The sequence below is a fragment of the Candidatus Omnitrophota bacterium genome, from assembly GCA_030695905.1.
Taxonomy (GTDB): Bacteria; Omnitrophota; Gorgyraeia; order 2-01-FULL-45-10; family 2-01-FULL-45-10; genus CAZHPY01.
Map to the genome: position 1 here is coordinate 1 of JAUYOL010000043.1, position 57671 is coordinate 57671.

At 42.6% G+C, this 57671-nt stretch carries 54 protein-coding genes and 1 pseudogene (1 of these 55 running past the window's edge); 21 read left to right on the plus strand and 34 right to left on the minus strand.

Annotation, left to right across the window (positions count from 1 at the left end):
• The 19 genes from Q8R38_07305 to Q8R38_07395 form a co-directional block, all read left to right on the plus strand.
• On the plus strand, positions 1-760 hold a 760-nt coding region (locus Q8R38_07305; GenBank protein ID MDP3791832.1), incomplete at its 5' end, for a glycosyltransferase family 2 protein.
• A gap of 1 nt (position 761) precedes the next feature.
• Positions 762-2048 (plus strand): O-antigen ligase family protein, encoded by a 1287-nt coding sequence (locus tag Q8R38_07310; protein ID MDP3791833.1) that lies wholly within the window; start codon positions 762-764, stop codon positions 2046-2048.
• The gene (locus Q8R38_07315) at positions 2045-2560 is read left to right on the plus strand and encodes an acyltransferase (GenBank protein ID MDP3791834.1); all 516 of its coding nucleotides are present in this window, start codon (positions 2045-2047) and stop codon (positions 2558-2560) included. The genes Q8R38_07310 and Q8R38_07315 overlap by 4 nt, the downstream gene beginning before the upstream one ends.
• Positions 2561-4810 carry a glycosyltransferase gene (locus Q8R38_07320; protein ID MDP3791835.1) on the plus strand — a complete coding sequence of 750 codons (2250 nt, stop codon included), beginning with the start codon at positions 2561-2563 and terminating at the stop codon, positions 4808-4810.
• Entirely contained in the window at positions 4807-7116 is a 2310-nt protein-coding gene (locus tag Q8R38_07325) for a glycosyltransferase (GenBank protein MDP3791836.1), read from the plus strand. The genes Q8R38_07320 and Q8R38_07325 overlap by 4 nt, the downstream gene beginning before the upstream one ends.
• Complete coding sequence (locus Q8R38_07330; GenBank protein ID MDP3791837.1) at positions 7082-9526, plus strand: heparinase II/III family protein; 2445 nt, start codon at positions 7082-7084, stop codon at positions 9524-9526. Before Q8R38_07325 ends, Q8R38_07330 begins: the two co-directional genes overlap by 35 nt.
• A 4-nt stretch (positions 9527-9530) precedes the next feature.
• On the plus strand, positions 9531-10292 hold the full coding sequence (locus Q8R38_07335) for a polysaccharide deacetylase family protein (protein MDP3791838.1): 762 nt from the start codon (positions 9531-9533) through the stop codon (positions 10290-10292).
• Between the two features lie 58 nt (positions 10293-10350).
• Complete coding sequence (locus tag Q8R38_07340; protein MDP3791839.1) at positions 10351-10917, plus strand: polysaccharide deacetylase family protein; 567 nt, start codon at positions 10351-10353, stop codon at positions 10915-10917.
• On the plus strand, positions 10914-12071 hold the full coding sequence (locus Q8R38_07345; GenBank protein MDP3791840.1) for a glycosyltransferase family 2 protein: 1158 nt from the start codon (positions 10914-10916) through the stop codon (positions 12069-12071). Before Q8R38_07340 ends, Q8R38_07345 begins: the two co-directional genes overlap by 4 nt.
• Positions 12064-12900: an exosortase/archaeosortase family protein gene (locus Q8R38_07350; protein MDP3791841.1), complete on the plus strand. Its 837-nt coding sequence runs from the start codon at positions 12064-12066 to the stop codon at positions 12898-12900. Before Q8R38_07345 ends, Q8R38_07350 begins: the two co-directional genes overlap by 8 nt.
• Positions 12890-13525 (plus strand): EpsI family protein, encoded by a 636-nt coding sequence (locus Q8R38_07355; protein ID MDP3791842.1) that lies wholly within the window; start codon positions 12890-12892, stop codon positions 13523-13525. The genes Q8R38_07350 and Q8R38_07355 overlap by 11 nt, the downstream gene beginning before the upstream one ends.
• Positions 13526-13898: 373 nt before the next feature.
• Positions 13899-14681, plus strand: coding sequence for a sugar transferase (locus Q8R38_07360; GenBank protein MDP3791843.1), 783 nt, complete (start codon positions 13899-13901; stop codon positions 14679-14681).
• An 8-nt stretch (positions 14682-14689) separates the two neighbouring features.
• Complete coding sequence (locus tag Q8R38_07365) at positions 14690-15388, plus strand: PEP-CTERM sorting domain-containing protein (protein ID MDP3791844.1); 699 nt, start codon at positions 14690-14692, stop codon at positions 15386-15388.
• 37 nt (positions 15389-15425) lie between these two features.
• A complete protein-coding gene (locus Q8R38_07370; protein MDP3791845.1) occupies positions 15426-16100 on the plus strand; it encodes a PEP-CTERM sorting domain-containing protein in 675 nt (224 codons plus the stop codon).
• Positions 16101-16346: 246 nt separating this feature from the next.
• On the plus strand, positions 16347-17216 hold the full coding sequence (locus Q8R38_07375; protein ID MDP3791846.1) for a hypothetical protein: 870 nt from the start codon (positions 16347-16349) through the stop codon (positions 17214-17216).
• A complete protein-coding gene (locus Q8R38_07380; GenBank protein MDP3791847.1) occupies positions 17213-18088 on the plus strand; it encodes a tetratricopeptide repeat protein in 876 nt (291 codons plus the stop codon). Before Q8R38_07375 ends, Q8R38_07380 begins: the two co-directional genes overlap by 4 nt.
• Before the next feature lie 37 nt (positions 18089-18125).
• Positions 18126-18410 (plus strand): hypothetical protein, encoded by a 285-nt coding sequence (locus Q8R38_07385; GenBank protein MDP3791848.1) that lies wholly within the window; start codon positions 18126-18128, stop codon positions 18408-18410.
• Positions 18403-19773: a sigma-54 dependent transcriptional regulator gene (locus Q8R38_07390; GenBank protein ID MDP3791849.1), complete on the plus strand. Its 1371-nt coding sequence runs from the start codon at positions 18403-18405 to the stop codon at positions 19771-19773. Before Q8R38_07385 ends, Q8R38_07390 begins: the two co-directional genes overlap by 8 nt.
• A gap of 17 nt (positions 19774-19790) precedes the next feature.
• Complete coding sequence (locus tag Q8R38_07395) at positions 19791-20834, plus strand: PocR ligand-binding domain-containing protein (GenBank protein MDP3791850.1); 1044 nt, start codon at positions 19791-19793, stop codon at positions 20832-20834.
• Here Q8R38_07395 and Q8R38_07400 read toward each other — a convergent pair.
• Genes Q8R38_07400 through Q8R38_07415 form a run of 4 tightly spaced genes read right to left on the minus strand, consistent with a single transcriptional unit; the run spans position 20828 to position 23503 of the window.
• Positions 20828-21244: a hypothetical protein gene (locus Q8R38_07400; GenBank protein ID MDP3791851.1), complete on the minus strand. Its 417-nt coding sequence runs from the start codon at positions 21242-21244 to the stop codon at positions 20828-20830. The genes Q8R38_07395 and Q8R38_07400 overlap by 7 nt on opposite strands.
• 19 nt (positions 21245-21263) lie before the next feature.
• Positions 21264-22529 (minus strand): DUF4900 domain-containing protein, encoded by a 1266-nt coding sequence (locus Q8R38_07405; protein MDP3791852.1) that lies wholly within the window; start codon positions 22527-22529, stop codon positions 21264-21266.
• Between the two features lie 7 nt (positions 22530-22536).
• A complete protein-coding gene (locus tag Q8R38_07410) occupies positions 22537-23073 on the minus strand; it encodes a hypothetical protein (GenBank protein ID MDP3791853.1) in 537 nt (178 codons plus the stop codon).
• Between the two features lie 4 nt (positions 23074-23077).
• Positions 23078-23503, minus strand: coding sequence for a hypothetical protein (locus Q8R38_07415; GenBank protein ID MDP3791854.1), 426 nt, complete (start codon positions 23501-23503; stop codon positions 23078-23080).
• A gap of 129 nt (positions 23504-23632) precedes the next feature.
• On the opposite strand from Q8R38_07415, the gene Q8R38_07420 reads away from it, so the two are divergent.
• Positions 23633-23935, plus strand: coding sequence for a DUF134 domain-containing protein (locus Q8R38_07420; protein ID MDP3791855.1), 303 nt, complete (start codon positions 23633-23635; stop codon positions 23933-23935).
• Between the two features lie 293 nt (positions 23936-24228).
• Here Q8R38_07420 and Q8R38_07425 read toward each other — a convergent pair whose 3' ends face one another.
• The 13 genes from Q8R38_07425 to Q8R38_07485 all read right to left on the minus strand — a co-directional run bounded on the left by Q8R38_07425 (position 24229) and on the right by Q8R38_07485 (position 35502).
• Positions 24229-24978 (minus strand): pseudouridine synthase, encoded by a 750-nt coding sequence (locus tag Q8R38_07425; GenBank protein MDP3791856.1) that lies wholly within the window; start codon positions 24976-24978, stop codon positions 24229-24231.
• An 81-nt stretch (positions 24979-25059) separates the two neighbouring features.
• Positions 25060-26055: an inorganic phosphate transporter gene (locus Q8R38_07430; protein ID MDP3791857.1), complete on the minus strand. Its 996-nt coding sequence runs from the start codon at positions 26053-26055 to the stop codon at positions 25060-25062.
• 6 nt (positions 26056-26061) lie between these two features.
• The gene (locus Q8R38_07435) at positions 26062-26688 is read right to left on the minus strand and encodes a DUF47 family protein (protein MDP3791858.1); all 627 of its coding nucleotides are present in this window, start codon (positions 26686-26688) and stop codon (positions 26062-26064) included.
• A gap of 83 nt (positions 26689-26771) precedes the next feature.
• Positions 26772-27434 (minus strand): DedA family protein, encoded by a 663-nt coding sequence (locus Q8R38_07440; protein MDP3791859.1) that lies wholly within the window; start codon positions 27432-27434, stop codon positions 26772-26774.
• Between the two features lie 68 nt (positions 27435-27502).
• Positions 27503-28171: a phosphate signaling complex protein PhoU gene (phoU, locus tag Q8R38_07445; GenBank protein ID MDP3791860.1), complete on the minus strand. Its 669-nt coding sequence runs from the start codon at positions 28169-28171 to the stop codon at positions 27503-27505.
• 28 nt (positions 28172-28199) lie between these two features.
• The gene (gene pstB, locus Q8R38_07450) at positions 28200-28952 is read right to left on the minus strand and encodes a phosphate ABC transporter ATP-binding protein PstB (protein ID MDP3791861.1); all 753 of its coding nucleotides are present in this window, start codon (positions 28950-28952) and stop codon (positions 28200-28202) included.
• Positions 28949-29704, minus strand: coding sequence for a phosphate ABC transporter ATP-binding protein (locus Q8R38_07455; GenBank protein ID MDP3791862.1), 756 nt, complete (start codon positions 29702-29704; stop codon positions 28949-28951). The genes pstB and Q8R38_07455 overlap by 4 nt, the downstream gene beginning before the upstream one ends.
• On the minus strand, positions 29698-30540 hold the full coding sequence (gene pstA / locus Q8R38_07460; protein MDP3791863.1) for a phosphate ABC transporter permease PstA: 843 nt from the start codon (positions 30538-30540) through the stop codon (positions 29698-29700). The genes Q8R38_07455 and pstA overlap by 7 nt, the downstream gene beginning before the upstream one ends.
• Positions 30540-31415 carry a phosphate ABC transporter permease subunit PstC gene (pstC, locus tag Q8R38_07465; protein MDP3791864.1) on the minus strand — a complete coding sequence of 292 codons (876 nt, stop codon included), beginning with the start codon at positions 31413-31415 and terminating at the stop codon, positions 30540-30542. The genes pstA and pstC overlap by 1 nt, the downstream gene beginning before the upstream one ends.
• Positions 31412-32263 carry a phosphate ABC transporter substrate-binding protein gene (locus Q8R38_07470; protein MDP3791865.1) on the minus strand — a complete coding sequence of 284 codons (852 nt, stop codon included), beginning with the start codon at positions 32261-32263 and terminating at the stop codon, positions 31412-31414. The genes pstC and Q8R38_07470 overlap by 4 nt, the downstream gene beginning before the upstream one ends.
• Positions 32264-32278: 15 nt before the next feature.
• Positions 32279-32932: a DUF2490 domain-containing protein gene (locus Q8R38_07475; protein MDP3791866.1), complete on the minus strand. Its 654-nt coding sequence runs from the start codon at positions 32930-32932 to the stop codon at positions 32279-32281.
• Positions 32933-33047: 115 nt separating this feature from the next.
• The gene (locus Q8R38_07480; protein ID MDP3791867.1) at positions 33048-34817 is read right to left on the minus strand and encodes an ATP-binding protein; all 1770 of its coding nucleotides are present in this window, start codon (positions 34815-34817) and stop codon (positions 33048-33050) included.
• Positions 34807-35502 (minus strand): response regulator, encoded by a 696-nt coding sequence (locus tag Q8R38_07485; protein MDP3791868.1) that lies wholly within the window; start codon positions 35500-35502, stop codon positions 34807-34809. The genes Q8R38_07480 and Q8R38_07485 overlap by 11 nt, the downstream gene beginning before the upstream one ends.
• A 108-nt stretch (positions 35503-35610) precedes the next feature.
• Between Q8R38_07485 and Q8R38_07490 the strand changes: the two genes are divergently transcribed.
• Positions 35611-36849, plus strand: coding sequence for a glucose-1-phosphate adenylyltransferase (locus Q8R38_07490; protein ID MDP3791869.1), 1239 nt, complete (start codon positions 35611-35613; stop codon positions 36847-36849).
• 12 nt (positions 36850-36861) lie between these two features.
• Here the strand turns inward: Q8R38_07490 and Q8R38_07495 are convergent, their stop codons facing one another.
• The 17 genes and pseudogenes from Q8R38_07495 to Q8R38_07575 form a co-directional block, all read right to left on the minus strand.
• Positions 36862-37746: a TIGR01212 family radical SAM protein gene (locus tag Q8R38_07495; GenBank protein ID MDP3791870.1), complete on the minus strand. Its 885-nt coding sequence runs from the start codon at positions 37744-37746 to the stop codon at positions 36862-36864.
• A complete protein-coding gene (gene mnmG / locus Q8R38_07500; GenBank protein MDP3791871.1) occupies positions 37747-39582 on the minus strand; it encodes a tRNA uridine-5-carboxymethylaminomethyl(34) synthesis enzyme MnmG in 1836 nt (611 codons plus the stop codon). It lies immediately after the preceding gene.
• 165 nt (positions 39583-39747) lie between these two features.
• On the minus strand, positions 39748-40407 hold the full coding sequence (locus Q8R38_07505; GenBank protein ID MDP3791872.1) for a TIGR00730 family Rossman fold protein: 660 nt from the start codon (positions 40405-40407) through the stop codon (positions 39748-39750).
• A gap of 3 nt (positions 40408-40410) precedes the next feature.
• Positions 40411-41541, minus strand: a complete 1131-nt coding sequence (locus tag Q8R38_07510) for an AAA family ATPase (GenBank protein MDP3791873.1) — start codon at positions 41539-41541, stop codon at positions 40411-40413.
• A gap of 76 nt (positions 41542-41617) precedes the next feature.
• Positions 41618-42418, minus strand: coding sequence for a phosphoribosylformylglycinamidine synthase I (purQ, locus tag Q8R38_07515; GenBank protein MDP3791874.1), 801 nt, complete (start codon positions 42416-42418; stop codon positions 41618-41620).
• Between the two features lies 1 nt (position 42419).
• The gene (purL, locus tag Q8R38_07520; protein ID MDP3791875.1) at positions 42420-45308 is read right to left on the minus strand and encodes a phosphoribosylformylglycinamidine synthase subunit PurL; all 2889 of its coding nucleotides are present in this window, start codon (positions 45306-45308) and stop codon (positions 42420-42422) included.
• A 3-nt stretch (positions 45309-45311) separates the two neighbouring features.
• Positions 45312-46853 carry a glutamine-hydrolyzing GMP synthase gene (guaA, locus tag Q8R38_07525; protein ID MDP3791876.1) on the minus strand — a complete coding sequence of 514 codons (1542 nt, stop codon included), beginning with the start codon at positions 46851-46853 and terminating at the stop codon, positions 45312-45314.
• Positions 46854-48254: an amidophosphoribosyltransferase gene (gene purF, locus Q8R38_07530; GenBank protein MDP3791877.1), complete on the minus strand. Its 1401-nt coding sequence runs from the start codon at positions 48252-48254 to the stop codon at positions 46854-46856. It lies immediately after the preceding gene.
• Positions 48251-49816: pseudogene (gene carB / locus Q8R38_07535) on the minus strand (carbamoyl-phosphate synthase large subunit). The gene purF and the pseudogene carB (Q8R38_07535) overlap by 4 nt, the downstream one beginning before the upstream one ends.
• A gap of 242 nt (positions 49817-50058) precedes the next feature.
• On the minus strand, positions 50059-50433 hold the full coding sequence (locus tag Q8R38_07540; GenBank protein MDP3791878.1) for a hypothetical protein: 375 nt from the start codon (positions 50431-50433) through the stop codon (positions 50059-50061).
• Positions 50434-50443: 10 nt separating this feature from the next.
• Positions 50444-51169 carry a hypothetical protein gene (locus tag Q8R38_07545; GenBank protein ID MDP3791879.1) on the minus strand — a complete coding sequence of 242 codons (726 nt, stop codon included), beginning with the start codon at positions 51167-51169 and terminating at the stop codon, positions 50444-50446.
• A 2-nt stretch (positions 51170-51171) separates the two neighbouring features.
• Positions 51172-51861 carry a hypothetical protein gene (locus Q8R38_07550; protein MDP3791880.1) on the minus strand — a complete coding sequence of 230 codons (690 nt, stop codon included), beginning with the start codon at positions 51859-51861 and terminating at the stop codon, positions 51172-51174.
• A gap of 18 nt (positions 51862-51879) precedes the next feature.
• A complete protein-coding gene (gene carB / locus Q8R38_07555; protein MDP3791881.1) occupies positions 51880-53544 on the minus strand; it encodes a carbamoyl-phosphate synthase large subunit in 1665 nt (554 codons plus the stop codon).
• Entirely contained in the window at positions 53537-54616 is a 1080-nt protein-coding gene (gene carA / locus Q8R38_07560) for a glutamine-hydrolyzing carbamoyl-phosphate synthase small subunit (protein ID MDP3791882.1), read from the minus strand. Before carA ends, carB (Q8R38_07555) begins: the two co-directional genes overlap by 8 nt.
• Positions 54613-56226, minus strand: a complete 1614-nt coding sequence (locus Q8R38_07565; protein MDP3791883.1) for a CTP synthase — start codon at positions 56224-56226, stop codon at positions 54613-54615. The genes carA and Q8R38_07565 overlap by 4 nt, the downstream gene beginning before the upstream one ends.
• Before the next feature lie 147 nt (positions 56227-56373).
• Complete coding sequence (locus tag Q8R38_07570; GenBank protein MDP3791884.1) at positions 56374-56772, minus strand: hypothetical protein; 399 nt, start codon at positions 56770-56772, stop codon at positions 56374-56376.
• Positions 56773-56825: 53 nt separating this feature from the next.
• Positions 56826-57671, minus strand: partial view of a glutamate synthase subunit beta gene (locus Q8R38_07575; protein ID MDP3791885.1) — the 3' portion only. The gene runs 600 nt beyond the window's last position; only the last 846 of its 1446 coding nucleotides appear in the window; its start codon lies beyond the right edge, outside the window — the gene reads right to left on this strand; the stop codon is at positions 56826-56828.

Consider the following 57671-nt stretch of genomic DNA (forward strand, 5'->3'; position numbering starts at 1 on the left):
AGAGCATATAGGATCACATGAGCACATGAACACAGGGGCACAAATAAAATATATCTACCAGGAGAATAAGGGGCCAGCGGCGGCAAGAAATAATGGAATACGTGCGGCAAAAGGCGATTATGTAGCGTTCCTTGATAGCGATGATATATGGCTGCCCAAGAAATTGGAGCTTGAAGCAGGCAAAATGGTGACAGATTCTGGCTATGGCTTGATGCACACAGATAGGTTTCGCATGGATCTCAATGGCTGTATAGCGCCAAAGAGATGCATCGCTATGCCCGAAGGGTTTATATTTAAAGAACTTTTAAGACAAAATTTTATATGCGCCTCGTCCGTTTTGGTTAAAAAAGAATGCTTTACCAATGTCGGACTATTTGACGAGGACAGGAATAATAGAAGTGAGGACTATGATATGTGGCTGCGGATAGCCGTTAAATATAAAATTGGATCTATAAATGAGCCTTTGGTGAAATACCGTGTGAACCCATCTGGTTTTAACCGTTCGATGATCAAGCCTGCCTATGACAGCGAAAGAAGCGCGTTCTTAAAGGCGCTTGGCCACTATAATGGAGACCGCGAAAGACTGAAAAACAAAAGGTTGCATGGCCTGATGCGCAGGATGGGAAATTCTTTTCTCGACGTAAGGGATTACAGGGAAGCAAGTTATGCCTTCGCCTTAGCGGTAAAGATGAATTACTTTGACCTTAGGTCGGCCGGTTATTATATCATTTCGAAGCTTATGGATAGGTTAAAAACTTAATATGCGTATAGCATTATTCTGTCTCATAACATTGGTAGCTATCCTGTGGACTTTTAAGAAGCCCACGATAGGATTATTTTATTTTTTAATACTGCTATTTTTGCGAGACGGGTATCTTATGGAGAGGATACCAGAAATATATACGAGCTGGCACATTCCGATGATCACCGGCTGGCTGATACTTGTGGCGTGGCTCTGCCATGTTGCGCAGAAGCAACAAAAAATACGGGTACCGGCTGAATTCATAGCGATGCTTCTGCTCGGTATCGTCATATACGCGTCACGGTGGCATGCTGCGTATCCGGCCATCGCTGTGTATATGTTCGATGAATTTATCAGGGTAGCGATGCTTTTTTTCCTGATGATCAACGTTATTAATAATGAAGATGATTTGAAGCAGGCAGCGGGCGTACTGGTATCGGTAATATTCATTTTGGTTCTTTACGCATATTACAGATATAAGACCGAAGGGTTCGAATACGCCGTCCCAAGCGTTTATTATGTTGATAGAAATTTTTTCGCGGAGTCCATTGTAGCTGTCCTGCCCCTGGCGTTCACATTTTATGAGGAAAGTATCAGCAAATGGAAAAAGATTTTATTTTTGGGAATAACAGGTGTTATGGCAGGAGGCATAATCCTCACATACTCCAGAGGTGGCTTATTGGCAATGGTAATAGTATTGGCTGCTCTGTTTATTAAATCCCGGAAGAAAATTATGATGATAGTAACCGCAATTCTGGTATTGATCATCTTCTTGCCGCATATAGGGGATAAATATACCGGACGAATGGGCACTATAGCAACATACGAGGAAGACCCTTCTGCCATGATAAGAATAGCGACATGGCGATCGGGCATAAATATGCTGGAGAAGCACACGTTGCTTGGAGTCGGCGCCGGTAATTTCAACGATCTCTTTATCGACTACGCTCCGCCGGAAATGAAAAAATACGCTGACTATACGATGAGCATACATAATATGTTTTTACAGATCTTTAGCGAAACAGGCCTGCTTGGCGGAGGGCTTTTTATATTTATTATCATAAGCTCATTGTTGGGGCTTTTGCGATTGAGGAAAGATAATAATGCGCTTGAAAGCGACAAAAGAATGAATCTGGCGCTTCCTTATGCCTTGGGCGTAAGTTTGATAGGTTTCTGCGGGGCGGGCTTCTTTTTACCCGGGGCCTATTACGGATACCAGTATATTATTGTCGCGTTACTCGTCGTGAGCAAGTTGATATATACAGACAGGATAAAAACGCTGATAGCCGCAAAGGCCGTAAAATGAGAATTCTCGCAATACTATGTTATCAATTATTCGCTAAGCGCCTGCCGCGTTCATACGAATTTGGGGTTATAGGTGTATTGTCAAGATGGACGCGAAATGGCTTATGCAGGATGATTATTAAGGATGCGCCGCCGACAATATTTGTCGAAAGGGGCGCAGATTTCGGCAGCGGGAAGAACCTTGTTTTAAAAGAATACGCCTGCATAGGGGAAAATGCCAGATTTATGGGCGAAGGCAAAATTACGATAGGACGCCATGCGATGATGGGGCCGGATGTAATGATCATAACCAGTGATCACAAGATGAAAAAAGAAGGGTTTGATGGTTATGTGTCAAAGGATGTGGAGATAGGCGACCATGCCTGGATAGGTGCCAGGGCCATTATCCTGAAGGGTGTGAAGATAGGAAAACATGGAGTGATTGGGGCCGGAGCCGTGGTTACATGCGATGTACCGGATCATTCTATAGTTGGTGGCGTGCCAGCGAAAGTAATTAAATACCGGAGCGATTAGATGCACATAGCTATTGTTAACGAAGCATATTTTAAAGATTCAGGCATTCCTACTCATATCCGGGCGTATGTATCAGAACTGGCAATGCTCGGGAATAAAGTGAGCATATTTGCCACGGATGTAGAAAAATCCGGTAATAATGGTTTAGTATCATTCGTCAAGGTTAGAAAAACGCACCATGTATTTTTTAAGATGTTGCTATTTTTTCGCGCAATTAAAGCGCATCTTCAAACAGGCAAGGTAGACATTATTCATGCGCATGATAGCATAGCGTTTATATCATGCTGGCTTGTTGGAAAAATATATAAAATACCAGTAGTATCCACGTGTCATGGAACTATATATCAAAAAAATATAGCGCTTGACTATGGTTTCAGGCTAAGGGCGCTTTATAAAATTACAGACAGATTGGTCGCGTTACTTAGCGCCAGAGTAGTAGCTATTAGCAAAGAGGTAGGTAGTATTTTAGTCGCAATAGGAGCTAAGAATAGGAATATCAAGGTTATTCCGGGAATATATGAAAAGTCCATATTTTCTATAGCTGATCAGCCGAAAGAGTTTAGAACCGGCAAGAGAACATGTTTATTTGTAGGAGCCTTGCGGCCGATAAAGGGAGTCGGATATTTAGTCGACGCTATTCCAGAAGTCGTGAAAACCATAAAAGACTTTGAGTTACTGTTAATAGGTCCGGCCCAGAGCGATCAGAAGGAGAAGGTATTATCCCAAATCAATGCGTTAGGAATGGGGCGCTATATTAAATATATGGGTTATGTGGCAAAAAAGGAGTTAGCGGATTATTATATGAAAGCAGATCTTTTTATAGTGCCATCGCTCAATGAGCCTCAAGGCCTGGTCATCCTGGAGGCGATGAGTTTTGCTCTGCCAGTGGTTGCTTCCAACATAGGGGGTATCCCTGATATGATAAAAGACGGCGTTAATGGCCTGCTTGTCCCTCCCGGTGATTCCGGAGAAACTGCGCGAGCAATAATAAAAATATTGTCAGATAAATCGCTATATGAAGCATGTTCCCGCGGATCCTGGGCATACATGAATGATAACCCAAGCGAAAAAAATGCTGTTGACTTAGTTGCTCTTTACAATGATGCGATAAAGGAAAGCATTAATAGATGTCCACAACGCGATGATAAAATAAAAGTTATGCATATACTTCTCAGTCTTGAATGCGGCGGTGCCGAAAAAGTGGCAGTGAATCTTATTAAAAAGTTAAATGGAGATAAATTCGACTTTTCGGTCTGTGTTTTGGATAGGACGGGAGCGCTTAAAGATGAATTGGGGGGCAGCATAAAAATAGAGTGCATGAACAGGAAAAGCGGATTTGATTTTTTATTACCCTTAAGATTGGCGAAAGCGATAAGAAGGACAGCCCCTGATGTAATACATATGCACAATTCCTCCGCTTTATTATACGGAACAATGGCAGCAAAGCTGGCTGGTTTTAATAATATGATTGTTACGCAGCATGGCAGCGTATTGGCAGAAAGCAAAAAGATGCAGTTGATCATAAAACAGCTTTCGAAAATAGTGGATAAGAATATAACGGTATCTTCTGACATAGAAGGGTATCTTAAAAAACATTTTGGGGTTAAGGGGGAGAAGGTTCATACGATCATAAATGGTATCGACGATCAGCTGCATAGACAGGATGCTGTGCAAAGAATAGTCGAAAGAAGAAAATTTGGCCTTGAAGACAAGGTAGTCATAGGTCATGTCGCTCGGTTATCACCGGAAAAAGATCAAAAAAACCTTTTGGAGGCCTTCGCCTTGGTGGCGGAACATATTGATAATGCCAATCTGGTAATCGTGGGAGACGGCCCATCAAAGCGTGACTTAGAGGATATTGCCAAGAAGCTTAAGGTATGGGATAAAGTTATATTTATGGGGTTTCAAAGAGACATACAGGCTATGTTAAACATGTTTGATATGTTCGTGTTGTCATCCTCAAGGGAAGGAACGTCTCTGACACTTATAGAGGCCATGTCTACAAGCTTACCGGTTATAGCTACAAATGTCGGTGGCAATCCCAAGGTAGTAGACGATAAAAAAACAGGGTTAATAGTTCCGCCGCAAGATCCGTCCAGCCTGGCCCAGGCAATGATATATCTATGCAGAAATCCGAAAGATAGAGAAAATATGGGCATAGCAGGACGGCAGCGCGTGGTGGAGGGCTTTGGCCTGGGTAAGATGGCCGACAAGTATGCCGGCCTTTATACGGAGCTTGCAAATAAATGAAAGTTTTGGTATTTACAACATTATTTCCTAACAGCAAGATGCCGAATCACGGCATATTTGTCAAAACGAGAGTTAAGAACCTGGCAAAGGTATGTGATGTGCGGGTCATTGCGCCCATACCGCATTTTCCTAAAATAAATATAAATAAGAAATGGTTTAAGTTTAGCCAGGTCCCGACAGAGGAAGAGATAGATGGATTGAAGGTATATCATCCGCGCTACTTCGTAATGCCGAAATTCTGTCGGTCGCTCTATGCTTTTTTCATGTTTATAGATGTCCTAAGATTTGTGAAAAGGATTAAGAAAGAATTTGACTTTGATGTTATAGACGGGCATTTCATCTATCCGGATGGGCTTGCCGCGGTACTATTGGGGGCGGTTTTGAGAAAAAAGGTAATAGTTACGGCGAGAGGGACAGACATTAACTGGTATTCCAATTTTTGGATAATAAGAACCCTGATACGATATTGCCTGAAGAGGGCAGATGCTGTCATATCGGTAAATAGTGATCTAAAAAATAAGATGGTAGAATTAGGAATAGATGCAGATAAGATAAAAGTTATAAATAACGGAGTTGATTTTAGCAAATTCTATGCTATGTCAAAAACAGAAGCGAAACGCGCTTTGGGCATAGCTAATAATAAAAAGGTGTTATTATCAGCCGGTAATCTTATCGAAACAAAAGGATTTCATATTTTAATAAACGCTTTTTCGCTTATTAAAAATAAAGATGCCGTTCTCTATATTATAGGAGAAGGCCCTTATAGAAAAAATTTGGAAGCGCTTATAGCAAGGGTCGGCTTGAAAGATAGAATAATGCTTGTTGGAGAGGTGCCGCATAATGAGCTTTATAAATGGTATTCTGCGGCTGATTTATTCTGCCTGACAAGTTTACGTGAGGGGTGGCCAAACGTCATACTTGAATCTTTATCCTGCGGTACACCGGCCCTTACTATGAATAAGTGGAGCCTATCCGAACTTATCGATAAAAACATGGGAATTTTGCTGGATTCTTATGAGCCGGTGACGATAGCTATGGCTATAGAAGTTGCCATAGACAGGCAGTGGGATGGGAAGAGTATAGCGGGTAATATGCAGAATTACAGCTGGGATGATACCACCAGTAAGTTATCGGAATTATTCAAAAAAACATTGCAAAGAGAAGATGTCTTATTTTTCTCATCAGATGACTGGAATAGCGGCCTTAAGACGAGTAAATATCATATAGCAACCAGGCTGGCCAGGGATAGCAGGGTTTTCTTCATAAATTCTATAGGCTTAAGAACCCCATCTGTTACATCGCATGACTTTAAAAGAGTGATTGCGAAAATACGCGGATTTTTTAAAGGAGTCAAACAAATTAATAAGAATCTTTTTGTGTATACTCCGATAGCCGTTCCATTCCAGAAACATGGTTTTGTGCGATTTATGAATAATATGATAATAACCTTTCAAATAAAGATGATCATGCGCAGATTTAATATCAAAAGGCCAGCGGTATGGACATTTTTGCCGAATTCATTGGGCGTTATAAGAAAGATCGAAAGAAAACGCATTATCTATTATTGCGTCGATGATATGAGCGCGTTTAAAGGGGTTCCGGCAGATGTTATCAGCCGTCTGGATAGCGAGATGACAAGGCAGGCGGATATTGTATTTGCCGTTTCACAGGAGCTATTCAAAAAGAAGAAGGCAATAAATGAGAATACGTTTTATTCGCCTCACGGTGTTGACTTTGAACTTTTTAATAAGGCGGTGGTGGAAAAAGGTGTTATGAAACCGGCAGATATCGAAGATATAGGGCGCCCTATCATAGGATTCTACGGTCTGATATCCGGCGATTGGATAGATTATGATCTTATTCGTTTTCTTGCGCAAAAAAGGCCGGCTTGGTCATTTGTATTCGTAGGCAAGATAGATGCGGTTAAAGAAGGGCCGCCGAGGGCCAATAATATTTACTATTTGTCTGTGAAGCCCTATGAGGAACTATACAAATACAGCCGTTTCTTTGATGTCGCGATGTTGCCATTTAATATAAATCAGCTTACCATGCATTCGCATCCTTTGAAGATACTTGAATATTTGTCAGCGGGCAAGCCGGTGGTTTCGATAGCAATTCCTGAAGTCATGAGATATGCCGATGTTATAGAAATAGCAGCCCGTTATGAAGAATTTTTAGATAAGATAGAAAGATCGCTTAAGCTTAACGACAGGAATGCTGTGGAGAGCCGTGTAAGATTTGCATCTTCCAACTCATGGGAAAAGAGATTCGATGAAATACAAAAAGCCATTGCTTATCACATGTAGTATTATTTTTGCGGGTTTAATCATTGCCAAGTGTGGAAATATGCCCGCGCTGGCTCAGGCAAGAGCGTTTATAGAAAAAGCCGAGCGGCATACACATGCGCTTCAGGGAATAAAAAATAAGGTTGACGCGGTAAAAGAGACATTTGAGGTCAAGGCGCCATCAATAAATATAGATGTGGATGCCGCGAAGAACGGGCCTATCTACGGCGATCCGGAAGGGCTCGTGCGGGTCAAGGCACTTGAGGCAAAATTGCATAATATCGGGATAAAGAAAGACCACCCCAGAATATTCCTAGATCCTGATAATATAAATGTATGCAGGCAGCGTATCCTCAGGCGTCATCCGGCATTTAATAACATCATAGATCTTGCCGAGAAAGGCGATATTGTTAATCTGGCGTTCCTATATCTTATGAGGGAACATGATAATCCTGCTACAGCGTTACGGTGTTCAAAAGAGGTTATCAGGATGCTCGTGGATAATGATCCTACGACCGGCGACAAAAGATTTGTCGGCAGAGAGATCGCCAAGATGGCGCTTGCCTTTGATTGGATATATAACGCCATGACAGATTCCCAGAGGAAGTATGTGGCCGAGAAATTATCTAACCTGGCAGGCATTAAAAAAAGAGCCAAAGCTATCAGGGAAGGATTAAAAGAGACGGGCGAGACATTTCATCGTGAGGACTGGATGTTTGATTCTTACCGGGCGTGGCCGGAAATTGCACTTGCGCACCATGTTCCGGATGCGGAATTTGTCTATAAATCGAGATGGAACCATGATTGGTTTTGGGGAGACGCGGCGAGAATGTATGCGTATGCCGCAGACGGAACGCCTTTTGAGGGGTATTATGCAGGCGCGGATGGCGTAGATTGGTTTCTTGCGCTTAAGTCCGCTACCGGTATAAATTTAATAGACGGGGAAGATTACCCATGGTTTAAGAATACCGCTTACTATATATTCTATAGGCTGGATTTAGAGAGAGGGAGAGAGGCTTTACATCACGGTGTTACTATCGGAGGCGCTGGCTGTATTTCATATACAGAGGGATCGGTTGCATGGAAGATGAAAAAATTTTTAGGAAGGACCCTTCCCCTTGCCTACGAAAATCCATATATAAAATGGGTGGGCAATCATCAAATAGGTGTTTCGGATTGGATTCTTACAACGACCGGTTATGGCGGGCTGGAGGAGCTTGGCCCTATAGCAAGCGTCCTGTTTGATGACCTGCATGCCGAGAGTATTAGTCCTAATGATGCTGCGTATGAAAACTTTCCATACGCAAAATTATTTTCGGGAGGAGATGAAGCGTATATGAGAAGTGGATGGACCGGGAAGCCCACGATAATTGGATTTAGATCCGCCCCTGCTTATACAAAAACAAGTCATGGCGATTTTGATGTTAATACTTTTGTTATTTATAAGGATGGCGTCCTCGCTCCGGATTCAGGTGTTTACGATGCATATGTCGGCCAATCCAATTATTTTTGCTACCAGAAGAATACAGCTGCCCATAATAATATTTTGGTGATAGACCCTTTTAGGCCTGATGAGCCAAAAAAGTTTGGGACAGCACCTGATCCCGGAGGTGTTGATTTTGTTTTTACCAGAACCTTTGGCGCATCCAGCCGCTTTGGCAGGGAGGATGAATTTTTGCATAATCCACACGCGGATTGGGCGGATCTCGCGGCTTTTAAAACTACGCCAAATTATGATTATGTGGTGGGTAAGGCTAACAAGGCCTATAGAGACAGGCTGGATAAATATTATAGGACACTCGTATTTATAAGAAAAGGTAATGGTGGATATCTAATAGTTTATGATCAACTGAAACTAAAAAACAAAAATTATCAGATAAAATGGCTCCTTCACTTGGTAACAGAGCCGGTTATAAAAGGTCAAATAGTAAAGAGTGAAGTGCCCGGCCACATAGAAATATATAAAGGTTATTATTTAAATGCTAAAAATGTATTTAATACGTCGAGCTTGTTTCTTAAAACGTTAAAACCGGAAAATTATCTTATCAGAAAAGTGGGCGGGTCGGGTTATGAATATTGGGTAGATGGCTCTAAGCCAAAGAACTACCCTGTGGCTGATAGCGAGAAAAAAAGGATAGAGGAGCAGATGGGTGGAAAATGGCAGGAAGCCGGAACTTGGCGCATAGAGATTATGCCTCAAGATAAAAGAGATCAGCACGATTTTATAAATGTATTTTATATAGGCGATGCCGATGAACAGCCAAATCCTAACGCCATCTCGCTAAAAGAGGATGCTTCAAGTTATATCATAAATATAGAGGATGAGCTTGCGCCGACAACTGTAACGTTTTTAAAGGGCGAAGAGCCCAAGGGAAGTATAATTATTAAAGATAAAATAAATGATACCTTTCCCGATGTTAAGAAGAGATAATAATATGAGTTTATTAAGAAAGATAGAACAGTTATTTGGCAATTTCACAGTTCATAATGGTATCGTCGTATTGACATATCATAGGGTGAATGATGCGCTCCCAAGATCTGCCCTCGTTGTGGACCCTAAAGAATTCTCAGCTCAAATGTTATTTTTGAGCGCCTATAGGAATGCTTTTCAGATTATTGGAGTAGATGAGATGCTGGGATGGTTCAATCACGCGCCGATGAAGGATAATAAAAAGACTAAAATAGTGATAACATTTGATGATGGATACAAGGATAATTATACTCATGCATTTCCTGTATTAAGAAAGTATTGTTTTCCCGCAACAATATTTTTGACCACAGGCCGTATAAATAGCGAGGGCAAGGAATATCTTAATACAAGTGAAATAGATGAAATGATGAGGGCGGGAATAACCTTTGGAGCGCATACGAGGACACATCCGTATCTGTCCAGGATAGATACGAAGCAGATCAATGAGGAGCTGGCCGATTCGCATAGAGCCTTGGAAAATATTGCGGGTAAGCAGAGCGTACCCTTCTGCTATCCGTATGGAGATTATAATGAATACGTAAAAAATACGGTAAAAGCAACCGGGTTTTCCTGCGCCTTTTCAGTAAGCCCGGGTATAAATTATCCCGGCCAGGATATCTTTGAGATAAAGAGGATAGATATTCTTGGTAATGATAATTTTTCATCGTTTAAATATAAGATAACGGATAAATATGAAAACTCTTGCGTACCACTCAATAGGGGATAGCGTAGCCGAGATTGGAGCTGGCCTTTACTGTGTGCCTGAAGGAGATTTTAGGAGTCAGATGGAGTATCTGTCTGCATTAAAGGACAGGCCTTTGCTGACGTTTGATGATGGAGACATAACCAATTATACCAAAGCGCTGCCTATTCTCAAAGAATTCGGGATGAGAGCGAGTTTTTTTATAATAGGAGAATGGGTAGGTAAAAATGGATACATGGATTGGAGTCAGATAAAAAATTTGCAGGATAACGGAATGACTATTGGCGCGCATGGCATGACGCACAGGATATTAACAGAACTTAACGATGACGAGCTATCTTATGAGTTAATGGAATCAAAACGCCTTCTGGAAGAGCATTTGGATTGTAGTATTGCCACGTTATCCATCCCCCGCGGTTTTTATAATAAAAGGGTTATGGATAAGGCCAAGGAGATTGGTTACGACACAATATTTACATCAGATGATAGGATTGTCATAAGATCCGATTGGGATTTAAATCGTTTTATGAATATAATTAATAACGGCCCTTCATTTATTGATAGAACCAAAAAATTTATAAAAAATTCAGCCAGAAGAACATTAGGCGATAAAAATTATGACAAGATAAGGTCGGGGCTATTAAAATGATAATAATTTTTTGGATATCGATTTTGATGCTTTTTTATACCTATATAGGGTATCCCATATATGTATTCGTCAGGGCAAAGCGCTATAAAAATGCTGTCTTAAAAGACGCCGATTTTAGGCCGAAGGTCTCTGTTATTATGTCCGCATATAATGAAGGATCGTATATAGAGAAGAAGATCAAAAACCTTCTGGAGTCCAGCTATCCTAAGGACGACTTAGAAACATTGGTCGGTTCAGACGGGTCGACAGACGCTACCGATCAGATACTTTCACGCATGGCAGACAAAAGAGTAAAGGTTTTTTGCTATAAAGATCGGCGTGGAAAGCCCAGCGTCCTGAATGACCTGGTCCTGCAGGCAACCGGCGAGATATTGGTATTCTGTGATGTGCGCCAATTATTTGAAAAAAGCGCCATATCGGAGCTGGTATCAAATTTTTCCGATGAGAATATCGGATGCGTAAGCGGCGAGCTCATTTTTAAAAGTCTTGCGCAGGACACAGAAATTGCAAAAGGCGTGGGTGCGTATTGGGATTATGAAAAGTTTATCAGAAGGTGTGAAAGCGCTGTCCATTCTATGGTGGGTGCCACAGGCGCTATATATGCTATAAGAAAAGCCCTGTATTTGCCTGTGCCTTCCGATATAGTTCTCGATGACGTGTATATACCGCTTAATATCTCCAGGATGGGGTATAGAACAATATTGGATCAGGACGCAAAGGCTTACGACAGGCCTGCCATGGAGACATCAGAAGAATATAGAAGGAAGGTGAGGACATTGGCCGGAAACTACCAGATATTTTCTATGTTCAAGGATCTATTGGTGCCATTTTTGAGACCGGTATCATTAGCGCTGGTATCACATAAATTATTCCGTGTTATTGCGCCATTTTTCATGATATCGGTTTTTGTGAGTAATCTGTTTATGGCGATGGAGGGCTCATATATTTTATTCTTGATGGCACAAATCGCGTTTTATGCACTGGCTATAGTGGGCGCCCTTACATGCCGGCAAAAAAATAAGAAGTTTGTCATCAAGATAGCATCGACAGCCTACATCTTCTGCTTTCTTAATTTTACGGCTATCGTAGGTCTTTACAGATTTTTATCCGGAAAACAGAAGATAGCATGGGAAAGGTCAGAAGTCCGTGGATAATAAATTAAAAGTTATAATTAAATTTGCGGCATGCTTAGTGTTGTCTTTGATAGCGTATATTCCTACTATTTGGTGGATGATAGATAGGTGGTCGGCAAAAGAGTCTTATTATTCACATGGATTTTTGATCCCCATAATATCTGTATTTATAATGTGGCAGAAAAGAAGCGTTTTAGGCAAAATAAAAATATCCGGGAATATGCTGGGTCTATGGATTATCACATTATGCCTATTAATCCATGTTGTATGCGCGGCTCTTCGGATATATTTTCTGTCGGGATTTACATTGATAATGCTGATTTATGGCATGGTTCTATTTTTCTTTGGCCTTGAGATGATCCGCAAGCTTACATTCCCGATACTTTTCCTGTTTGCGATGGTTCCGTTACCGCTTGCTATAATCGGCAATCTTACGGTCCAGCTCAAACTTCTGGCTACTCAATTATCGGTTCTCACTCTTAATAAAATAGGGTTTCGTTGTATACAGGATGGCAGTTTTATAAGAATGCCGTCTTCGTTCATTGAGGTTGCGGCGCCATGCAGCGGTCTTCGCTCAATAATATCGCTTGTTACGCTGGGGCTGCTTTTTGCTTATGTTGTAAAAACATCATTTCTTAAGAAGAGCATACTATTCTTATCGTCGTTTCCCATAGCTATAGCTACGAATGTAATGAGGATAACTATGGTTTCAATTGTTAATGATCTTTACGGGGGAAAGGTTGCTATGGGTGTTTTTCATGATTTTACAGGGTTTCTGGTATTTGCGGCAGCGTTTCTCGGGCTCTTCGGAATTGCTCAACTTATAGGAGCGAAACAAATTGAAATTTGATAAAAATACGATTGGATTTGTAGCGTTGATAGTTATGTTACTGGCGGCGAGCACGATCTCTTTGGGATTATTCAGCAGAGAGATGATCGCAAGCGATAAGCTGGATGTGCATGCGTTTCCAATGGCGGTAGGGCAATGGCAGGGCAGGGAATTGCCTATCACGGAAAAAGAATATGATATACTGGAAACGCGAAATTTGATTTCGAGGGAATATACGAATCCTTCCGGAGATAAATTGTACCTGCTCATTATTTATTCCGAAACAAATAGGTCTGTGTTTCATCCTCCCGAGGTATGCATGATGGGGGGCGGGCTTACCATAACGGATAAACAGGTGGATAAAGTTGGGTTGGACAGCAAAGCATTCACGACAAATAAGATATTTGCCCAGAAGGGCCAGTTTAAAGAGATAATCCTTAACTCTTACAAGGCAGGCAATCTCCATACAAGCAATTTCTACCTCCAGCAAACGTATTTGGCACTTCACCAGATCTTCGGACGCAATGTTCCAGGCGCGACGCTTCGAGTTTCAATGGCTGTCGGACACAGCGAGCGCGCGGCATTAGCTACTCTCAAAGATTTCCTCAGTAAATCCGCCACCATACTTGATAAATTAAGCAGTTAAGCGCTGTCCATTCAACTCAACACGTTACCCAAGAAGTGTTGAATTTATGACAATCACCTGTCAGGGATTGTCATAGTTTGTCATTGAACTTCATATAATGACTCCTACCTCGCATTCTAACTCATTGAACTGCAAGTAGTTACAGCTTAGTAATTTTACGAATTATTTATACATTAATGAAGATTGGCACAGATATTGCTTATACAGTATGTGATGAAATAAAAGCCTGCCTACCGGCAGGCAGGGAGTGTTTTTTATGAAGAAGATGATGGAGTCGTTAAAAGAGATTTTCGAAGAACTTAAACACGAGATAGATGTGTATATGACTATACAGAGATATGCCCGTCTTTCGAAGAAATACAAGAGCACATAAATGGCTGTAAGAAAAATAAAATCCGCAGCAAAATACATAGTCTACTTTGCTTTGCCGCCCTTGGTGCTTCTTTACGCCATAAACCTCTGTTATGCGCAGAGTGGCCACGAGGCTCGAGCGATAGTGCCCGAACCAAGCACTACGGCTCTTCTTGCCACCGGATTTATCGGGTATATGACAAGATTCGCCAGAAAGCATTTCCGCGAATTCAAGAGGATATTCGATAATGTTATAGCAGGTATGGGAATAGCTTTGGCAGCGCCTTTAATCCTATTTACAGCCGTTATCATTAAGGTGGTATCACCAGGTCCGATATTCTATAAGCAAGAGAGGGTAGGGTGGGGTGGAAAGACGTTCTATATATATAAGTTAAGAACTATGCGCATAGACGCTGAAAAAAACACAGGTCCGATGTGGGCAAAAGAAGATGATCCGCGCCTGATAAGATTTGGCAAGCTTATCAGAAAGATGCATATAGATGAATTACCCCAATTATATAACGTGCTAAAAGGCGAAATGAGTATTGTCGGCCCAAGGCCCGAGAGGCCCGTGTTTGTTGAGAAACTAAGTAAAGAAGTTATCGATTATCGGAAGAGAATACAGATAAGGCCCGGCATAACCGGCCTTGCTCAAGTATGGCACAGATATGACGAAACCATTGCTGATGTAAGGAAGAAAGTCAAATACGATCTCCTGTATATAAGAGAGATGTGTTTGATGGTTGATCTAAGAATTCTTTTGCGTACCGTAATAGTTGCTGCGTTAGGGAAAGGGGCAAGATAGGGAAGACTATGAAAAAACTAATATTTGCTTTTGTGTTAATGAGTATATTTGCTGCTCAAGCGTACGCAGACACTGCCGGCGGTCCGCATCTTTGGTTAAGCACAAATTCTAATCAATTTAATGAAGGCGGGATCGGTTATGTAGGATCAACATCCGGCTGGAATGACGAAAGCTATGTCGCAAATAATATGCCGTTTACGATGTATTTATATAATACGGCGCCAGAAAACAAAGGTACGGCTTATGATATAGGACTTATTGTGGCAGTTCATGGGGGTGATACCGATGGTAGCATTACGATAGCGGATGCATTTGGGGTGGAAGAAACGTTTACATATTCGGACTTTACGAGTACTAATCCATATCCAGGCGGAGGCCACGGCGTCTATGATGGCGGGAGCGATGGTATTTATGCAGTATTAAAGCCAAGCAATAGTATAGATCTTACTTATGATAATACTGGTAATGAGAATATAACGAGCACCGCTTCAAGTTGGACAAAATTTGTGGTAAAGAGTTCTTCTTTTTCAGAGGTCCACTTCGATGCCAGATCGTTTGGCGGAAGCAATGGTGTATTTTATAACCCTGCTTCACATGATGTAAATTGGCCTGGTGACGGAGATCCGACCGTTCCGGAGCCGGCAACGCTGTCGCTCTTGGGGTTGGGATTGGCGGGGTTATTGAGATTTAGAAAAAGAAAAGTATAATTTTCAATAAAATTCAGTTATGAGAGGAGGTGAAATAATGAAAAAAGTGTTATTAGTAGTAGCAGCTGTTATATTTCTAGCGGCAGGGAATGCATACGCAATCGTTCCCACGATCGATGGCTTAATGACAAGCTTGACAGAATGGGATGGATCGCAGTTATTTGGCGGTGATTCAAACGAAGCCAGTATTTCCGATAGCTGGGATATAAAGAACATATTCATGAAAGTAGTGGCGGGTGACGGCTGGTACTTCAGGATGGATACATATGGAACGCCGACATTTTCCGGTGGACCGGGCTCTGAGGGTGAGGAAGCTGCATTCAAATTTTTTCTCGATATCAACAATGACGATACTAGCGATTATCTGATAGATTTGAATAATAGGAACTACACTGCTCTAGGAATAGTATCCGTGTATACTGGAGAACCTGCATTCACAGAGTTAGGGATATTAGGCACCAGTAATGGTCTATCAAGTATAGTAGAGATGTATGTGCCCGATAGTCTACTCTCAACGGATGTATTTTTTGACAATGTTGCTCTGAGTCCGTTTGGTCTGCGCGCGCGTCTCGATGGCAATGGAGATGAGCCGGACGATAGGTTGCCGGGGAGCGGCTACATCAAAACGCCCGAACCGGGCAGCGCTATGCTTCTTGGTATGGGGTTAATAGGGCTGGTTGGAAGGTTGTTTCGTAAAAAGGCTAAGGCATAATTCCGTATATAGCGTATAGTGCTTATAATGCAATACGCTATTACGGGAGGATGCTTGAACCAGTAAGCATGCTTATGTGGCGAGAGCATAAGGCCGAAAAGTGTTTTATGTTCTCCCACCGGACTTATAACTTATAATTACTTGGGGGAGAGTACTCTTTAGAAAAGAATTGAGGGGTAGGGATGTAAATTTCTACCCCTTTTTTCTTTACTTAGGCTATGCTTAGTATATAATATTGGGCTGACCATGAAATACAATATTAGAAAAATCTGGATGGATTCTTTGGGCCTGATGATAAATCAGCCGATCATCATTATGCCATTTGTGTTAATAGCGTTTTTTGAGGCTCTTGCGCTGGAAGTAGTGTATTTTTCTACCAGACCCCCGATTCTGCCGATAGCAGGCCCTGTAATAAAAAAATTGTTTGGAGAACAGTTTCTGCATTATCCGGCGTATCTTGTCAGTCTGTCGAAGTTATTTTATTATCTTCAAATAGTGATCTATATTATTGCCGGAGCGTTTCTCGTAGGTATTAGTGTAAATATTTTCAAGAATATCAAGGAGAAGCTTCCTGTAAGGGCCAAGGCCATGGTAAAAAACTCCTTAAAGAATTACGCATACTTTTTCGGCTATGCCCTTATTGTGGTATTCATGACATTCTTGCTAAAAAAGGTAGATGTCTATGTTTTTTCTAAATTGTTTAAACTCGGATTGAAATTTTTGCCGCATATCCAGCCTCAAATTTATTCCATCTGCCTGATGATGGCTATATTTGTTTCAAATATTATCCTGCAGGCTTTTGTCATATTGACCATACCTATCATAGTCATAGATAAGATGCCGCTTTTAAAGGCATTTTTAAAAAGCATGTCCTTGGGTTTTCACAACTTCGGCGCGATCATTGCGTTGATATTTTTACCTTTTTTAATATACCTGCCTATATCTGTTTTAAAAAGTGTTTCTGATGTTTTGATAAATAAAACCTTCCCGGAGATAAGCTTCTACATTACAGCCGCTGGAATAATAGCGTCAATATTTCTGGATTGTTTTATCATAATATGTATTTCACAGTTTTTGCTTATTAAGCAAAAAGAACCGCTTAAGAATACAGCATGAAGAAAATTATATTGATTTTAATATCGATTCTTGTGGCAATATTCGTTATCCTATCGGTCTTTGGGATGGGCGGTGAATACGAGGCAGAAAAATTGTTTTATCGGGCAATGAAGGTTAACTCAAAGATTACGATTAATCCTGATGTAGCTCCACCCGCGCTTCTTTTGGTCGTAGAGAATAATCTTAATAAACTAATTACGAAATATCCAAAGGCCAATATAACAAAGACCGCTAACATAGCGCTTTTGGAATTCTATATAGCCCATAAAAACTATAACAAAGGCATGTCTTTGGCAGGCAGCATGATACAAACATATAAGGAAGATCTTTTCATCCTTAGCGTGGCTCAGTTCCTCAAGGGTGTTATATATGAGAAACAAAATGATTGGTCACGTGCCCTTACAGAGTTTATTACGCTGCGGGATAAATATCCGAATACTCAGCTCGGCGTGCAGATACCTCTTTATATCGCAAAATACTATGATACTAAGGGAGAGGACTCCAAGGCAATGGAAGCATATGGCCAGGCCCAGTCGTTCTACGAGAATATGGAGAAAGAATACGAAGGGAAGAATATGGGATATATAGCTTCCGCTATGTTAATTCAAACATTTGTGAGCTCAAGAAATTATGAGAAAGCAGGAGCGTCTATAGAATATGCAATTGATAAATATTATAGCCAGATGGCTTTGGTTCAACTATTGCCGCTTGTGGAAAATATAATTGTTACAAAGCTGAAGAACTCCGAGAAGGCAGTAGATATCTATAATAATATTTTAGCGAAGTCGAAAGACGAAAAATTAAAAAAAGTTTTACAAAAAAGAATAGATGAGTTGACTGGCAAGGGTCCGGTTAGTGTTTCAAAAAGTTAGAATCATTTCTCTTGCATAACATGATAAGTGTGATAAGATGAGCAGGATTAGTAATACCGGCGAAAAAAATCGTTTTAAAAAATTGTCGTTGATGGGGAGAAAGTATAACGGGATAATAAATGAAATATCTAATCCCATTGACGCGACAAATCGTTTTATAAATCTGGCTCTGCATAGTATTGGTGATAATTCGCAGGGACGGCAGTTTCTTCTGGAGTCGAAGCAGGGGATAAAGAAGACAGCAATGCTTCTCAAGAGACTGAACGATTATTCAAAAAAGATAGAGAGCGAGATTCGCGAAATGGTGGACATGAATGAGTAAACCCCGCATTCTGATATTAAGCGAAGACAGACTTGACCAGAAGTCGCTTTATGAATTGATCCGCCACCATGGCTATGAGGCGGACATCGCCAACTCTGCCGAAGAAGCCATCTCTTCACTCGAAGATAAGGTTTTTAACGTTATACTTGCCGATCTGGCTGCCGCAAAGAATGCCGAATCTATAAGGTCCATCAAATCCAAATCTCTTTCTACGGAAATAGTATTATTATCATCTTATGAAAACGTGCACGAAGAAATAAGCGGCCTTGTTTCCGATTGCCTTATAAGGCCGATTGAAGACAGAAAGATCATTAATTCAATAGAAAAAGCACTGCAGAAATTGCCACAGCAGAAAAGCAAGCCATCTTTTATTAAAAAATTTCTTCATCCCCAAAACGATAATTTTTATGATCTGGTGGGCAAAGACCCATCCATGAAAGAAATATATTCTATAATAGAGCGCATATCCAGCACAAAAGCCACAATATTATTGCGCGGAGAGAGCGGCACCGGCAAAAGAGTGATCGCTCGCGCTATCCATAAGGCTGATAAGAAAAGGCGCGATAAGCCCTTTATGGAAATATCCTGCGGCGCGCTCCCAAGAGAGATCATAGAAAGCGAGTTATTTGGCCATACAAAAGGGGCGTTTACAGGCGCTATAAATGACCGTAAAGGCCGCTTTGAACTTGCCCATGGCGGAACAGTGCTTTTGGACGATATAGATTCTTTTTCGCTGGATCTTCAGGTAAAACTATTAAGAGTGTTGCAGCATAAAGAATTCGAGCTCGTCGGTGACCACAAAACAATAAAAGTCGATGTCCGCTTTATAGTCTCCACGAATCAGGATCTGGAAAAATTGGTTGCGGAGAAAAAGTTCAGAGAAGACTTGTATTATCGCCTGAATGTAATATCGATACTTGTTCCACCCTTAAGGAAGCGCAAAGACGACCTGCCGCTATTAGTAGACCATCTTATAAACCTTTATTCCAAAGAAAATCATAAGAAGATAGAAGGTGTTTCAAAAGAGACGATGGATATTCTGATGAAATATGATTGGCCGGGTAATGTCAGGGAACTTGAAAATATAGTGGAGCGCGCAGTCATACTCGATACAGATAATATTATTGATAGTAACGATCTGCCGGGCATCCTTGTCAGGAACACGGTTCAGGCAGGTATTGCCGAAAGCGAAAATGCCGAATCGCTGAAAGACGCATTAAGAGAGCCTGAAAAAGTATATATACTTCAGGTGATGAAAGAGGTGAAGTGGAACAAGAAGAAGGCAGCAAAAAAATTAGGCGTGAACAGGACGACCCTGTATAATAAATTAAAAAAATATAATATTTTATCATCCCTTCAATAAATTAGGCTTAATAATTAATGTTTTATAAAGATATCAACCTGTCGGATCTTGTAAATCTTGCCGAGTGGCAGAAAATACAGGATTCTTTTTCCGAAGTCCTCGAAGTTACATTAAGAACGATCTCTCTGGATGGCAAACTTCTCTCGCGTATAAGCCGTCCTTCCAGATACTGCACCGAAATACTCCCAAAATTTACAAATCTCAATAATATCTGCGGTGATAACGCATCTGCCGGTGCCGCAAAAAAACTTTCCCAGATAGTTCAAGACGGAGGGAATTTTAAACTGCCTTTTGGCATAGATGTGTCTATCATTCCCATTAAAGCGATCGGCAATAAAGACGTAGCTTATATTATGGTGGGCCCGCTTATACTTAAAAGCCGCAAGGCGGAGTCAGAATACGCGGAAGAAGCTAAAAAAGCGGGGATCGATCCCGATACATTGATGGATGTGCTCATAGATATAAATGTCTTTTCCTATAATAAAGTTCACTCTATGACAAGCCTGATAAAAGATATATTTTCACATATGGCACAAACGGAATATCATAAGAAGAGATTGGGGGAGATAGCTCCAGAGGTAGTAGAATTAGACCCTCTATTTTCAAAATATTATGAAGAGAAGATATTAAGAGCTATGCTTAAGACGTGTTCTTTAGTTCTTAACGCGGACTCTGGTTCTATAATGACAGTTGATAAGGACACCAAAACTTTGCATATAAAAGCCGCTTCAAAGCTTGATAGTAAGATAATCAATAGTACAAGCATAAAAATAGGGGAGGGGATAGCCGGAATTGCGGTGGCCACTGCCATGCCCATAATATTGCCTAAGGATAAGGATAAGAACGGTATTTCAGATAAGATGAAAAGAAGCGGTATAAAGTCCTCTATGATAGTGCCATTTAATAAAGGCAGCGACCACGACGTCTATGGTGTTATCAATCTTAATATTACGCGAAAGAGCGCAGGTTTTTCTGAAAAAGATATCAATTTAGTAAAAGAGCTGGTCAATATGACCAGCATCGCGTTAATTCCGCTGTATAAAAAACCTTCAACTCAGTAAGAAATAATTCCTTTCTTTTCCATCTCTTTTATCTCTTCTTCAGATGGGAGTTTTGGCTCTTTTCTGGGAATGGGACCGACAGCTAATTGTTTGGAGGCCTCTAATGCTTTTTGCTGCGCAAAAGCCTCGGCTCTATTAACGTTTCTGGTATGTTCCGCTTCCAATTCCCGCTCAGCTGCTATTTTCCGTCTTTCTTCTAATTTCTCCATATCCTGGGTAGGGCGTATCGTGGTTGCAGTTGGTATGGCATATTCCATCTGCTGTATTTGCTCTGCCGGAGGCTTCTCTTTGGGCTCTGACAAATACGGAGCTACATTACGTAAGAAAAGCATGTTAGTGACCAGTAGCATCACTATTGTAAAAAGAGCTATTATGAGAGCGGCTATGATGACGATTTTTTTTATTTTCATCGCGCTATTCCTATTGCTTTTAAGTTTCTGCCCACAAAATCTTTAGATATACTATTCTATTGTTCGAATCCCTGGCAGGAGGGAAAAACGCGGGCGCGGAATCTTCAAATCTCTGATCGTAATTATAATCTTTCGTATAGCCGCTGACCTTTTGGCCAGTGCTCGCGTTGAATGTTCCTACCGCGCCTCTTTCGTCCTGTGTTATTCCGCCAAATAATGTCAACGTGCCCTTAACTACCGAAGTATAATTTTCCAGATAGAACGATTTATTTAGTGCGAGTATATATCCGTCTATCTCAAGATTATATGGTGCGGCGGAATCAATAACAACGTTGTTTCCGGAAACAATACCGAATATGTCGGTGCTTGACGGGTTGGTCCTGGGGTCATTAGCATATAAAATATTGCCTGTAATATAAATATTTTTACCGGTACCCTGGTTTCCTACGGTAAGTTGGCCGGACAATATACCGGAAATGTTTAAGTCGCCATTGTTGACAAAAAGCGCCCCGCTTGGCGGCACCGGCACATTATAGTTATCCCAATCTTTATCGGCATTTGTTACATTCATTGTGCCGTTTGACAAAAGCGTTACGGTTGAATCGCCTATTAGATATAACCCGTTGCTTTGTTGCGCGGAAGCGCTTAAACTGCTTAAGATGTCCGCCGATGTCGGCAGTCTTATATTAGGCGCGCCCAGGGTTAGCGATTCTCTGAAGTCCGGATTATCCAATGGAGGCGGCCCATGATAGTAATGTATGGAAGTGCTCACACTGCTGACCGGCCCCTCAAAGGTGGGGTCATCTATTATATTTAATTGGCCGTTGGTATGCATAGGGCCTCTTATAGCATCGCCGCCTATAAACCATATGCGGGATCCGCTGCGTATTTCCGTATCTGTTAGATAAATGTATCTGGAGTAGGACATCGCTCGGACTGTAAGCGATAGTGTTTTTGTTGAATTCTTGTAGGTTCCGGTGGAAGTTAATACATAGGTAGGGAAGACGCCGCCGCCGGTTTGGCTCACTATTACATTAAATGTTCCTGTGTTGCCGGAAGAAAGAGTGATCGTTCCGCCAGTGCCCATTGTGCTGCCTGAGCGTAACTCCACAAATTTCTTAGCCAGGCCTGCCTCCGCAAGATAGTAAGCGCGTATACCATCGGTTGCTCTGGCTGCCAGGGACAGATCTCCGGATGCTATAGCAGCCAGGCCTATTATTATAGCAAGAATTATCATTGCTATAACCAGCGCGAATATAAGGGCAAATCCTTCTCTTGTTTTCATATCTTCTTTATTTTGGAGTATTCCTTAAATTGACGTTTGTAGTGACAGACCCCACAGAGCTTCTACCGCCCCTTTGTTGCAACACAGAAACATAAATCGTGACCAATTGTTCATCGGCTGAAGGTTCGCTGAAGGTTAAGGTTACATTTGAATTTCCAGGTGGTGTGTATATGACTTTCTGTGTCGGATTTTGCGTGGGGCTTTCATAGACTATAGTGTTATTGGTTAGAAAAAATTTTCTGACAATCGGGGGGTCATCGCCAGGTTGTATAAATTGTATCTCGGTGCTGGGCATGGCCGGGGTAGTGCTGGAGGGAGCCCCTGAGCGTAAGCCGAATGTTCCGGCCGGCTCTTTTACTCCACGGATCATAGTAGCGAGTGCAATATTGATATCACGTTGAAGATTGTAAGTTGCAATACTGTCTGAATAGGCATTCTGGGTCAGCATAAAAGCGCCTATGGCGGAAATGAATAAGAAGACAACAATAACGCTTGCTATAAGAAGCTCTGTTAAACTATGCGCTTTTCTACTCGTGATTATCATTTTCTTAATTTATCTGAGGTTCGTTGGCTATATATGTTCCTACATACTCACGCATGGTTCTGTTCGTACCGAATAGTATCTCGCTCCACTGCATTTCAACAATGACGCTCTTATAATAGCCGAGGTCCCCGGAAACAGTAACAATTCGCCTGCCTTTGAAATCATCGGCTGTATTATTGGGCGTGCCCCTGGTATCTATTGATACGCCATTGATGTTACTGCTTAGTATATTGGCAAAAGGTAATTTTCGCAATCTTTCTATTTCTTGCTGGGCGGCATATGCGGCTTGCGTTTTGTGTTTGGCATAGGAGGCGCTATATTTGCCTACGATAAGGGTATTTACGGCGCTTAGCCATATGATGATGAGGATGAATATGCTGACGACGGCCTCTGTCAGCGTGAAACTTTTACGGGAGAAGAGTTTCATCATGCAGTGATTATACACACGGGCAGATATGAATGCAAGAAAAAATTGACAAGCGGATTATCAAAGTGTATATTATGGGTATATACTCAAAACATAACCTGTGAATAATTTTTATAAAATAGGTATTTAGATATGTCCGGCAGGCCGAAAATACATAGGATCGTTAGCAGAGAACCCAATACGAAACAGTTTAGTCCGCGGGGGACAAGGGGCAGGCCGGGCTATAATCAATTAAAGGTTGAGGAACTTGAAGCAATAAGGTTGTCAGACCATATGGGCTTAAAACAGGCCGAGGCGGCCAAGTGCATGGGGATAAGCCAACAGACATTCTCAAGGATATTAAGAAACGCCAGGAAATGCCTGGCAGAAGCCCTGGTTTTGGGCCATATCATAAAGGTTAATGGGGGAGTCTTCAAAATTGAGAAATGGACCTAAAATAGCTATCCTGGCAATTCTTTTAGTAGTTACTGCAACTGCATTGACAGGTTGCGTGTCAATTCCGATCCCAAGTTCAATTCCGCTACCAAGCCAGATCCCTATAGTTAACTGGTTTCTAGTATAAGCATACCCATAAAGACCGTTATAAATCCATTCTTGGCCCAATAGAGAACGTCCTATAATATATCTTATGTTAACTTGGCCTATTGAAAGTAATAGCCACAAGTATCTGTGGCTCAATGTGTTATATTATAATGTAAATTATATGTGGATAACTACTAATTCTACTTCTATTTGATAAGTTTGGATATTCTTGGCGGAGCTTCTTTTAATTCTAACCACTTTCCTGGCTTTAGCGATCCAAGCTCAAATGGTCCGAACCGGGTCCTTATAAGACGTTTTACAGGCCTATTTAATGCCCCAAATAGGCGCCGTATTTCACGATTTTTACCTCCCCTGAGGCTTATCTCAACCCAAGTGAAATCATCGTTTTTAGATAGTATCCTTAGGCCTGTAGGCTGTGTTTTTTCACCGCGGCCGATATCTAAGCCCATTTTTAGGATATCCTTGATTTCACTGTCCATAATCTGGCCCATTATTTGAACCTCATAAGTGCGGCTGATTTCATAATGCGGATCTGTAAGCAGATTGCCGAATTTAGTATCGTTTGTGAATATTAATAAGCCTTCAGAGTCTAAGTCCAGGCGGCCTACCGGAAACATCCACCCATCCACATCATTAAGAAACTCATAAACCGTGGGCCTGTTAAGCTCATCTTTGCGGGTAGTTACATAGCCGGCAGGCTTATGTAATAAAATATACCTTTTTTTGGCTCTTGAAATAGGCTTTTCGTTTACCAGTATTTTATCGGAATTTCTTATTATGCGGCCAGGGTCGGTGACAGTTTTTCCATTTATTTTTACCTTCCCCGCCATTACAAGCCCAAGCGCTTGTTTTCTTGAGCAAAAACCCGACTTTGATATTGTTCGGATTATATTCTTTGATAGGCTTTTTTTGTGGTGCTTACTGCGGCTATTCATCGCTTTTATTGTGTTATTTTCACTATTTTGCCTCTCCCCCGCCCGTTTTTACCCCCTCCCCCGGTATGAAAATGTGAGTTTTTATAGGGATTTTATCGCGGTTAATGCAATATAGGCTAATGCGGAAATTATCGCGGAACACGGTATTGTAAGAACCCAGGCCCATATTATCCGACCTGCTACTCCCCACTTGACCGCACTCATTCGTTTAAGGGAGCCTATGCCCATAATGGCTCCGGTAATGGTATGGGTCGTGCTTACAGGAATGCCGAATGCGGATGACATAAATAGCGTAGCGGCTGCCCCTGATTCGGCGCAGAATCCATCTACAGGTTTAAGTTTTGCGACTTTTTGTCCCATCGTTTTTACTATACGCCACCCGCCAAACATTGTGCCAAGCGCTATTGCGGTATGACATATTATGACTACCCAAAAAGGTATATGAAATGTGGTCCCTAACACACCCGCGCTAAAAAGGAGGCTTGCGATAATTCCCATCGTCTTTTGCGCATCATTTCCGCCATGACCAAGGCTATACAGTGCCGCGGAAAATAATTGACCTTTCCTAAATATATGATCAACTTGCGATGGAACGCTTTTTCGGAATATCCAGTAAACGAGTATGCCGAATACCAGGCCTAAAATAAGCCCCAAGACTGGGGATATTACTATAAATATCGCAGTTTTTATAATACCGTTCCAGACTAAAGATGAGCTCCCTGCCTTTACTAAAGCGGATCCTATCATACCGCCTATGAGAGCATGCGATGAGCTTGTGGGTAGGCCAAGGTACCATGTGATAATGTTCCAGCCGCATGCGCCAACAAGCGTGCCGAATATTATGTTGTTATCTACTATGGCTATGTCTATAATCCCCTTGCCTATAGTGTTTGCAACGTGAAGACCGAAGAATAGGAATGCTACAAAATTAAAGAACGCGGCCCATATGACCGCATATCGCGGTGACAATACACGCGTGGAAACTATAGTGGCTATGGAATTGGCTGAATCATGAAAACCATTCAAGAAGTCAAATAGGAGGGCTAAAAAAATCAGGAATAATACGGCAAGTGTCATTATTATTTATGCTTGTTTTACAAGTATATTCTGCACTATATGTGCGACGTCTTCACAGATGTCGAGAACCGTTTCAGCGTCTTGATATATATCTTTCCACTTTATTAAAGCTATTGGGTCTTTTTCAGTCTCAAAAAGTTTTGCAAGCATCTGATCCCTCATAGAATCACCAACATTTTCAAGACGATTGACCTCAACGCAGGATTCCGTAACGGATCTCATATTTTTTGCATTACGCAAACCTTTTATAGCGCATTCCACCGCGCGAACCGATTCGTCTATTACCGAAGCGAATTCTATCAGATTTTTATTTCCGCCGGTTACGTTATAGACTCTTAACCGGTTTATGATCGTGTAAAGCATGTCAATAATATCATCAAGCTCTTTTGCGAGCGCATGAATATCTTCACGGTCAAACGGCGTGATGAATGTCTTGTTAAGGCGTTCCAGTATTTCATGAGTTACTTCGTCGCCGTCGTGCTCCAGTTGGTGCATCTTCTCCAGGGATTTTTCATCAATGATATTTTGAGATACTAGTTCTTTGAAGCAACCGGCGGCTTCTACCGCATAGTGGGCCTGTTTTTCGAAAAGGTCAAAAAAATTAAAATCTTTTGGCAGGAACTTAAAAAACATATTGCTCTCCTCGATGATATTGTTAGTGAAATATAAATTACATTATCATTATAGGGAGCAAAATATGCGGTGTCAAGGTATTATTAGTTTGAAAGCGTTTTTTTTCTACTCTTTTCTTTGCGCGCTCTCCAGAATTCTATAAATACCGGCATTGCAGAAACAACCATTATGCCTAATATCGCCAGCGTGAAGTTATTTTTGATAACAGGCGCATTTCCGAAAAAGTATCCGCATGCTAAAAATATCGCAACCCATAAAAATCCACCTACTACGTTGTAAATAATGAATTTAAGATAACTCATACTTCCTATGCCTGCGACGAAAGGGGCGAAAGTTCTTACTATAGGAATAAACCTCGCTAATATTATGGTCTTGCCACCGTATTTTTCAAAGAAGCGGTGGGTCTTGTCTATGTGTTCAGGTTTCAAAAAACGCCCATGGCCATATTTTAATATCTCATGTCCTAAAAATTTTCCTACTGCATAGTTTACGGTGTCTCCGATAACGGCGGCGCTTACAAGAACCGCAAAAAGCCACCATGGATTGAATATTTCCATTGCCGCAAGAGTACCTACGGCAAAAATAAGCGAATCTCCGGGAAGAAAAGGTGTTATTACAAGTCCTGTTTCGGCAAATATTATAAGGAATAGGAATAGGTATACCCAGTTACCGTAATTTTGAACGATTATACCGAGGTATCTGTCGAAGTGAAAAATTGTTTCTACTATATTTACGATGTATTCCATATTTTTTAGTTCCTAAATATTATGTGATAGGTGTAGCGTATCACAACCAACATTTTTGTCAATAAGGATTATCTTAATTTTTCCGGATGATGTTTAACAACTTCCGCCTCGACCATGTAAATTACATCCTCGGCTATATTTGTGGCATGGTCACATATGCGTTCCAGGAATCTGGCAATCAGTAGGAGCTGTACAGCCAGCGGGCTTGTGGAGCCATCCTTTACCATGTAGTCCTCTATTAGTTCTTTTTGTATAAGATTGCGTAGTTTGTCAGCTTCGGGGTCTGATAGCATGACATTCTTTGCCATATTGACATCGCCCCTTATGAAAGAGTCTATCGCGGCCTTCACCATGTTTTGAGCAATAGCGGCAAGCTTAGGCAGGTCCACCAGGGGCTTTAATAGAGGCTTATCTACGATCTCGAGAGCACGCTGTGCTATATCTACAGCTATATCCGCAATGCGCTCAAGTTCAGTATTTAGCTTCATTCCGGTTGTAATGAATCTAAGGTCTTTGGCCATAGGTTGATATCTTGCGATCAGATCTATGCATTTTTCATCTATTGACAGCTCGAGTTCGTCTATTTTTACGTCATTTTCAATGACGCTTTTTGCGGCGTTGGTATCCCGGTTTTTAAGCGCCTCAAATGCCTTATATATAGCTTCTTCGGCAAATGCCCCCATTCTTAAGATGTCTTTATTTAAATCTTTTAACGCTTCGTCGAAATGCCTTTCCATTTTACACCTCTTCCCTTCCCTTTTTGTTTTATCCAAATCTGCCTGTTATGTAATCCTCAGTTTTTTTATCTCTTGGCCTTGTAAATATATCTTCAGTTTTACCGAACTCGACAAGCTCGCCCAATAACATGAAGCCTGTTTCATCCGAAACCCTGGCCGCCTGCTGCATATTATGCGTAACTATTATTATAGTATAATCTTTTTTAAGTTGCTGCATCAACTCTTCTATTCTTAGCGTGGCTATCGGGTCGAGTGCGGAACAGGGCTCATCCATCAATAGAACCTCGGATTTAATCGCGATAAGCCGCGCTATGCAGAGTCTTTGTTTTTGTTCGAGCGACAGCCTTAAGGCGCTTGTCTTTAATTTATCTTTCAATTCATCCCATAGAAGCACCGACGCCAGGCTCTCTTCCACCAGGGCATCCAATTTGCCCTTCTTCGCTATGTGATGTATTCTCGGTCCAAATGCCACATTTTCGTATATACTCAATGGAAAAGGGTTGGGCCTTTGGAATACCATGCCCACTCTTTTTCGGAGCCCAACAAGATCTACTTTTTCGCCATATATGCTCATGTCATCCACTTCGACGGACCCTGTGATCCTTGCGTCTTCCACAAGGTCATTCATCCTGTTGATGCATCTTAAAAGCGTCGATTTACCGCAGCCTGAAGAGCCTATCATTGCGGTGATGCACTTTTCTTTTATCGACATGTTAACGTTGATAAGCGCATGGAACTTATCATAAAATAAATTCAGGTTTGTTGTTCTAATTTTGCTCATCCGAACCTACCCGTTATATAGTCGTTGGTCTTCTTATTCGAAGGCGCGGTAAAGATTTTATCAGTAGTATCTATTTCGACAAGTTCTCCCATAAGGAAAAAAGCCGTTCTTGTACCGACTCTTGCCGCTTGCTTGGTATTATTTGTAACCAGCACTATAGTCTTTGTTTTCTTTAATTCAACCATAGACTCTTCCACTTTCGCTGTAGATATCGGGTCGAGGCCGGAGCACGGCTCATCAAATAGCACCACATCCGGATTTAGCGCCAGGGTTCTTGATATGCAAAGCCTTTGTTGCTGGCCCCCGGAGAGCTTAAGGCCCGATGAGCCGAGCCTGTCTTTAACCTCATCCCATAGAAATGATGTTTTTAACGCGTTCTCAACTATCGAATCCAGCTTTTTTTTATTATGTGTACCTGCCATCCTGGGCCCATATGCCACATTATCATATATCGAAAGCGGCAATGGGATAGGAAGCGCAAATATCATACCAACTCTTTTTCTTAATTCTTCCGGAGACATTTGGCTGTATATATCTTTTCCGCCGATAAGGATGTTTCCGATGACTTTTATAGTATCCTCGATATCGTTAAGCCTGTTTAAACTTCTCAAAAAAGATGTCTTACCGCTGTTAGACGGCCCTATAATGCTGAGAATTTCATTCTCTTTAATATCTATGGACACATTCTTAAGCGCCTGGACGCTGCCAAAGTTTATGCTTAGGTTTTTTACGCTTATTATATTCTTTACCATTTCTTCCTTCGAAATTTCGCCCTTATTATTACCGCCGCGAGATTCATTATTATTACAAGCCCCACGAGAACGAGTGCGGTGCCGTATCTATAACTTTCGCTTATGTTCGGTATCTGTGTTGATATTATGTACAAGTGATATGGCAGCGCCATAGCCTGATCAAAAACGCTATTTGGAATATTGGGAAGATAAAATGCCGCGACTGTAAATAATATAGGCGCGGTTTCGCCCGCGACACGTCCTATGCTAAGAATGGCGCCCGTTAGAATTCCGGGAAGCGCGAATGGCAATACCGAATGCCTTATAGTCTGCCATCTCGTTGTGCCTAAAGACAGGCTCACCTCTCTGAAAGATTTAGGAACCGCGCGCAGCGCTTCCCTGGTGGTGGTGATAATAACAGGCAGTGTCATTATGCCCAAAGTGAGCGACCCGGATATTATAGATACGCCGAATTTAAAAAATATTACAAAAAGGCTTAGTCCGAAAAGCCCATAAACTACCGAAGAAACTCCTGCGAGATTTATTATTGCCAGATTGATCATTCTGGTCAGCGTGTTATCCTTTGCGTATTCATTCAGGTAGATAGCCGCCATAACTCCTATCGGAAGCGAGAAGGCTATTGAACCTATCACAAGATAAAAGGTTCCTATTATGGCCGGGAATATTCCGCCGGCGCGCATGCCGTCCCGCGGCATAGAAAATAGAAATTCCCACGTTATGGCTGTCCATCCTTTCGATATGATTAAGAATACTATAAATATGACCGGGACCACTACGAGCAGCGTCGCCACCAATAGCGTTGTAAATCCTATCTTTTCTTTTAAGCGGACGTCTATCACTTCTTCTCCTTATTAAGAAAAAGATCTGCCGTAACATTTATCGCAAAAGATATAACAAAAAGCACTATGCCTATTGCGAATAAAGCATAATAGTGTTCGCTGCCTCTTACCGTTTCGCCCATTTCGGCGGCTATCGTGGCTGTTAATGTCCGTACAGGCCTTAAGAATGTGTGCGGTATTACCGCTGCATTTCCGGTTATCATCATTACAGCCATCGTCTCCCCTATTACCCTGCCTATACCCAGCATGGACGCCGCTATTATTCCCGGCAAAGCTCCGTGCATAACTACCCTATAAAGGGTTTGCCAGTGTGTTGCCCCCAAGGCAATCGCGCCTTCTTTGTATTGCCGTGGCACAGCGTTTATCGCGTCTTCAGATATGCTTATTATCGTAGGAAGGGCCATGAATGCAAGCATGATAGAGCCGGATAGGGCCGTTAACCCAGTCGGTATCTTAAATATAAATTTTATAAATGGCACCAAGGTCACCATTCCTATAAAACCTAGCACTACGGAAGGTATGGCGGATAATATTTCCACGCAGGATTTGAGGGCGTCGCGCACCTTGGGCGATGCAACATCCGCTATATAGAACGCAGAGCATATCCCTAACGGCACCGATATCAGCACAGCGCCTAATGTAACAAGTAAAGATCCTAGTATAAGAGGAAGTATCCCGAGTTTTGGCGGGTCGGAAATCGGGTACCAAAATTTGCCGCTTACGAATTCCCACAAGGAGACGTGCTTAAAAAGCGATATGCCTTCTTTTAGAAGAAATACGAATATTAGTAAAACAAACACTATAGAAGCTATTCCGCTCAAGAATATAAGTTTTTCTATAATGAATTCTTTTATTCTATTTGCTATTGTCATTTAATCGGTACAAAGTCCAGTTTTTTTACTATCTCCTGCCCTTCGTCGGAATGTACAAAGCTTATAAAATCTTTTATCGAGCCTTTGGGCTGCCCATTTGTGCACATATAGAGCGGCCTTGAGATGGGATATGCATTGCTCTTTACGCTCTCTATGTCGGGTTCCGTAAACGGGCCATGGTTAGATTTACCCACGGCTATGGTTTTTTGCTTGGGGCTAATGTAGCCCATGCCGTAATAGCCTATCGCGTTTTCGTTATTTGCTATCTCATCCGCTATAGCCTGCGAAGACGGCATTAGAAGAGCTGATGGCGAAAATTCTTCGGGCCCTTTCGGATTCCCGTTTCTCAATACATGTTCCTTGAAAAATATATGTGTCCCCGAATTTACTTCTCTGGACAGTATGACTATCGGCATATTTTTACCACCTACAGTTTGCCAATTATCGATGTTGCCCATAAATATATCTTTCAGCTGGTCGAGTGTTAAATTTTTTACCGGATTCTTAGGATTGACTACTACAGCGAGGCCGTCGAGCGCTACTATGTCTTGAACTGGCTTAATGCCCTTGTTTTCGGCCTGTTTAATCTCCTTATCGGCCATTGCGCGCGAAGATTCGGCTATGTCGCATGTTCCGCTTATTAAGGCTGCTATACCCGTTCCTGATCCTCCGCCCGTTATTGATATGTTAATATCGGGATGGAGCTTGTTGAACTCCTCGGCCCATCCCTGCCCTAAATTCACCATTGTGTCAGAGCCTTTTATCTGGATGGTATCTTCAGCATAAGAAGTTACGGTTATCGATAGTATCGCCGCGGCCATAGCGATTGTTTGTAAATATTTTCTCATATGCATATTCTCCTTTTAGAACGCGATCTTAATTTTTGTGCCAAGCACATTCGTATTATTCCATTTGTCTCCCCTGATTCTGTTACCCTTTAGCATATAAAATATGTCGAATTTTACATTTTTTGTCAGGTCGAATTCTATTCCCGATGCAAATCTATTTTCGTTAAAACCGGTGCTGTCAGATGATATAAATATTTCATCCGAAGCATAAGGTGAAACCTTAATTTTTGCGATGTCCATAGGAAGCTTAATAGAGAACTTATTTCGGTAACGGACGGAGTCATTCTTAAATCTGAAATGACGATATTCGAGCCGGTTTCGGTCATCTATTTTGAATTTCCATAGATCAAATTTTAGGGTGGCAGTTGCGTTGGGTTGATCCTCTTCTCTCCATTTGTGCTTGTATTTTTCGAGAACCAAACGATAGCCCAGCCCGATGTCCAGTCTCTTATCAAAACCAAAAATGAATCCCCAGTCATAATGTTGATAATAAAATTCACCCGCATTTTCACCGAAGCGAAATTCCTGCTCCATGAAGAATTTCACATCCTTAGCTATCTTTACTTCCTCGACATCCGTATTCCATATCTGAAAATCGCCGTTTTCATAGGCGTAGGCGTTAGCACCTATCGATGCTATCAGCGCCACAATGCACAACATCTTCTTCATATACTTCCTTTCTGCCTCCATATGGGCTTTTCTACTTCTTGAGGAAGTATACGATATCAATGTGACAGAATCTTTAAGGGTTTGTGAATTATGTGTGAATCTAAAAGGCATGGCCTTAAACCGTTGGTATAGTGAAGCTGAATATAGAGCCGTTGCCGGGCGCGGATTTTACCCAAACTTCCCCGCCGTGCGCCTGGATTATGTGTTTTACTATCGAAAGCCCAAGTCCCGTGCCGCCAAGTTCCCTCGAGCGAGCCTTATCCACACGATAGAAGCGCTCGAATATTCTGGGTAAATCTTTTTCGGGTATACCTATTCCGGTGTCTGAGACATCCAGCTTAACGAAACCGTTATCCTGGGAGCCGTGTATTTTTATAGACCCTTCTTTCGGAGTGTATTTTATCGCATTGTCCATTAAATTTAATACAGCCTGGGTAAGCCTGCTTTCATCTGCCAGTACCTTCGGCAGGTTTCCTGGAATATCTATCGTTATATTAATAGATTTGTCATGGGCCGATTTTTTCAATATTTCCAAGACTTTTGTCACAACTATCTTTGAGTCAATTGACAGGAGGACCATCTTCATCTTGCCAGATTCTATTCTGGAAATATCCAGCAGATCGTCTATTAATTTCGCCAGCCGGTCGCTCTCGCGATATATGATATTTATAAAATCCATCGCGTGCGGCTTGTCCTCAATGGCGCCCCCAAGCAGTGTCTCGGAATATCCTTTTATATTGGAAAGAGGGGTTCGTAATTCATGAGACACATTTGCGACAAAATCCTGCCTGACGCGTTCAAGACGCTTTAATTCCGTTATATCGTGGAAGACCAGGATTATGCCTTCCATAGTGCCATTCTTTATTATAGGAACGCCGCTTATCCTCACAATCTTTTCTTCAGGCGTGTTTGTCGCTATCTCGGTTATTAGCGCATTTTTTTCTCTCATTATGCGGTCTACCATATCCTGTATATCATTGTTTCTCACCACCTCTATAAGCCGCTTGCCTTCGGCTGAAGAATCGATGAAAAATAGTTTTCTCAAAGACGGATTAATCATGATTATGTTGCCGCTTTTATCGGTCAATATCACTCCTTCAAACATGCTCGATATAACAGCGTCCAATTTTGCCTCTTCATAAGAGATCTTTCCCGCTTTGTTCTCTACCTCTTCCGCCATGTAATTTAATGCTTCCGCTAAAGCGCCTATCTCATCATTTGATTGTTTATATATTCTTTTTGAAAAATTCCCTTTTGCCATTTGTTTAGCCACATCAGACATTTCAGACAAAGGCTTGGAGATCATTATCGATATAATGGCGCCCAAGATAAGTGTTAGTATAATGGCGAGAACCAAGGCAACAGCTATTATCTTTTGTATTTTTAGTTCGATAAGTTCTATTTCAGATAGCGGCATGGCAAGTCGTAAAAACCCCATCGAGCCATTTTCGCCCAGGGGCGTGGCCATATATAACATGTGGGTTTTTCTGGTTGTGCTGAATCGCTTGCTTTCACCAAATTCTCTTTTTAACGCATCCTGAATTTCAGGCCTTTTCATGTGATTTTCTACATCACGCAGATCACTTCCGGCCAACTCGGAGTCACCGGTAACTATGCCATCAGGGCTTATTATAGTCGCTCTTACATCAAGAGATTTTCCGATCCGGTTTGCGAGCATAGACGCATTGGCAGGACCTATACTTGATCTAAGTTCATTTTCTATTAAGTTTTTGTTTAAGAGTAGATCGTGCTTAAGGCTGTATTTTATGCGTTGTTCAAGATATTCTTTTAGGTGGTCATTTATGTAGAAATACAGAACAGCAAGTACCAAAAATATAATTAAGCAGAAAATTGAGGTGAGTTTCCAGGAAAGTTTAATTTTCATCAGCCTCTCTAATCCTATAGCCCATTCCCCTTACAGTTTCGATCATATCTCCTGCTTTCCCAAGCTTTTCCCTCAGTTTCTTTACGTGTGTATCTATGGTCCTGGTATTTATCATAGTATCGATATTCCATACATCATTGAGTAGCTTATCTCTATCCTGCACCCTTCCCTGTCTTTCCATTAGAGTCAAGAGCAGTCTAAATTCCATATTGGTAAGCGCTACATCTTTATTTTTAACAGTTACTCTATGTTTTGGAATATCTACAGATATGTCACCTATGGTTATCAACTCTTTCTTTTGCTCGTCTGTCTTACCCCTTTTTAATATAGCCTTTATCCTTAATACAAGTTCTCTGGGGCTGAATGGCTTTACCATATAATCATCGGCTCCAAGCTCAAGGCCAACTATTTTGTCAACCTCTTCGCCTTTGGCTGTAAGCATTATTATCGGCATATTTCTGGTTTTCGGGTATTGTTTTATTTTGCGGCATACCTCGAATCCGTCGATGCCGGGCAGCATTATATCGAGAATCATAAGATCAAAGGCCTGTTTTTCAAGGATAGATATGGCCTCTTCACCTGTTTTTACTGTTGTGCAGTCATATCCGGCCTTTTCCAGGTTATACCGGATAAGTTTGGCTATATTTTTTTCATCCTCGACTATCAATATGCGCACTTTGGGCATCGTATTTTTCTTCCTGTTAATTCGTATCATAGCATACAAACAGTGTATGTCAAATTTGTTTTTTACCCCATATATGATATACTTATTACTACAAAAAAGGACTAAAAAATGAAGAATGTTATAGCGTTGATTTTGGGCGGTGGGCAGGGCAAGAGGCTCTTCCCTCTTACAATGGTCAGGTCAAAACCGGCTGTCCCGATAGGGGGTAAATACCGCCTTATAGATATGCCCATAAGTAATTGTCTGCACTCGGATATAAAGAGTATTTATGTGCTAACACAGTTTAACTCCGAGTCTTTAAATAACCACATAAATGCTACCTATCGTTTCGATTTCTTTTCAAGGGCATTTGTCAGGATACTTGCCGCCGAACAGACTCTGGAGGGCGCCAACTGGTTCCAGGGCACAGCCGATGCTGTCAGGAAAAACATACTCCATCTTAATCTTCGCAATAATGACCAGGATATTCTGATACTTTCCGGCGACCATATATACGATATGGATTATCACGAATTGATACACTTTCACAGGGCCAAGAACGCCGATTTCACGGTTTCTGTTGTGCCTGTATGCTCAGATGAAGTTAAAGAACTGGGTATATTAAAACTGGCCGGCAATAAGCGTATCACTAAATTTAAGGAAAAACCGAATACGCCGGCAGAGTTAAGGAATTTGAAATTTAAGAGCTCAAAAAATTCTAAATGTCCGTATCTTGCCTCAATGGGAGTCTATGTCTTCAAGGCCAGCGCCCTTAAGAAAGCGCTTGAGGGTAATGATACGGATTTTGGCCGTGAAGTCATACCTCATTCGATAAAGAAGTTTAAAGGTTTTGGGTATATATTTGAGGGCTATTGGAAAGACATAGGAACGATAAAGTCTTTTTATGAAGTTAATCTGGAGATAGCCGCCTCAAAGCCTAATCTGGCGTTTTTGTACAAAGGCCGTGTATTTACCAGGCCCAGGTTTCTCTCCCCCTCCAGAATCTCCAATTGTCGTATAGAGCAGGCACTGATCACCGAAGGCTGTGTAATCAATGATGCCGAGATAAAACACTCCACAATCGGACTGCGAAGCATTATAGGAAAGGGATGTAAGATAAGTAAGAGCGTTATAATGGGCTCTGATTATTATGAAGATTCTCACGGTAAGGAAGCGGTAAAGATAGGTATAGGAGATGGTTCGACCATTGAGAACGCGATAATAGACAAAAATGCCAGGATAGGCAAAAACGTGATAATAAAAAATATAAATAATATTAAGAATATAGACGACAGCTGTTATTATATTAGAGATGGAATAGTAGTGATACCGAAGAATATGGTTATAAAGGACGGCACTAAGATTTAGATTGCCTGCCGGTCAGGCAGGCTTCGCTTCGCTCGCAATGACGGTCATGATTTTGTTGATAGTTCCTATCTTGTCTAAAGCCCACAATGGGGCGATGTGACTTTCTTTATCTCCCTGCCCTGTCAATCTTTGGATAATCACATCCGGCCCAAGGTGCCTAAGAAATTCGCATACCAGGTCCACATATTCATTCTGCTCCAATAGCTTTATCTTTCCCTCATCGTATAATTTTTCGAGCTTACTTCCCTTTAATATGTGAAGAACGTGTATCTTTATGCCGTCTATCTTAAGCCCTGCAAGGGTTTTGGCGGTTTCTATAATATCTTCTTTTGTTTCTCCGGGTAGTCCCAATATTACGTGCGCGGATACCGGAATATCAAATTGCCTCGTGACCCTGACCGCTTGCAAGAAATCCGAAAATGCATGCCCTCTATTTATCAGTTTAAGCGTCTTATTATGGATAGATTGAAGTCCATATTCTATCCATACTTCATATTTATCCTTATATGAAGATATGAGTCTCAGTTTTTCTTTGTCTACCTCGTCCGGACGCGTGCCTATCGATATTCCGACGATATCGTTAAAATCAAGAACTCCGTCATAAACGCTCTTTAGCTTGGCCGACGGCGCATAAGTGTTTGTGAATGCCTGAAAATAGGCTATGAATTTTTTCGCGCCTTCCCTTTCTTTTAGATAATCCATGCGCGTCTGAAGCTGTTCTCTTACATTATATTTTTTATTTATATATGATGCCCGAGAGCCGCTGAAATTGCAGTATAGACAGCCTTCTGCGCCCTTAGTTCCATCGCGATTAGGGCATGTAAATCCCGCGTCGATGGCTATGCGGTAGACCTTACAGCCGTATTTGGTTTTTAAATAATCGCTGTATAGCTTCAACTATTTTTCCCTTCGCAGCTTCTCTATCCATATCATGAGTATCGATATGGCTGCCGGAGTTACTCCCGATATGCGTGAAGCCTGGCCCAGATTTATAGGCCTTATATTGGTTAACTTTTCCTTTATTTCGTTTGAAAGGCCGTGTATAGACTTGTAGTCTATATTTTTCGGGACTTTTATCCTCTCGAGCTTATCAAATCTTCCTATGTCACTAAGCTGCCTCTTTATGAATCCCTCATACTTAATCTCTATCTCCACCTCATTTATTTCGTCAATAGTGAGACCGCTATTTACAGGCCGGCCCTGACAGGCCGAGGCCGCAGAATTTACGGTCCCGGTCTGGGAAACGGTTTCATGATACGATACGCCGGGTCGCCTCAATACCTTTTCAAGTCTCGTCTCTTTTAATCTCTTTATCTCGCTTTCGATATTTTCTTTCTTTTTCATAACGGCCGCATATATTTTTTCATTGACCAGGCCTATTTGATAACCTATAGGTGTAAGCCTTAAGTCGGCATTGTCTTCTCTTAGTATGAGGCGGTATTCAACCCTTGAGGTGAACATTCTGTAAGGTTCTTTCGTCCCCTTTGTCACAAGATCATCTATGAGGACACCTATATAGGCTTGTGAGCGATCCAGTATAAGTGGTTTTTTGCCGGCAACTTTAAAGGCCGCGTTTATTCCTGCCATGAGCCCGAGGCTTGCCGCTTCTTCGTATCCTGTGGTGCCGTTTATCTGTCCGGCCAGGTATAGGCCCGATATTGATTTTGTTTCCAGCGTGGGAAGTAACTGTGTAGGGTCAACGTAATCGTATTCGATGCCGTAGCCCGGCCTCGTAATAGATGCATTCTCCAGCCCTTCAATTGAGTGGACTATCTTTTCCTGCACATCTACAGGAAGGCTTGTGGATATGCCGTTCGGGTAGTATTCGTTTGTATTTAGCCCCTCCGGCTCTACAAATATGTGGTGCCTGTCGCGATCAGGAAAGCGATGTATCTTATCTTCTATAGAAGGACAATAGCGTACGCCCGTACCTTTTATCTTGCCGGTAAACAGCGGAGACCTGTCAAGGTTCGACCTTATGATGTCATGCGTATTTTTATTGGTGTAGGTTATGTAGCACGGCAGTTGGTCAGAGACGACTCTTTTAGTTTGAAATGAAAATGGCCTGATATCGCTATCGCCATGCTGGGCGGTCATCTTTTCAAAATGTATGGTCCTGCCGTCCAATCGCGCGCAGGTTCCGGTCTTGAGGCGGCCCATATTAAGTCCAAGCCTTTCCAGCGCCGCTGATAATCCTTTCGAAGGCTCTTCACCCGCCCTACCACCCTCAAAATGCTCCATTCCTATATGTATAACGCCGTTTAGAAATGTCCCGGGTGTGACTATCAATGTCTTGCAGTAATATATTTCGCCTAAGGAAGTCTTAATCGCGTTAACAATACCACCTTCTACTATAATGTCTTCAACCATGCCCTGCCTTACTTCCAGATTTGGCTGGCCCTCTATTACGGATTTCATATATAATCGGTATGCGTGCCTGTCTATCTGGGCCCTTGTAGATCTTACAGCAGGGCCTTTCCTTGTATTTAGGAGCCTGAATTGTATAGCAGTGGCATCGGTAGCCTTGGCCATCTGCCCGCCAAGAGCGTCTATCTCTTTTACGAGTTGCCCCTTAGCAAGGCCGCCTATGGCAGGATTGCATGACATATGGCCTATGGTATCGACATTCATTGTTACAAGAAGCGTCTTGCATCCCAATCGAGCCGATGCCAGGGCCGCTTCGCATCCAGCGTGGCCTGCGCCTATGATTATTACGTCGTATTTTTGGTTCATAGCCTAAGTATTTTAGCGCGAATCCACTCGGATTACAACTTGCTTTTTAGCGTTTTTTGGGGTATACTATTATTGGATGACAACAACATATTAACCCGTTCTCGGGTTTAAAGGTACAAGTTACCTACAATGAGTTGTTGCCATCCTTTTTATTTGTAGGCATCCCTAAGTGGAGCAGATTTTGTAGAACTCGTTTATTGCGGCAAGCACTTCCTGAGGTTTATCTGCAACTGAAAATATTTTCAAATCCTTCTGGTCTATCGTTCCCTGAGTCAAGAGCGTTCCCTTTATCCATGATATGAGGCCCTTCCAGTACTCTTTCCCCACTAATATTACAGGAAAAGGATCTACTCGCTCGGTCTGAACAAGCGTTATGGCTTCAAATAGCTCATCTAAGGTGCCGAACCCTCCGGGAAATACGACAAACGCCTTGGAGTACTTCGCGAACATTACCTTTCTGCAGAAAAAATATTTGAATTCAAGAAGTTTTGTGACATATCTATTAGGTTTCTGCATTATCGGGATAAGTATGTTGAGGCCTATGGACTCTCCGCCGGCTTTTTTAGCCCCTTTGTTTCCCGCTTCCATTATGCCATGACCGGCGCCGGTAATGACCGCATATCCATTTTTGGCAAGTAAGCACGCGGTATCTTCCGCTATCTTGTAGAATCTTTTTGTAGAAGCGGCATTGTTTTGAGCTGAGCCGAATATAGATACAGCCTTTTTAAGGCTTGAAAGTTCCTCGAATCCGTCAACGAATTCACTCATTATGCGGAATATGCGCCACGGGTCTTCTTTTATGAAGTCATTCTTCAGGAAAGTCATTTATTAGAGCTTCTTTACGGAGTCGTATGTGCCGTATGGATTTTGTTCTTTATCCTGATTGAGAGAGTCTAGTACCCATTCCCCGTCAACTACAAATTTATATCTGTATTTTCCCGGGGTAAGGGTATATCGTTTTTCCCACAGGCCTTCGGCAGTGCGCAAGAGGCGGCTTTCGTCGTTCATCTTCCAATGGTTAAAGTCTCCCACTATGTATACATCTTTTGCCGCAGGCGCGTTTAAATGAAACGCGGTATCTCTTTCGGCAGGTTCTTGCGTTGGCTGTATAGCGGGGATTCTCGTTGCTTGCGGTAATACAGCTTCTTCCGGCTTGAAAGCGCATTCAGCCAGAGCTTTTTTAAATTCCTCCGCCCCCTCCATCCTTATGACCTCATGCGCAAGGGCTGTATAATCTATCGCGCCGTTGGATCTATTATCGAATTGCGTTACCGTGACGCCCTTGGCAACGGCCTTTTTTAGAGTTACGTTCAGTCTTATCACCGTTTCCAGAGTCTGTTCTTTGAAGAACGCTTTTATCTCGTCCAGTACGGTCTGTGAATATTTAATTCTTCTATCAAATAATGTGGCAAGCGCCTTAACTGATGGTGAATGGCCTATGTTTATCTTTATCAACTCTATCATGCCAAGCAATTTTCCTACGCCCATAAGCGAGAACGCGCTCATATCTATGGGCACTACGACAAGCTCCGCGGCGCGCAAAGCATTGAAGGTCAAGAATCCGAGGCTTGGAGGGCAGTCTATTACAACGTAGTCGTAGTTAAGCTGTGTTGAATATATCGCCTCATGAAGTTTTGATACAGCGCCTTCGGTATCTTTTAATTCCTGCTCAAGTGTGCTTAATAGTATATTTGATGGTATGATATCGAGATTTTCCGTTACCCTGATGATGCAGTCGAGTATCGGCTTTCTTTTTTCCTCGTTATCCGTGAGAATATTATATATAGACTTATCCGCGGGCTGGCTTATCATTCCCAGGCCGAATGTAGCGTGCGCCTGAGGGTCGAGATCTATTAGTAAGACTTTTTTTCCTAAGTTTGCTATTGCGCCGGCGAGATTTATTGCAGTTGTGGTTTTGCCGCATCCACCTTTTTGATTTGCTATCGCTATCCTGTTCATACCTAAGGCCTCCGAATTTGCGCTCCCTATATAACAAGGATAAATTTATATCAAATATATACTAAAAATGAGCAAATTACAAATGTTTTTTGCAAAACTCAACGCCATTTTCAAATATAGCCAGGCCGTCACCGTCTCCTCTATGGCTGCTACGTGTCCATCTGGGGTGTTGTAAATAACTTATATGCCTCTCAGGGTGGGGCATCAGGCCTAGTATACGTCCGGTTTTATCGCATATTCCCGCAATATTCTCGACGGAGCCGTTAGGATTATATGGAAAACCCTTTGTGTTTCCATATTCGTCCGCATATTTAAAAACGATCATTCCGTTCTTTTTCAGATATTCCAGCGTCTTCTTATCTTTTGGTATGAACTTCCCTTCTCCATGCGCAACAGGCAGATAGATTATTTCTTTCATATCTTTTGTCCATACACATTTCGTCCTCCGCCCTCCGCTCCCCCGCTTTAAATACACCCATCGGTCCTCGAATCTTGCGGAATCATTAAGCGTGAGAGTCGATTCTATGGACTTGAAATCTCCGGAAATATTCGGTAGAAGGCCGCTTTTTACAAGTATCTGAAAGCCGTTGCATATTCCTATTATAAGTTTCCCATCCTTTATAAATTTCTGGACATCATCTTCTATGCCGAATTTTAATTCATTAGCGAGTATCTTGCCGCTGGCTATATCATCGCCATAGCTAAAGCCTCCCGGGATCGCAAGGATCTGATAGTCGGATAATTTTTTTTCATCTCTCGTTAACTGATTTATATGCACAAGCTCGGTGATCGCGCCGGCATTTTCAAAAGCAAACGCGGTCTCCTTATCGCAATTTGTCCCGGCTGTTCTTAAGACTATAACTTTTATTTTAGGCATTTTATATATTCTTAAACGTGCTCTGCCAGCTTGATTTTAACGTGTCTATGCCGGCATTGACCGCCAATTTGTTTTTATGGTCATATATCTTTAAAAACCTGTCTTTGGCGGTATTGCCAAGCTTCCATACGGGCACCTTGCCCATAATTTTTAAAAATATTTTTTCATTTTTTACTTCCACTACAAATCTTGTATTTGATTCTGAGAACAAAAGTATTTCACTCGCAAAGATGCCCTGCTCGAACGGTTTACTTTTAAATCCAAACTGAATCTTCATACCAAGCGAGCCGGCAAATGCCATCTCTGCTAAGGCTACCGCTATGCCGCCATCCGAACAGTCATGGCATGACGCGACGCATCCTGACCAGATAGCCTTTGTCAGAGTGTCCATTACGCGTTTGCCATAGAAGGGATTCACTTTCGGGACTTTGTTTCCTGTGTAACCGTACATCTTGTAGTATTGCGATCCGCCCAACTCTTCATGCGTAAGGCCCACTACATAGATTGGGTTGCCGGGTTTTTTCGCGTCCATCGTGACCGCCTTACTCACATCATCCATAACGGCTATCGCGGATATCAGCAGGGTTGGCGGTATGGATATGGTCTCTCTGCCGGTGGAGTATTCATTGTTTAAGCTGTCTTTACCCGATATAAACGGCACGCCGTAAACTTTTGCTATATCATAACAGGCGCGTGACGCCCTCACCAGCCCGCTTAACCTATCCGGTTTATCGGTATTTCCCCAGCAGAAATTATCCAGGACAGCGCACCTGCTTATATCGCCGCCAACAGATACTATTTGCCTCAAGGCTTCGTCAATGGCGCTTGCGGCCATCCAGTATGGATCTATCTTTCCATAATCTATATTTATCCCACAGCTTAATATTATGCCTTTTTTGGATGAGAGAACGGGCCTTGTTATGCAGGCGTCGCCGGGAGCGTCATTTTTTACGCCTTGAAGAGGCTTGAGCACGCTGCCGCCCTGCACCTCATGGTCATATTGGCGTATTATCCACTCTTTCGACGCTATGTTCGGCATTGATAAGAGCCGGATCAGGTCTTGGGTGAAATCTTTTTTATTTTTTAATCTCGGCTCTTTATGCCGCGGCTTCTCCCACACCGCTTTTCTAATCAGATCGGGCCCGCCGTTATGCAGGAAATCGACATCGAGATTGCATACGCACTCGCCGTGATAAAATAACCTAAGATGTTTCGTTCCGGTAAAGCGTCCTATGACCGTGGCCTCTACATTCTCTTTTTCAAAAATTGATATCAGTTCATCGATCTTATCCGGGCTGACGGCAAGCACCATCCTCTCCTGCGCTTCCGATATCCAGCTTTCGGTGTATGTCAGCCCTTTGTACTTAAGAGGGATCTTTTCAAGATCAACATCAGCGCCTAACTCCTCTCCCATCTCGCCCACCGCGCTGGAAAGCCCGCCGGCGCCGCAATCCGTTATAGCGTTGTATAGCCCTTTATCGCGCGCCTGAAGTATCGTATCTGTTACCTTCTTTTCCATTATCGGATTGCCTATCTGTACAGCAGAACCCGATAGCTCCTGTGACTCGTGTGTAAGCTCTCCGGAAGAGAATGTTGCTCCATGGATGCCGTCCCTCCCGGTGCGGCCGCCAACGACAACAACCAGGTCGCCGATATTTACCTTCTTGAATGACATTTCCTTGGGTAGAATGCCTACATTTCCGCAAAATACGAGTGGGTTGCCGACGAAGCGCTCATCGAACAAGACAGCGCCGTTGGAAGTAGGTATACCCATCCTGTTTCCATAGTCCCTTACTCCGGATACGACCCCTTTCATTATCCTTTTTGGGTGTAACGCGCCTTTTGGCAGTTTTTTATAAGGATAATCTGTAGGGCCAAAGCAGAATATATCTGTGTTTATGATAGGTTTTGCGCCAAGTCCCGTGCCAAGGGGGTCTCTTATAACGCCTCCTATGCCGGTTCCGGCGCCTCCGTAAGGCTCAAGCGCCGAAGGATGGTTATGCGTCTCTACCTTGAAGCATATATCGTATTTGTCGTCGAACTTGATGACACCTGAATTGTCTTTGAATACGGATACACACCATGGTTTTGCCAGCTCCTTAGTCACTTTCATTACAGTGGACTTCAGCAGATTATCGATATGTTCAGCCTTGCCGCCTGAAAGATGCTCCTTATCCCTGTATTCAATCTTTCCCCTGAACGTCTTGTGCTTGCAGTGCTCGGACCATGTTTGGGCCAATGTCTCAAGCTCGCAATCCGTGGGATCTTTTTTAAGATCTTGAAAATACTTTTGTATGGCCCGCATCTCTTCCAAATTGAGGAATAGATGCCCTTTTTTCGATATCTCTTTTAACCTTTTATCGTTTGCCTTGAGCATATCGACATGAATGAGCTTGAACTGGTATGGCGGCGGCTCAGGATATATCGAGGATAGTTTTTTTACTATATGCTGGATGACTTTATTGTAGAGGAGTTTCTCTGCTATCGAACGGATTTGGCTTTCGGATAATTTACCTTTAATAAGGTATTTTTTTGCGGTCCTAACTTCTCTTACTCCCTTTATTCCCAGGTCCTGTATCGCTTTTTTGGCGCTCTCTTCGACAGGATCCATAACACCGGGATTATAGGCAACTTCGACTGCCTTGAATTCCTTTTCATTGCAGACGCTTCCATTAAAAGAATATTCCTGCGTGACAGGATCTATCAAAAGTTCTTCGGATATTTTTTTTATATCAATTTCGTTTATATCCCCCTCGAGGAGGTAGACATATACGAACTTTACTTCCTCGACCTTATTTTTAAAGCCAAGGTCTAGTATATCTTTTTTTACGCTTTCACCGACGGCGTCATAAAATCCGTCTTTTTCGCGAACCTCAACCCTGTAAAGCATTACTTATTCCCACTCTATAGTCGCGGGCGGCTTTGAGCTGATGTCGTAAGCCACTCTATTTACGCCCTTGACCTCATTTATTATTCTATTTGAGATCCTGCCCAGTACCTCATGCGGTATCTTTGCCCAATCTGCCGTCATACCGTCCAGGCTCGTCACTGCCCTGAGAGCTACTACGTTTTCGTATGTTCTCTCATCGCCCATTACACCGACGCTCTTTATCGGCAAAAGCACCGCGAATGCCTGCCATATCTTATCGTACAGGCCCTCTTTCTGTATGGTATCGATAAACCTGTCATCAACTTCCCTTAAGATGTCGCAGCGTTCTTTAGTCACCTCTCCCAATATCCTTACCGCCAGGCCCGGCCCCGGGAATGGATGGCGGCCCAAAACCTCCGGATGCATTCCAAGTTCTTTTCCGACGCTCCTAACCTCATCCTTGAACAGGTACTTGAGAGGCTCGACAAGTTTTAAATTCATCCTTTTGGGCAGGCCACCAACATTGTGATGCGTCTTTATCGTGGCGCTTGGCCCGCCGAACGCGGAACGCGATTCTATCAGATCAGGATAAAGTGTTCCTTGGGCGAGAAAATCTACCGAACCTATCTTTTTCGCTTCACGCTCAAATATGCGTATAAACATTTTGCCTATTATTTTTCGTTTCTTTTCAGGGTCCTCAACACCTTTAAGCGCGCTTAAAAATTCTTTGGACGCGTCCACGCATTTCAAATTTATCTTAAAATGTTTTTGGAATATCTCTTTTACGCGCCTGGCTTCGTTCTTGCGCAAAAGTCCGTTATCGACGAATATGCAGATAAGCCTGTGCCCTATGGCTTTATTTATCAGTATAGCGGCGACGGATGAATCAACGCCGCCCGATAACCCCAAAACTATTTTTTTATTGCCGACAGTCTTACGGATCTGGGTAACAGTCTCTTTGACAAAAGACTTCATTGACCAATCGCCTCTTGCGGCGCAGATATCTTTTAAGAAATTCTTTATTATTGTCTTGCCGAATTTCGTATGCGCTACCTCGGGATGGAATTGCACTCCATATAGTTTCTTTTTAAAATCCGCGAACGCGGCGATGGGGGTATTTTTGGACAGCGCGACACGTTTAAAATTTTTAGGCATCCTTTTTACTTTGTCGCCGTGACTCATCCATGTTACACTCTCACGCGGAACATTTTTAAATATATATTTGTGGTCCGTAACCGTAAGTGTCGCTCTGCCGTATTCCCTCGACCGTGACCTTGTGACTTCTCCGCCTAATAGTTTCGTCATCAGCTGCATGCCGTAGCATATACCCAGCACCGGTATGCCTAAAGATAACAGCCTTGCGTCGCAGGTGGGCGCTGACTTCGCGTAAACGCTTGCCGGCCCTCCGGAAAGTATTATGCCCTTCGTCTCTTCCGGGTTTATCAAGTTTATATCTATGGTAGGCGGGACTATTTCGCAGAATACATTATTTTCCCTGACCTTTCGCGCGATCAGCTGATTATACTGTGATCCAAAATCTATGATGAGTATAGTTTCTTTCGGCATCTATGATATACCTTTGCAGAGACGCTTTTCCAGCGCCTTTTTATACGGCGGCTTGCATATAGTTGTAGGATAATTTCCGGTAAAGCAGGCTGTGCAGAATTCTTCTTTAGGAAGCATCATGGAGCTTAACATACCTTCGAGGCTTAAGTATTTTAAGCTGTCCACGCCTATAAACTGCTGTATCTCTTCGATGGAGTGGTTCGCCGCGACCAGCTCTTTCTTGGTGGGGAAGTCTATGCCATAAAAACATGGGCTGATTAACGGCGGACAACTGACTCGCATATGAATCTCGACAACTCCCGCTTCCCTCAAGGCCCTTACACGGCTGCGCGAAGTAGTTCCTCGCACGATAGAATCTTCGACTATAACAATGCGCTTGCCTTTCAGCACATCGCGTATCGGATTCAGTTTTACCTTTACCTTAAAGTCCCTTATCAGCTGGCTTGGCTGGATAAAAGTTCTTCCTATGTAGTGGTTTCTTACATATGCCATCTCAAGCGGTATGCCCGATGCCTCGGAGTATCCTAAAGCGGCATAGTTGCCGGAGTCGGGTATGGGCATTACAAAATCAGCCTGAGTTGGATATTCTTTCGCGAGAGCCTTGCCAAGATTTTTTCTGGCCAGATAAACGCTCTTTGTGAATATGTTGCTGTCTGGCCTCGCGAAATATATATATTCGAATATGCAGAATGCGTGTCTGGCAGCGGGAGGCTGCTTAAGAGATGTTAAACCGTTTTTATCTATTATGACTACCTCGCCCGGATCGACATCTCTTATGTATGTAGCGCCTATCATATCAAGGGCACAGGTTTCACTTGCGACAACGTAGGCATTATCGATCTTTCCTATGCAAAGCGGACGGAAGCCAAAAGGATCGCGTGTAGCATAAATGGCGTCATTCAACATGAGCACAAACGAGTAAGCGCCCTGCATCTTCGACAGTATCGGGACTATCTTCTGTTTGTAGTTATTAAGGTGGTCCTTTACCAGGAAGTGAACTATTAATTCTGAATCCATAGTCGTTTGCAGTATTGAACCGGAATCCTCGAGCTCATTCCTTAACTCGACGGAATTGGTCAGGTTTCCATTATGAGCGACTGCTATGAAGCCTTTTTTATGGTTTATTAGTAGCGGCTGGACGTTTTTGGCTATGCTTGAACCGGTTGTGGAATATCTTACATGGCCTATAGCTATAGGGCCTTTCAGTTTCTTTAAACTTTCTTCTGTAAATACGTTTCCGACAAGGCCCATTCCTTTTTGCATATGGACCTTCTTGTAGTCATAGCTTGCTATGCCGGCCGATTCTTCGCCGCGGTGTTGAAGAGCATAAAGCGCTAAATACGCCAGCCGCGCTGCGTCTTTATGTCCGTGTATTCCTACGACTCCGCAGTATTCTTTCATTTATTACCTTTATTCTTTGCGTGATATTCTTGAAGCGATGTTACCGACATCTTCGGTTTCTTTATAAGGTTCTCTATGCCGTTTACCGTGGCCTGCGCCCCCGATACGGTCGTTATAAGCGCTATATTATAGAGAATGGCGTTGGACCTGATTTTAATCTCATCTTCCTTTGTTGTCTTGCCGGAAGGTGTATTTATCAAAAGTGATACTTTTCCGTCCTTCATAAGGTCTATTATATTCGGCCTGCCCTCATGCAGCTTCGGCAGGATTTGAACATCTATGTCGTTGCTCTTTAATGCATCCGCGGTACCGCTGGTCGCCATTATCTTAAATCCTAAGTCCGCCAGTTTCTTTGCGACGAATATAATGTTTCTTTTATCCTGATTTTTTACGCTTATGAATACATTGCCCTTAGTAGGCATCTTCTGCCCCGCTGCGATCTGGCTCTTTGCGTATGCTGACCCGAATGTGGTGTCTATCCCCATTACTTCGCCGGTAGACTTCATCTCAGGCCCGAGGATAGCGTCTACGCCAGGGAATCTTATGAACGGGAATACGGATTCCTTTACCGTAACATAATTTATAGTCTTTTCCTTTGTAAAGCCCAGCTCTTTCAGCGTCTTTCCCATCATTATCTTTGTCGCGAGCTTTGCTAAGGGCACGCCCATTGCTTTACTTACAAAGGGAACCGTTCTGGATGCCCTGGGATTAACCTCAAGGATAAAGACTATATTATTTTTTACGGCATACTGAATATTCATCAGCCCCTTCACGTCCAGTTCTTTGGCCATAGCGTAAGTGTTTTTTCGGATAATGTCTATAATGTCTTTCCCCAGGGTGTGTGGCGGTAGCACCATTGCGCTGTCTCCCGAATGTATGCCGGCTTCCTCAATATGTTCCAATATCCCCCCGATTACGCAAGTCTCGCCATCAGCTATAGCGTCAACATCGACTTCTATCGCGTCTTCCAGGAATTTGTCTATCAGGATAGGCCTTTCGGGAGATGCCTCTACCGCTCTCTCCATGTAATCGGATAGGCTCTTCTCGTCATAGACTATCTCCATTGCTCTTCCACCTAATACGAATGAGGGCCTGACAACTACAGGATAGCCTATCCTCTCAGCGACTTTTTTTGCTTCTTCGGATGATATAGCGGTTCCATTGTCCGGTTGGACCAATTTAAGCTTCTTAAGCATCTGTTGAAATCTTTTTCTGTCTTCGGCAATATCGATTGAATCTGGGCTGGTTCCGAGGATATTTAATCCCGCTTTGGCAAGCGGCCCCGATATATTCAATGGAGTCTGGCCGCCGAATTGAACTATCGCGCCTATAGGCTTTTCAATATCTACTATACTTAAAACATCCTCTACAGTGAGCGGCTCGAAATAAAGCTTGTCTGATGTGTCGTAGTCGGTGGAGACAGTCTCCGGGTTACAGTTTATCATTATGCTCTCGTAGCCTTCCTCTTTTAAGGCATAAGAAGCATGGCAGCAGCAGTAGTCGAACTCTATGCCCTGCCCTATCCTGTTTGGCCCACCGCCGAGTATTAGGACCTTCTTTTTAGCACCCATTTTTTATTCCTATACCTCTGCTACTCTATGATACTATGCCCTTAAAACACAATCGGCCAGCGGAGGTGACAATTCTCCCTGGCCACAATTTTTACGTTGTGCAATGCGTTACTTGCTATGTAATTTTGCTGCTCCTTTACGATAGACATCCAGTTTTTCCATATGTGAATTCATATTTTATCATGCCTATCGCGGCGTGTCAAGTGACGAAGTTTAGCGCCGGACCCAATCATTTATTCTCCGCTTATGAATTTTCTAAAATCTTCCATTGCGGTTTTGAATGTTTGTGGATTGGTTTGCCAGTCGATATATCTTGGCATCTGTGTAACCCATTCTTCAAAGAGCGCCCATCTTAATTTAGCCATCTGCGCCTGTTCTTCGCTTAAGCCAAGATTGCCCTTTATGCTGGGCTGCATAGTCGGAAGATTGGAATTTCCTTTGTAATTTCTTATTGGGGTGACTTTGCCCGTAAGCATATTATATTTTGACGGTATCTGCACGCCCGCGATCTCATAATTTACCGTGCGTATAAATAGGGACTTGTATGAAATAGCGATAAGCGCAAACAAGCCCAGTGTTACCAGCGCCGGAATCATAATTTTCTTCATATTTTTCTCCTTAATTTAGCATCTCTATTTTGTACAGGTCGCTGTACGTCCCGGTTACCCATAAATTCATTCCATCCCACGCTACGCCGGTGGTCTTCTTTACGGGTGACTTGAAATATCCTAATATATCAAATGTGTCGGCATCAACCTTATAAACTTTATTATCGTACCAGGAGCTTACCCATAAGCTTTTTCCGTCCCATGCTATCTGGCAAGGCTCCTGTATATTATCTATTCCGTGTCTATTTAAGATGTTAAACTCATCATCCATTTTCAAGAGATGAAATTTGGTGCCGGCAATAGACCTCGTCCAGGTTATTACAAATAGATTTTTCCCGTTCCAAACAGCTCCGGTTGGGTGTGCCGGAGCAAGCAGCGCTTCTTTTTCCACTGCCATATTGTTGTTTTCAATACGAGTTGTGTATATCTTCTTTGAGTCCCAATCCGTAACTATATATACGTCTTTGCTTCTGGATGTTACGGCCTCAGTAAAAGTACCGACAGGTTTTATTTCTGCGGATACTTTACCGCTGCCTGGATCGACCACCCACGTCATGCCTTTAAGCCCGTTCGCGACCCAGATGTTTTTACCGTCGAAGTACAGCCCTTCGTGATACCACGTCGGTATTTCCACCCTGGCCACAACCTTGGTCTTTATAAGGTTATCTTCTTTGGGGGAAAATCCGCAAAGGCAAAATATAAGCGCTGTAAAAGTTAAAAATTTTAAGGTCTTCATTCTTAAAATTTGTAATAAATTCCGCTCGATAACGAAGTCTCATCTATAAAATGGCCTTCGACGCTTAAGTACGTATTTTTTGTGATTTTAACGTCGCAGCCTATGACTACGCCGGTATAGTATGCCGGCGGGCGGTTTTTTCTGTCGATATCATTTGTCTTTTGAATCAAGTTCCCATAGGATAATTTGGCGCCGGCAAAAGGCGTCATTCTGCCTATCTCCCTGGAAGAGACAAGCGACACCTGCCAGTCTTCATATATTGCCATGCGTTTGTCGCCGTTTAAATTTCTGTTGGCAGGATGCGTGCTTGTGTGTTGAAAACCGGTCACCACGCGTACCTTATTTTTATCGTCATCAAGTACCCGCAGCCTGAAGCCATACCCTCCCGCCAAACCGTAATTGTGGTCTACTTTAGGATGGACGCCTCCTTTTTCCCGGACGTTGCCAAATCCGATCTTTCCGTCAAGGGTAAGCCAATCGAAGACGCCATATGACAAGGTGTAGTAATTCTGTAAGCTTTTGATGTTTCCGTAGGAGTTGCTCAGGTCGTGTTTGAATACGCTGTTGTTCTGATATCCGGTAATATATTTACCCTTGTAGGGTATATTTGTTCCGTCGGTGGGTGCCGCGTGGATATTTATGGAACATAGCAAGAACAAAATAATAACGCCATATACAATATATTTGCGCATATGGCGTATTTTACTATATTACCTATCGTATGTCGAGTAATAATACGGTGTGTGTGCCTTGAATTCGGCGGCGCATGTATCAACTAGTTTAAAATCTGGCTCTATACTCTTGGATTTTCTTAAAGCCCTTATTTCGTTCTCATCTTTACCCAACAGCATAGCGAGTTGCTTATCGCTGAATCCGTATTGTTTGGCATGGACAAGAAGACTGTCCGCTATATTGTCCTTATGTTTTATTATCTGGCCTTCAAGCTCTATTATCTCTTTTATGTTATGCAGAAACCATCTGTCTATTTTTGTCATCTCGTATATTTTCTCTATATCGATAGACGCTCGTAAAGCGTCGCCTATGTAAAATACTCTCTCGGCGCAAGGCGTCCTTAGTTTTTCGTAAATCATATTTAATGTATCTTCACTTGCCTTTACATTTCCGAGACAATCTTTGAAAAGCATGGTTTCAAGCCCGCTCTTTTTAATTTCCAGTGAGCGCAACCCTTTCTGCAGGGATTCCTTAAACGTTCTTCCGATAGACATTGCCTCTCCGACCGATTTCATCGATACTGTAAGCGTGGGGTCAGCAAGCGGAAATTTCTCGAATGTAAACCTCGGTATCTTCACCACGCAATAATCTATAGAAGGTTCAAAGCATGCAGGCGTCTCTTTTGTGATATCATTAGGTATTTCATCAAGAGTGTAGCCTACCGCCAACTTTGCGGCTATCTTTGCTATGGGAAAACCCGTAGCTTTTGATGCCAAAGACGAGCTTCTCGAGACTCTTGGGTTCATCTCTATGACTACCATTCGGCCTGTATCGGGATTTACCGCAAACTGTATATTCGATCCGCCGGTCTCAACCCCTATCTCCCTGATGCAGGCTATTGAAGCGTCCCTCATCTTCTGATATTCCCTATCGGTGAGTGTCTGTATGGGCGCTACAGTGATAGAGTCACCTGTATGCACTCCCATTGGATCGAAGTTCTCAATAGAACATATTACAACGACGTTATCTTTCTTATCGCGCATTACCTCGAGCTCGAACTCCTTCCAGCCTATTACAGATTCTTCAACCAATATTTCGCTTATCATGCTGGATTCAAGTCCTATCTTGGCGCGTTCCCTGAATTCTTCTATATTATAAGCCACACTACCGCCGGTGCCTCCAAGCGTAAAACTCGGCCTTATTATCACAGGAAAGCCTATCTTCTCCGCAACCACGCACGCCGTCTTTAAATCATATGCCTTATCGCTTCTTGGAAGATCGAGGCCGATCTTTTGCATAGCTTCCTTGAATAAACGCCTGTCTTCACCCTTCTTTATGGATTTTATGTCGGCTCCTATGGTCTCTACCTTGTATTTTTTTAAGATTCCTTTTTCGGCAAGGCCTATCGTAGTGTTAAGCGCGGTCTGGCCGCCAAGGGTCGGCAGCAGCGCGTCAGGCCTTTCCTTTTCGATGATCTTTTCTATCGCTTCTACGGTTATCGGCTCAATATATGTTCTGTCTGCCATTTCCGGATCCGTCATGATTGTAGCCGGATTCGAATTGACCAATATTATTTTATAGCCATCCTGCCTCAGGACCTTACATGCCTGTGAACCTGAATAATCAAATTCGCACGCCTGGCCTATTACTATGGGCCCGGAGCCGATTATCAATATCTTCTTTATGTCAGTTCTTTTAGGCATGTTTCTTCATCATTTCCTTAAAATTTTCGAATAGATACTTAGCATCATGAGGACCCGGGCTGCACTCGGGGTGGAATTGGACAGAAAATATGGGCAGCTTCTTGTGCCTGATGCCCTCCAGCGTCTTGTCGTTCAGGTTCATGTGGGTAATTTCCAGCTCTTTTTTGTTTAATGTGTCTATGTCAACGCAGTAACCGTGATTTTGGACAGTTATGGCAACTTTTCCGGTCTTCAAATCCTTTACCGGCTGATTTCCGCCGTGATGTCCGAACTTTAGCTTATAAGTCTTGCCTCCAAATGCCTGGCCTAACATCTGATGTCCTAAGCATATTCCGAATATGGGAACCTTGCCGATAAGTTCCCGTACCGTCTTTACTATGTATTGCAACGCTGCCGGGTCCCCCGGCCCGTTTGATAATAGGACGCCATGTGGTTTATGATCCAAGATCTCTTTGCTGGTAGCCGTTGCCGGCAAAACCATTACCTTGCAGTCGTTTTTTGCCAACTCTCGCAGCATGTTATATTTAACACCGCAATCGAGTACTACAACTTTGAATTTTCCTTTATTACTCCACTCGTAGCCTTTTTGCGCCACTACCTCTTTGACAAGGTCTCGTCCTTCAAGCCCAGGTGAGGCTTTTGCTTTGTCTATCAGACTCTTTTCGTTGAAATCAACCGTTGATAATATTGCTTTCATTGCGCCGGCTTCTCTGATATGCAGAGTGAGAGAGCGCGTATCGATGCCTTCTATGCCTAAGATATCAAATTCTTTTAAATATTCACCAAGGGATTTTTTAGAACGCCAGCTGCTGGCTATTTTTGAACATTCTTTGACTATGAAGCCCTCGACAAAAGGCTTGCGAGATTCCACGTCCTCGTCATTTACGCCGTAATTGCCTATCAAAGGATAGGTCATAGTTACCATCTGACCTTTGTAGGATGGGTCTGTGAGGATCTCCTGGTAGCCCGCCATACTTGTATTAAAAACCACTTCCGCGCATCTTTCGCCGGCGGCGCCGAAAGACTTGCCTTTGTAGATCTTACCGTCTTCTAACGCGAGTATCGCATTCATTTCTGGGCTTTTCCGTACTTCAACGCGGCTGTTATAAAATCCCTGAAGAGGGGATGCGGCCTGTCCGGCTTCGATTTAAATTCCGGATGGTATTGAACCGCTATAAAATATGGATGTTTTGTTATTTCCACGGTCTCAACGAGATTTTTCTTGGGATAAATACCGGAGAATGTCATGCCTTTTTTCTCCAACAAACCTTTGTATTTGTTATTAAATTCATATCTGTGCCGATGTCTTTCAAGCACCAGCCCCTTTTTATAGGCCTTATGCGCGAGACTGCCCTTCTTTATTCTGCAGGGATAAACACCCAAGCGCATTGTGCCGCCCATATCTTTTATGTGTTTTTGTTCCTCAAGCAGGCTTATAACGGGGTGTTTAGATTTTTTATCGAACTCCGTTGAATTAGCATTTTTCAGTCTGCATACGTTTCGCGAAAATTCTATTACCGCGCACTGCATGCCAAGGCATAGTCCAAGGAACGGGATATTGTTTTCCCTGGCGTATCTTATAGCTTCAACCTTACCTTCTATCCCTCGATATCCAAATCCCCCCGGCACCAGTATTCCGGATACATCATCTAAGAGGTTCCCAATGCCATGTTTTTCTATCTCCTCGGAATCTATCTTCTTTATTGTAACCTTGGCATCATTATATATGCCGGCATGTACCAGCGATTCATATATGGATTTATAGGCGTCCTGTAAACCTATATATTTCCCTACGACGGCGACTGTGACCTTGTGCCGCGGATGTATTGCCCTTTCAACAACGAATTTTGCCCAATCTTTGAGGTCAGTTGACCTGGATTTTAATTTAAAATGATCAAGTATTATCTTGTCCAGCCCTTGTTCTTTGAAGATAAGAGGAACCTGATAAATAGATTCCGCGTCCCTGGCTTCTATTACGGAGGCTTTATTGACATTGCAGAATAATGATATCTTTTCCTTCACGTCGTCCGAGAGCGCCTTCTCTGTCCTGCAAATAAGAATATCGGGCTGGATGCCTATCTCGCGCAATTTCCCCACGCTATGCTGCGTAGGCTTTGTCTTTATCTCTTCTGCGCTGCGAACGTAAGGTATGAGAGTGAGGTGCACGTATAGGGCATTATGATATCCGACTTCAAGCCTGAACTGCCTGGCAGCTTCTAAGAACGGGAGGCTCTCTATATCTCCCACAGTTCCGCCTATCTCGACTATCAGTATCTCGGCGTTTGAAACTTGTGCGGCTTTTCTTACCCGGTCTTTTATTTCATTTGTAATATGCGGTATTACCTGGATAGTCTTACCGAGATAATCGCCGCGTCTTTCTCTGGCTATTACCGCGTTATAGACCTGGCCGGTAGTTGCGTTAGAGAATTTTGTTGTTTCGGTATTGATAAATCTTTCGTAATGGCCGAGGTCAAGATCCGTTTCAGCGCCATCTTCTGTCACATAAACTTCCCCATGCTGATAAGGATTCATTGTGCCCGGGTCAACATTAATGTAGGGATCGAGTTTCATCATCGCAACCCTGAAGCCGCGTGATTCCATAATCTTGCCTATGGATGCTGAAGCGATGCCTTTACCCAGACTTGATATAACACCACCGGTAGTAAAAATGTACTTTGTCATGCTTTTCTTCCCTTTATGCTTATCAAAAAAATAGCGTTTTTTTTTAGGCCGGGATTATCCGGTTTTCAAAAAAAACGCTATTTTTTAAAACGTTAGTTCTTCGTTGAACCTGCGATGATTGTATCACAACGTTTTAAATTGTCAATATTATTTTTGCGCGAACTTTTTTGCTACGCGCCTCTCTTTATTTTTATTGTAAAGCTTTTCGCCCAACCACTCTCTGGCTAACGTATCCTTATCGACGCCTTTTTCTTTCCAGTCGTATTCCATAATAACGGCTGTCTTAAGGACTTTCCATACGGGTTCGCTTAAAAGATTCGGCTTCTTTTCATATAATCTGTCCAATTTTTTACAATAAAACGGAGCGTCTTTGGATATCGTAACGCCCTGTTTTTTTACATCTTTAATAAAATCCTTAGCAAGCTGAATTCGCGCTTTTTTATCTACCTTTAGCCAATCGTTTCCTGTGACGGGTTTGCCTTGAGCGAACGCAAGCCCTGCGCAAAAAGCAATTATAAGTAGTGCAGATATTATTTTTCTCATCATTTCCTCCGGTTAGTATGTTAGATGATACCGCTTTTGGATACTTTAGTCAATATCTATAGACAGGGTAGAGAAGATTCGCCGGCAAGGTATTTGTCAATATTGTGCGCCCCGCGGCGGCCCTCTGAGATGGCCCACACTATAAGCGACTGCCCTCTTCGCATATCGCCGGCGGCAAATACACCTTTATGTGAGGTCATATAGTCTTCGCCCGTTTTGACATTACCCCTGTTGTCAAATTCAACTTTTAATTCGCGCAATAGATTGTTGTGTTCAGGGTGAACAAAGCCTATGGCAAGTATCACAAGATCTGCATCTATTTCAAACTCGCTGCCCGGGATCTCTTTCATGATGGGGCAATTTTTCTCGTCTTTCTGGGAAAAATCAAGTTTGACGCAATGGGCCTTTTTGACATTTCCGTTTTGGCCGGTAAATTTTTTAGTGAGAACGGCCCACTGGCGTTCGCCGCCTTCCTCATGGCTTGTGGACACCTTGAATAGAATAGGATATTTTGGCCATGGAAAATCGGGCGTTCTGCATTCGGCGGGCTTGCCCAAGACTTCTACCTGCATAACACATGATGCCCCCTGTCTGTGCGCCGTCCCTACGCAATCAGCCCCCGTGTCTCCGCCGCCTATTATAAGGACCTTTTTATCTTTTGCGTTTATGAGTTCTTCGCGTGGTATTTTATTGCCGGCCACAACGCGGTTTGCCTGTATAAGGTAATCCATAGCAAAGTGTATGCCTTTTAATTCTCTTCCCTCAACTTTCAGGTCTCGTGGCTGTCTTGACCCGCCGGAAAGGCATATTGCATCGAAATTTTTTAATATCTTTTCAGTTTTATGATCGGTGCCGACATTAGTGGACAAAATAAATTGGATTCCTTCTTTCTTTAGAATATT

Coding starts and splice junctions, on each gene's coding strand:
- Q8R38_07310 (MDP3791833.1), top strand. CDS start 762: ATGCGTATAGCATTATTCTGTCTCATAACATTGGTAGCTATCCTGTGG.
- Q8R38_07315 (MDP3791834.1), top strand. CDS start 2,045: ATGAGAATTCTCGCAATACTATGTTATCAATTATTCGCTAAGCGCCTG.
- Q8R38_07320 (MDP3791835.1), top strand. CDS start 2,561: ATGCACATAGCTATTGTTAACGAAGCATATTTTAAAGATTCAGGCATT.
- Q8R38_07325 (MDP3791836.1), top strand. CDS start 4,807: ATGAAAGTTTTGGTATTTACAACATTATTTCCTAACAGCAAGATGCCG.
- Q8R38_07330 (MDP3791837.1), top strand. CDS start 7,082: ATGAAATACAAAAAGCCATTGCTTATCACATGTAGTATTATTTTTGCG.
- Q8R38_07335 (MDP3791838.1), top strand. CDS start 9,531: ATGAGTTTATTAAGAAAGATAGAACAGTTATTTGGCAATTTCACAGTT.
- Q8R38_07340 (MDP3791839.1), top strand. CDS start 10,351: ATGGAGTATCTGTCTGCATTAAAGGACAGGCCTTTGCTGACGTTTGAT.
- Q8R38_07345 (MDP3791840.1), top strand. CDS start 10,914: ATGATAATAATTTTTTGGATATCGATTTTGATGCTTTTTTATACCTAT.
- Q8R38_07360 (MDP3791843.1), top strand. CDS start 13,899: ATGGCTGTAAGAAAAATAAAATCCGCAGCAAAATACATAGTCTACTTT.
- Q8R38_07365 (MDP3791844.1), top strand. CDS start 14,690: ATGAAAAAACTAATATTTGCTTTTGTGTTAATGAGTATATTTGCTGCT.
- Q8R38_07370 (MDP3791845.1), top strand. CDS start 15,426: ATGAAAAAAGTGTTATTAGTAGTAGCAGCTGTTATATTTCTAGCGGCA.
- Q8R38_07375 (MDP3791846.1), top strand. CDS start 16,347: ATGAAATACAATATTAGAAAAATCTGGATGGATTCTTTGGGCCTGATG.
- Q8R38_07380 (MDP3791847.1), top strand. CDS start 17,213: ATGAAGAAAATTATATTGATTTTAATATCGATTCTTGTGGCAATATTC.
- Q8R38_07385 (MDP3791848.1), top strand. CDS start 18,126: ATGAGCAGGATTAGTAATACCGGCGAAAAAAATCGTTTTAAAAAATTG.
- Q8R38_07390 (MDP3791849.1), top strand. CDS start 18,403: ATGAGTAAACCCCGCATTCTGATATTAAGCGAAGACAGACTTGACCAG.
- Q8R38_07395 (MDP3791850.1), top strand. CDS start 19,791: ATGTTTTATAAAGATATCAACCTGTCGGATCTTGTAAATCTTGCCGAG.
- Q8R38_07400 (MDP3791851.1), bottom strand. CDS start 21,244: ATGAAAATAAAAAAAATCGTCATCATAGCCGCTCTCATAATAGCTCTT.
- Q8R38_07405 (MDP3791852.1), bottom strand. CDS start 22,529: ATGAAAACAAGAGAAGGATTTGCCCTTATATTCGCGCTGGTTATAGCA.
- Q8R38_07410 (MDP3791853.1), bottom strand. CDS start 23,073: ATGATAATCACGAGTAGAAAAGCGCATAGTTTAACAGAGCTTCTTATA.
- Q8R38_07415 (MDP3791854.1), bottom strand. CDS start 23,503: ATGATGAAACTCTTCTCCCGTAAAAGTTTCACGCTGACAGAGGCCGTC.
- Q8R38_07420 (MDP3791855.1), top strand. CDS start 23,633: ATGTCCGGCAGGCCGAAAATACATAGGATCGTTAGCAGAGAACCCAAT.
- Q8R38_07425 (MDP3791856.1), bottom strand. CDS start 24,978: ATGAATAGCCGCAGTAAGCACCACAAAAAAAGCCTATCAAAGAATATA.
- Q8R38_07430 (MDP3791857.1), bottom strand. CDS start 26,055: ATGACACTTGCCGTATTATTCCTGATTTTTTTAGCCCTCCTATTTGAC.
- Q8R38_07435 (MDP3791858.1), bottom strand. CDS start 26,688: ATGTTTTTTAAGTTCCTGCCAAAAGATTTTAATTTTTTTGACCTTTTC.
- Q8R38_07440 (MDP3791859.1), bottom strand. CDS start 27,434: ATGGAATACATCGTAAATATAGTAGAAACAATTTTTCACTTCGACAGA.
- phoU (MDP3791860.1), bottom strand. CDS start 28,171: ATGGAAAGGCATTTCGACGAAGCGTTAAAAGATTTAAATAAAGACATC.
- pstB (MDP3791861.1), bottom strand. CDS start 28,952: ATGAGCAAAATTAGAACAACAAACCTGAATTTATTTTATGATAAGTTC.
- Q8R38_07455 (MDP3791862.1), bottom strand. CDS start 29,704: ATGGTAAAGAATATAATAAGCGTAAAAAACCTAAGCATAAACTTTGGC.
- pstC (MDP3791864.1), bottom strand. CDS start 31,415: ATGACAATAGCAAATAGAATAAAAGAATTCATTATAGAAAAACTTATA.
- Q8R38_07470 (MDP3791865.1), bottom strand. CDS start 32,263: ATGAGAAAATATTTACAAACAATCGCTATGGCCGCGGCGATACTATCG.
- Q8R38_07475 (MDP3791866.1), bottom strand. CDS start 32,932: ATGAAGAAGATGTTGTGCATTGTGGCGCTGATAGCATCGATAGGTGCT.
- Q8R38_07480 (MDP3791867.1), bottom strand. CDS start 34,817: ATGAAAATTAAACTTTCCTGGAAACTCACCTCAATTTTCTGCTTAATT.
- Q8R38_07485 (MDP3791868.1), bottom strand. CDS start 35,502: ATGCCCAAAGTGCGCATATTGATAGTCGAGGATGAAAAAAATATAGCC.
- Q8R38_07490 (MDP3791869.1), top strand. CDS start 35,611: ATGAAGAATGTTATAGCGTTGATTTTGGGCGGTGGGCAGGGCAAGAGG.
- mnmG (MDP3791871.1), bottom strand. CDS start 39,582: ATGAACCAAAAATACGACGTAATAATCATAGGCGCAGGCCACGCTGGA.
- Q8R38_07505 (MDP3791872.1), bottom strand. CDS start 40,407: ATGACTTTCCTGAAGAATGACTTCATAAAAGAAGACCCGTGGCGCATA.
- Q8R38_07510 (MDP3791873.1), bottom strand. CDS start 41,541: ATGAACAGGATAGCGATAGCAAATCAAAAAGGTGGATGCGGCAAAACC.
- purQ (MDP3791874.1), bottom strand. CDS start 42,418: ATGCCTAAAATAAAAGTTATAGTCTTAAGAACAGCCGGGACAAATTGC.
- purL (MDP3791875.1), bottom strand. CDS start 45,308: ATGCTTTACAGGGTTGAGGTTCGCGAAAAAGACGGATTTTATGACGCC.
- guaA (MDP3791876.1), bottom strand. CDS start 46,853: ATGCCGAAAGAAACTATACTCATCATAGATTTTGGATCACAGTATAAT.
- purF (MDP3791877.1), bottom strand. CDS start 48,254: ATGAAAGAATACTGCGGAGTCGTAGGAATACACGGACATAAAGACGCA.
- Q8R38_07540 (MDP3791878.1), bottom strand. CDS start 50,433: ATGAAGAAAATTATGATTCCGGCGCTGGTAACACTGGGCTTGTTTGCG.
- Q8R38_07545 (MDP3791879.1), bottom strand. CDS start 51,169: ATGAAGACCTTAAAATTTTTAACTTTTACAGCGCTTATATTTTGCCTT.
- Q8R38_07550 (MDP3791880.1), bottom strand. CDS start 51,861: ATGCGCAAATATATTGTATATGGCGTTATTATTTTGTTCTTGCTATGT.
- carB (MDP3791881.1), bottom strand. CDS start 53,544: ATGCCTAAAAGAACTGACATAAAGAAGATATTGATAATCGGCTCCGGG.
- carA (MDP3791882.1), bottom strand. CDS start 54,616: ATGAATGCGATACTCGCGTTAGAAGACGGTAAGATCTACAAAGGCAAG.
- Q8R38_07565 (MDP3791883.1), bottom strand. CDS start 56,226: ATGACAAAGTACATTTTTACTACCGGTGGTGTTATATCAAGTCTGGGT.
- Q8R38_07570 (MDP3791884.1), bottom strand. CDS start 56,772: ATGATGAGAAAAATAATATCTGCACTACTTATAATTGCTTTTTGCGCA.